Origin of the sequence: Paenibacillus sp. P22 (assembly GCF_000469945.2) — a bacterium.
Classification (GTDB): Bacteria; Bacillota; Bacilli; order Paenibacillales; family Paenibacillaceae; genus Paenibacillus_O; species Paenibacillus_O humicus.
In genome coordinates this window covers 1-56,363 of sequence record NZ_CBRA020000074.1, presented here as the reverse complement: position 1 = coordinate 56,363, position 56,363 = coordinate 1, and the positions used below count along the sequence as shown (strand labels likewise).

54 protein-coding genes and 2 pseudogenes are annotated in these 56,363 nt (G+C 58.8%); 20 read left to right on the top strand and 36 right to left on the bottom strand.

Annotation, left to right across the window (positions count from 1 at the left end):
- The first annotated feature begins 30 nt into the window (after window positions 1-30).
- The 4 genes from BN871_RS12035 (at window position 31) to BN871_RS27655 (ending at window position 4,056) form a co-directional block, all read left to right on the top strand.
- A complete protein-coding gene (locus BN871_RS12035; RefSeq protein ID WP_048746212.1) occupies window positions 31-1,248 on the top strand; it encodes an AGE family epimerase/isomerase in 1,218 nt (405 codons plus the stop codon).
- 155 nt (window positions 1,249-1,403) lie between these two features.
- Entirely contained in the window at window positions 1,404-2,735 is a 1,332-nt protein-coding gene (locus tag BN871_RS12030; RefSeq protein ID WP_021879007.1) for an ABC transporter substrate-binding protein, read from the top strand.
- A gap of 247 nt (window positions 2,736-2,982) precedes the next feature.
- Window positions 2,983-3,819 carry an aldo/keto reductase gene (locus BN871_RS12025; RefSeq protein ID WP_157060274.1) on the top strand — a complete coding sequence of 279 codons (837 nt, stop codon included), beginning with the start codon at window positions 2,983-2,985 and terminating at the stop codon, window positions 3,817-3,819.
- 84 nt (window positions 3,820-3,903) lie between these two features.
- Window positions 3,904-4,056 (top strand): hypothetical protein, encoded by a 153-nt coding sequence (locus BN871_RS27655; protein ID WP_157060273.1) that lies wholly within the window; start codon window positions 3,904-3,906, stop codon window positions 4,054-4,056.
- 8 nt (window positions 4,057-4,064) lie between these two features.
- On the opposite strand, the gene BN871_RS12020 is transcribed toward BN871_RS27655, so the two are convergent.
- From BN871_RS12020 to BN871_RS12005, 5 genes and pseudogenes are all read right to left on the bottom strand, one after another.
- Window positions 4,065-4,490, bottom strand: a complete 426-nt coding sequence (locus BN871_RS12020; protein WP_048746210.1) for a DMT family transporter — start codon at window positions 4,488-4,490, stop codon at window positions 4,065-4,067.
- Between the two features lie 252 nt (window positions 4,491-4,742).
- A complete protein-coding gene (locus tag BN871_RS12015; RefSeq protein ID WP_048746208.1) occupies window positions 4,743-5,846 on the bottom strand; it encodes a P1 family peptidase in 1,104 nt (367 codons plus the stop codon).
- Window positions 5,824-6,015, bottom strand: a pseudogene (locus tag BN871_RS30220) (hypothetical protein); the annotation flags it as partial. The gene BN871_RS12015 and the pseudogene BN871_RS30220, both read right to left, overlap by 23 nt.
- Window positions 6,009-6,350 carry a hypothetical protein gene (locus BN871_RS12010; RefSeq protein WP_021881568.1) on the bottom strand — a complete coding sequence of 114 codons (342 nt, stop codon included), beginning with the start codon at window positions 6,348-6,350 and terminating at the stop codon, window positions 6,009-6,011. The pseudogene BN871_RS30220 and the gene BN871_RS12010, both read right to left, overlap by 7 nt.
- Window positions 6,351-6,441: 91 nt before the next feature.
- Window positions 6,442-6,636 carry a DUF3934 family protein gene (locus tag BN871_RS12005; RefSeq protein ID WP_021881569.1) on the bottom strand — a complete coding sequence of 65 codons (195 nt, stop codon included), beginning with the start codon at window positions 6,634-6,636 and terminating at the stop codon, window positions 6,442-6,444.
- 152 nt (window positions 6,637-6,788) lie between these two features.
- On the opposite strand from BN871_RS12005, the gene BN871_RS12000 reads away from it, so the two are divergent.
- Window positions 6,789-8,408, top strand: a complete 1,620-nt coding sequence (locus BN871_RS12000; RefSeq protein WP_083436404.1) for an S-layer homology domain-containing protein — start codon at window positions 6,789-6,791, stop codon at window positions 8,406-8,408.
- Between the two features lie 187 nt (window positions 8,409-8,595).
- Here BN871_RS12000 and BN871_RS11995 read toward each other — a convergent pair whose 3' ends face one another.
- Complete coding sequence (locus BN871_RS11995; RefSeq protein WP_048746206.1) at window positions 8,596-10,395, bottom strand: ABC transporter substrate-binding protein; 1,800 nt, start codon at window positions 10,393-10,395, stop codon at window positions 8,596-8,598.
- A 103-nt stretch (window positions 10,396-10,498) separates the two neighbouring features.
- On the opposite strand from BN871_RS11995, the gene BN871_RS11990 reads away from it, so the two are divergent.
- Window positions 10,499-11,758 carry an MFS transporter gene (locus BN871_RS11990; protein ID WP_048746204.1) on the top strand — a complete coding sequence of 420 codons (1,260 nt, stop codon included), beginning with the start codon at window positions 10,499-10,501 and terminating at the stop codon, window positions 11,756-11,758.
- A gap of 121 nt (window positions 11,759-11,879) precedes the next feature.
- Here the strand turns inward: BN871_RS11990 and BN871_RS11985 are convergent, their stop codons facing one another.
- From BN871_RS11985 to BN871_RS11975, 3 genes are read right to left on the bottom strand one after another with little or no spacing between them, the layout of a single operon-like run.
- Window positions 11,880-13,406 carry a tripartite tricarboxylate transporter permease gene (locus BN871_RS11985; protein ID WP_021881627.1) on the bottom strand — a complete coding sequence of 509 codons (1,527 nt, stop codon included), beginning with the start codon at window positions 13,404-13,406 and terminating at the stop codon, window positions 11,880-11,882.
- A gap of 12 nt (window positions 13,407-13,418) precedes the next feature.
- A complete protein-coding gene (locus BN871_RS11980) occupies window positions 13,419-13,880 on the bottom strand; it encodes a tripartite tricarboxylate transporter TctB family protein (RefSeq protein WP_048746202.1) in 462 nt (153 codons plus the stop codon).
- A 46-nt stretch (window positions 13,881-13,926) separates the two neighbouring features.
- Window positions 13,927-14,940 carry a tripartite tricarboxylate transporter substrate binding protein gene (locus tag BN871_RS11975; protein ID WP_048746200.1) on the bottom strand — a complete coding sequence of 338 codons (1,014 nt, stop codon included), beginning with the start codon at window positions 14,938-14,940 and terminating at the stop codon, window positions 13,927-13,929.
- Between the two features lie 212 nt (window positions 14,941-15,152).
- Between BN871_RS11975 and BN871_RS11965 the strand changes: the two genes are divergently transcribed.
- Both BN871_RS11965 and BN871_RS11960 read left to right on the top strand, forming a co-directional pair.
- On the top strand, window positions 15,153-16,745 hold the full coding sequence (locus BN871_RS11965; protein WP_048746196.1) for a sensor histidine kinase: 1,593 nt from the start codon (window positions 15,153-15,155) through the stop codon (window positions 16,743-16,745).
- 15 nt (window positions 16,746-16,760) lie between these two features.
- On the top strand, window positions 16,761-17,486 hold the full coding sequence (locus tag BN871_RS11960) for a response regulator (RefSeq protein WP_021878737.1): 726 nt from the start codon (window positions 16,761-16,763) through the stop codon (window positions 17,484-17,486).
- A gap of 151 nt (window positions 17,487-17,637) precedes the next feature.
- Here BN871_RS11960 and BN871_RS11955 read toward each other — a convergent pair whose 3' ends face one another.
- From BN871_RS11955 to BN871_RS11930, 6 genes are all read right to left on the bottom strand, one after another.
- On the bottom strand, window positions 17,638-18,075 hold the full coding sequence (locus BN871_RS11955) for a rhodanese-like domain-containing protein (RefSeq protein WP_048746195.1): 438 nt from the start codon (window positions 18,073-18,075) through the stop codon (window positions 17,638-17,640).
- Window positions 18,076-18,175: 100 nt separating this feature from the next.
- Window positions 18,176-19,087, bottom strand: a complete 912-nt coding sequence (locus BN871_RS11950; RefSeq protein WP_048746193.1) for a LysR family transcriptional regulator — start codon at window positions 19,085-19,087, stop codon at window positions 18,176-18,178.
- Between the two features lie 37 nt (window positions 19,088-19,124).
- Complete coding sequence (locus BN871_RS11945; RefSeq protein ID WP_048746191.1) at window positions 19,125-20,879, bottom strand: ABC transporter ATP-binding protein; 1,755 nt, start codon at window positions 20,877-20,879, stop codon at window positions 19,125-19,127.
- Window positions 20,880-20,883: 4 nt separating this feature from the next.
- Window positions 20,884-22,623 (bottom strand): ABC transporter ATP-binding protein, encoded by a 1,740-nt coding sequence (locus BN871_RS11940; protein WP_048746188.1) that lies wholly within the window; start codon window positions 22,621-22,623, stop codon window positions 20,884-20,886.
- A complete protein-coding gene (locus BN871_RS26205) occupies window positions 22,620-23,204 on the bottom strand; it encodes a PadR family transcriptional regulator (protein ID WP_053086976.1) in 585 nt (194 codons plus the stop codon). The genes BN871_RS11940 and BN871_RS26205 overlap by 4 nt, the downstream gene beginning before the upstream one ends.
- 336 nt (window positions 23,205-23,540) lie before the next feature.
- Entirely contained in the window at window positions 23,541-24,260 is a 720-nt protein-coding gene (locus BN871_RS11930) for a YebC/PmpR family DNA-binding transcriptional regulator (protein WP_048746186.1), read from the bottom strand.
- 212 nt (window positions 24,261-24,472) lie between these two features.
- Between BN871_RS11930 and BN871_RS26195 the strand changes: the two genes are divergently transcribed.
- The 5 genes from BN871_RS26195 to BN871_RS11905 all read left to right on the top strand — a co-directional run bounded on the left by BN871_RS26195 (window position 24,473) and on the right by BN871_RS11905 (window position 28,906).
- The gene (locus BN871_RS26195) at window positions 24,473-25,021 is read left to right on the top strand and encodes a DUF4358 domain-containing protein (RefSeq protein WP_083436401.1); all 549 of its coding nucleotides are present in this window, start codon (window positions 24,473-24,475) and stop codon (window positions 25,019-25,021) included.
- Window positions 25,022-25,034: 13 nt separating this feature from the next.
- Entirely contained in the window at window positions 25,035-26,453 is a 1,419-nt protein-coding gene (locus BN871_RS11920) for an MBOAT family protein (RefSeq protein ID WP_048746182.1), read from the top strand.
- A 24-nt stretch (window positions 26,454-26,477) separates the two neighbouring features.
- The gene (locus BN871_RS11915; RefSeq protein WP_048746180.1) at window positions 26,478-27,629 is read left to right on the top strand and encodes a DHHW family protein; all 1,152 of its coding nucleotides are present in this window, start codon (window positions 26,478-26,480) and stop codon (window positions 27,627-27,629) included.
- Window positions 27,630-27,702: 73 nt separating this feature from the next.
- Window positions 27,703-28,452, top strand: a complete 750-nt coding sequence (locus tag BN871_RS11910; protein ID WP_332310215.1) for a trans-aconitate 2-methyltransferase — start codon at window positions 27,703-27,705, stop codon at window positions 28,450-28,452.
- Window positions 28,453-28,537: 85 nt separating this feature from the next.
- Window positions 28,538-28,906, top strand: coding sequence for a GNAT family N-acetyltransferase (locus BN871_RS11905; protein WP_021878749.1), 369 nt, complete (start codon window positions 28,538-28,540; stop codon window positions 28,904-28,906).
- A gap of 403 nt (window positions 28,907-29,309) precedes the next feature.
- Here BN871_RS11905 and BN871_RS11900 read toward each other — a convergent pair whose 3' ends face one another.
- The 4 genes from BN871_RS11900 to BN871_RS11885 form a co-directional block, all read right to left on the bottom strand.
- The gene (locus tag BN871_RS11900) at window positions 29,310-30,164 is read right to left on the bottom strand and encodes a phosphotransferase (RefSeq protein WP_232312991.1); all 855 of its coding nucleotides are present in this window, start codon (window positions 30,162-30,164) and stop codon (window positions 29,310-29,312) included.
- Window positions 30,165-30,284: 120 nt separating this feature from the next.
- A complete protein-coding gene (locus BN871_RS11895) occupies window positions 30,285-30,707 on the bottom strand; it encodes a DUF1801 domain-containing protein (protein WP_048746176.1) in 423 nt (140 codons plus the stop codon).
- 125 nt (window positions 30,708-30,832) lie between these two features.
- Complete coding sequence (locus tag BN871_RS11890; RefSeq protein WP_048746174.1) at window positions 30,833-31,762, bottom strand: RluA family pseudouridine synthase; 930 nt, start codon at window positions 31,760-31,762, stop codon at window positions 30,833-30,835.
- 135 nt (window positions 31,763-31,897) lie between these two features.
- On the bottom strand, window positions 31,898-32,473 hold the full coding sequence (locus BN871_RS11885; RefSeq protein ID WP_048746173.1) for a DUF1697 domain-containing protein: 576 nt from the start codon (window positions 32,471-32,473) through the stop codon (window positions 31,898-31,900).
- Window positions 32,474-32,570: 97 nt separating this feature from the next.
- On the opposite strand from BN871_RS11885, the gene BN871_RS11880 reads away from it, so the two are divergent.
- The 3 genes from BN871_RS11880 to BN871_RS11870 are packed head-to-tail and all read left to right on the top strand — an operon-like array spanning window position 32,571 to window position 36,335.
- Window positions 32,571-33,716 (top strand): endospore germination permease, encoded by a 1,146-nt coding sequence (locus BN871_RS11880; protein ID WP_048746171.1) that lies wholly within the window; start codon window positions 32,571-32,573, stop codon window positions 33,714-33,716.
- A complete protein-coding gene (locus BN871_RS11875; RefSeq protein WP_083436400.1) occupies window positions 33,661-35,187 on the top strand; it encodes a spore germination protein in 1,527 nt (508 codons plus the stop codon). Before BN871_RS11880 ends, BN871_RS11875 begins: the two co-directional genes overlap by 56 nt.
- Window positions 35,184-36,335, top strand: coding sequence for a Ger(x)C family spore germination C-terminal domain-containing protein (locus BN871_RS11870; RefSeq protein WP_048746168.1), 1,152 nt, complete (start codon window positions 35,184-35,186; stop codon window positions 36,333-36,335). The genes BN871_RS11875 and BN871_RS11870 overlap by 4 nt, the downstream gene beginning before the upstream one ends.
- Before the next feature lie 56 nt (window positions 36,336-36,391).
- On the opposite strand, the gene BN871_RS11865 is transcribed toward BN871_RS11870, so the two are convergent.
- From BN871_RS11865 to BN871_RS11830, 9 genes and pseudogenes are all read right to left on the bottom strand, one after another.
- Window positions 36,392-37,201: an MBL fold metallo-hydrolase gene (locus BN871_RS11865; protein WP_021878757.1), complete on the bottom strand. Its 810-nt coding sequence runs from the start codon at window positions 37,199-37,201 to the stop codon at window positions 36,392-36,394.
- 49 nt (window positions 37,202-37,250) lie between these two features.
- The gene (gene gnd / locus BN871_RS11860; RefSeq protein WP_021878758.1) at window positions 37,251-38,147 is read right to left on the bottom strand and encodes a phosphogluconate dehydrogenase (NAD(+)-dependent, decarboxylating); all 897 of its coding nucleotides are present in this window, start codon (window positions 38,145-38,147) and stop codon (window positions 37,251-37,253) included.
- A 132-nt stretch (window positions 38,148-38,279) separates the two neighbouring features.
- A complete protein-coding gene (efeB, locus tag BN871_RS11855; protein WP_048746165.1) occupies window positions 38,280-39,500 on the bottom strand; it encodes an iron uptake transporter deferrochelatase/peroxidase subunit in 1,221 nt (406 codons plus the stop codon).
- A gap of 31 nt (window positions 39,501-39,531) precedes the next feature.
- Window positions 39,532-40,710, bottom strand: coding sequence for an iron uptake system protein EfeO (gene efeO, locus BN871_RS11850; RefSeq protein ID WP_053086975.1), 1,179 nt, complete (start codon window positions 40,708-40,710; stop codon window positions 39,532-39,534).
- Window positions 40,711-40,747: 37 nt separating this feature from the next.
- Window positions 40,748-42,253, bottom strand: a complete 1,506-nt coding sequence (locus BN871_RS11845) for an FTR1 family protein (RefSeq protein ID WP_053086974.1) — start codon at window positions 42,251-42,253, stop codon at window positions 40,748-40,750.
- A gap of 235 nt (window positions 42,254-42,488) precedes the next feature.
- Complete coding sequence (locus BN871_RS11840) at window positions 42,489-43,181, bottom strand: class I SAM-dependent methyltransferase (RefSeq protein ID WP_048746163.1); 693 nt, start codon at window positions 43,179-43,181, stop codon at window positions 42,489-42,491.
- A 74-nt stretch (window positions 43,182-43,255) separates the two neighbouring features.
- Entirely contained in the window at window positions 43,256-43,714 is a 459-nt protein-coding gene (locus tag BN871_RS29010) for an MFS transporter (protein ID WP_232312992.1), read from the bottom strand.
- A pseudogene (locus BN871_RS29005) lies at window positions 43,683-44,450 on the bottom strand (MFS transporter); the annotation flags it as partial. The pseudogene BN871_RS29005 and the gene BN871_RS29010, both read right to left, overlap by 32 nt.
- Before the next feature lie 214 nt (window positions 44,451-44,664).
- Complete coding sequence (locus tag BN871_RS11830; protein WP_373864505.1) at window positions 44,665-45,210, bottom strand: cysteine hydrolase family protein; 546 nt, start codon at window positions 45,208-45,210, stop codon at window positions 44,665-44,667.
- A gap of 113 nt (window positions 45,211-45,323) precedes the next feature.
- Between BN871_RS11830 and BN871_RS11825 the strand changes: the two genes are divergently transcribed.
- Window positions 45,324-45,686: a DUF423 domain-containing protein gene (locus BN871_RS11825; protein WP_048746159.1), complete on the top strand. Its 363-nt coding sequence runs from the start codon at window positions 45,324-45,326 to the stop codon at window positions 45,684-45,686.
- A 69-nt stretch (window positions 45,687-45,755) separates the two neighbouring features.
- Here the strand turns inward: BN871_RS11825 and BN871_RS11820 are convergent, their stop codons facing one another.
- The 3 genes from BN871_RS11820 to BN871_RS11810 all read right to left on the bottom strand — a co-directional run bounded on the left by BN871_RS11820 (window position 45,756) and on the right by BN871_RS11810 (window position 47,661).
- On the bottom strand, window positions 45,756-46,148 hold the full coding sequence (locus tag BN871_RS11820; protein WP_021880915.1) for a hypothetical protein: 393 nt from the start codon (window positions 46,146-46,148) through the stop codon (window positions 45,756-45,758).
- Between the two features lie 85 nt (window positions 46,149-46,233).
- Complete coding sequence (locus BN871_RS11815; RefSeq protein WP_021880914.1) at window positions 46,234-46,527, bottom strand: hypothetical protein; 294 nt, start codon at window positions 46,525-46,527, stop codon at window positions 46,234-46,236.
- Window positions 46,528-46,581: 54 nt separating this feature from the next.
- Window positions 46,582-47,661 (bottom strand): hypothetical protein, encoded by a 1,080-nt coding sequence (locus tag BN871_RS11810; protein WP_048746156.1) that lies wholly within the window; start codon window positions 47,659-47,661, stop codon window positions 46,582-46,584.
- 147 nt (window positions 47,662-47,808) lie between these two features.
- Between BN871_RS11810 and BN871_RS11805 the strand changes: the two genes are divergently transcribed.
- Window positions 47,809-48,117: a hypothetical protein gene (locus tag BN871_RS11805; protein ID WP_048746154.1), complete on the top strand. Its 309-nt coding sequence runs from the start codon at window positions 47,809-47,811 to the stop codon at window positions 48,115-48,117.
- Window positions 48,118-48,245: 128 nt separating this feature from the next.
- Entirely contained in the window at window positions 48,246-49,502 is a 1,257-nt protein-coding gene (locus tag BN871_RS11800; protein ID WP_021880912.1) for an N-acetylmuramoyl-L-alanine amidase, read from the top strand.
- Between the two features lie 72 nt (window positions 49,503-49,574).
- Here BN871_RS11800 and BN871_RS11795 read toward each other — a convergent pair whose 3' ends face one another.
- Window positions 49,575-50,453 carry a LysR family transcriptional regulator gene (locus BN871_RS11795; RefSeq protein ID WP_048746217.1) on the bottom strand — a complete coding sequence of 293 codons (879 nt, stop codon included), beginning with the start codon at window positions 50,451-50,453 and terminating at the stop codon, window positions 49,575-49,577.
- 136 nt (window positions 50,454-50,589) lie between these two features.
- On the opposite strand from BN871_RS11795, the gene BN871_RS11790 reads away from it, so the two are divergent.
- Window positions 50,590-51,492: a DMT family transporter gene (locus tag BN871_RS11790; RefSeq protein WP_048746152.1), complete on the top strand. Its 903-nt coding sequence runs from the start codon at window positions 50,590-50,592 to the stop codon at window positions 51,490-51,492.
- Window position 51,493: 1 nt separating this feature from the next.
- On the opposite strand, the gene BN871_RS11785 is transcribed toward BN871_RS11790, so the two are convergent.
- The 4 genes from BN871_RS11785 to BN871_RS11770 form a co-directional block, all read right to left on the bottom strand.
- Entirely contained in the window at window positions 51,494-51,739 is a 246-nt protein-coding gene (locus tag BN871_RS11785) for a hypothetical protein (RefSeq protein WP_048746150.1), read from the bottom strand.
- Window positions 51,740-51,944: 205 nt separating this feature from the next.
- Window positions 51,945-54,716 (bottom strand): FtsX-like permease family protein, encoded by a 2,772-nt coding sequence (locus BN871_RS11780; protein ID WP_048746148.1) that lies wholly within the window; start codon window positions 54,714-54,716, stop codon window positions 51,945-51,947.
- Window positions 54,716-55,396, bottom strand: a complete 681-nt coding sequence (locus tag BN871_RS11775) for an ABC transporter ATP-binding protein (RefSeq protein WP_021882290.1) — start codon at window positions 55,394-55,396, stop codon at window positions 54,716-54,718. The genes BN871_RS11780 and BN871_RS11775 overlap by 1 nt, the downstream gene beginning before the upstream one ends.
- Window positions 55,397-55,500: 104 nt before the next feature.
- Window positions 55,501-56,363, bottom strand: an 863-nt coding sequence (locus BN871_RS11770; protein ID WP_048746146.1) for a sensor histidine kinase KdpD, incomplete at its 5' end; no start/stop codon positions are given.

The window sequence follows — 56,363 nt, the reverse complement described above, 5'->3', positions numbered from 1 at the left end:
CTTCTATTTTCACGAAGGAGGATCTATACGATGATTGAATCCATGAACGCCGAATGGCGCGCAGAGCTGGAAAAGGAGCTGAAGGAGAACATCCTCGGCTTTTGGAAGGAGCATACGCTCGACGAAACGAACGGGGGCTTCATCGGCGAGATGAACGGAGCCGGTGAAATCGTGCCCGGGGCGCACAAGTCGCTCGTGCTGAACGCCCGCATTCTATGGACATTCGCAGCTGCCTATCGCCGTTACGGCCAGGAAGACGATCTGCGCATGGCGGACCGCGCTCTTGATCAGTTGAAGACCCGCTTCAAGGACGAGGAGCATGGCGGCTTCTACTGGATGATCCATCCCGAAGGCAGCCCATCCGAGGATAAAAAGCAGGTTTACGGCCAGGCCTTCGTCATTTATGCGCTGGCGGAATATGTCCGTGCGACGGGCAATCGCGAGCCGCTTGGACTCGCCGAGGAGATTTACCGTCTCCTGGAGCGTTACGCCTATGATCCCGTCCATACCGGCTACATCGAGGCTCTCGCCAGGGATTGGAGCGAAACGGACGATCTCAGCCTGAGCGGCAAGGACCTCAATGAGCGCAAATCCATGAATACCCACCTTCACGTATTGGAAGCCTATACGAACCTGTACCGGATCTGGAAGCCGGAAGGACTTCGCTTGAAGCTCAAAGAGCTGATCGAGGTGCATCTGGACCGGATCTTGGACAGCCGCGGCAGCCATTTCCTGCTGTTCTTTGACGACGAATGGAATTCGCAGGCCGCCGACGTCTCCTACGGCCATGATATCGAAGGCAGCTGGCTGCTGTGGGAAGCGGCGGAAGTGCTCGGAGATCCGGAGCTTGAAGCCCGCGTCCACAAGGCTGCGCTTGCGATGGCGCATGCGACGCTCGAGGAAGGAACGGATGCGGACGGAGCTGTTTTCAACGAGCTGCATGGAAACGGGAAGCTGGACGACAGCAAGGATTGGTGGCCGCAGGCCGAGGCGATGGTCGGCTATCTGAACGCTTATCAGCTATCCGGCGAAGAGCGTTATCTGGAGGCTTCGCAGCGCAGCTGGCGGTTCATCCAGGAGAAGATCAGCGACCGCGAAGGCGGCGAATGGCATTGGCAGGTTACCCGCGACGGCGTGCCGAATCCCATGCAGCAGAAGGTAGGCGCCTGGAAATGTCCTTATCATAACAGCCGCGCCTGCCTGGAAGCGGTGGAGCGTTTGGAATCGCTAACAAAAAGATCTCGTTAGCATAAGAGATGACAATAAAAACAAACGCAGTTCATTTTTTTGCAAGACCGCAAGGACTAGAATAGGTCATGTAAGCGATAACAGAAAACGGTTTCGAAACAAAGAACGCAAAACCCGCATAATTCCGCACACTATATTTTAGGGGGCAAAAAAACATGAAAAAACCGCTTTTGGTCACAATGACAGCCGTCCTCTCCCTGTCCATGCTTGCCGCATGCGGCAACAATAACAACAGCGGCAACGCCGGCAACACAGGCGACACGGGCGCGGCCAATACGGGAACGGCATCCAACACGAATGCCGGCGGCACGGGCGAAGCAAGCGGCCTGAAGGGCACGCTCAAAGTGCTGACGCACCGCACCGACTACATCAACGACGGCACCATGGACAAATACGTCAAGAAGTTCCAAGAGAAAAACCCGGATGCGAAGGTTGAATTCGAAGGCCTGACGAACTACGCGACCGATATCAAGACGCGCCTGACGACAGGCGAGACGGGCGACGTGCTGATGGTGCCAGCGGGCATGCCGGCTACGGACTATCCGAAGTATTTCGAGCCGCTTCCGGATTCGATGTTCGACGACGTCTACTTCGCAGACAACAACGCCTTCGAAGGCAAGCGCTACGGCATCACGACCGGCGTCAATACGCAAGGCCTCGTGTACAACAAGCAGGCGTTCAAGAAAGCCGGCATCGACAAGGCGCCGACGACGCTCGACGAGCTGTACGCTGACGCGCAGAAGCTGAAAGACGCCGGCATCATCCCGCTCTACATGAACTTCGGCGCTCAGTGGCCGATGGGCACATGGGGCGACGGCTCCGCGTTCTATGTTGCAGGCGAAGCGGACCTCACATCCAAAATGGCCGCCGATCCGGCTCCTTTCCAAATGGACAACGCATGGGGCCAGCTGGCTCAAATCGGCCGTGAATTCATCAGCAAGGGCTGGGTGGAGAAAGATCTGTACACGAACAACTGGGAAATGTCCAAAGGCGAAGTGGCCAGCGGCAAAGCCGCCATGTACTTCCTCGGCAACTGGGTCATTCCGCAAGTCGAGGCAGCCGGCGCTTCCTCCGACGACATCGGCTTCGTGCCGTTCCCTTACGACAACAGCGGCAAGCTGAACGCGCCTCTGGGCTCCGACTACATGATCGCCGTCAGCAAAAACAGCAAGAACAAAGAGCTCGCTACCGCATGGGTCGACTTCTTCGTTAAAGAATCCGGTTATGTGAAGGACTCCGGCTTCATGCCGATCATCAAATCGGAAAAAGCGGAATCCCCGCAGCTGGCCGAGTTCCAGGCGACGAACCCGACATTCATCGAAGGGCTGCCTAACGATCCGAAATTCGCGGAAATCGCGAACAAAGCGCAAATCGGCATCGGCACGGGCAACTACATCCAGGATCTGCTCATCTCCAAGGATCTGAAAGCCGGACTGGACGACCTCAACAAAAAATGGGCGAAAGCCAAAACGGATCTGGGCTACTAAAACCGGATCCCATGCCAAGCAGGCTCCCGATTCGGGAGCCTGTTTTTTTGTCAGGTTCGCCATGAATGAGTTTATCCGAGCAGGTTGCGCCTGCCTGACGCATTTGCCCCATCGATTGAACCGGACATCATGTTTCGGCTCCTTGCCGCCCTCGCCAGCCTTGTTTGTTTGACGAGGGGGCCGGGTGGTAAAATAAGTAGGGTAAAGGGTCGAAAAGCAAACATTCGATGTGGAGGAGATGTTCGGAATGACGGTACAACTGCAGGGACTTCAAGATACGGCCGAGCTGCACAACGGCGTGCGCATGCCGCGCCTGGGACTGGGCGTCTGGAAAGTCACGGAGGAAGGCCAGGTCGAGCAGGCGATCAAGGATGCCGTGAACGCCGGCTACCGCAGCATCGACACCGCGAAGATCTACGGCAATGAAGAAGGCGTCGGCCGTGCGATCGCGGACGTTTCCGTGCCGCGCGACGAGCTGTTCATCACGACCAAGGTCTGGAACGCGGAGCAGGGCTACGACAGCACGCTTGCCGCTTTCGAAGAGAGCCGCCGCAAGCTCGGTCTCGAAATCATCGATCTGTATTTGATCCATTGGCCGGTCAAAGGCAAGTATAAGGAAACCTGGCGAGCTCTGGAGCAGCTGTACAAGGACGGCAAAGTACGCGCGATCGGCGTCTGCAACTTCCATGTGCATCACTTGGAGGATCTCCTCCAGGATGCGGAGATCAAGCCGATGGTCAACCAGGTGGAATACCATCCGCTGCTTGCCCAGACCGAGCTTCGCCAATTCTGCCAGGATCAAGGCATCGTGCTGGAAGCCTGGAGCCCGCTGATGCAGGGCAACCTTGATCTGCCGCAGCTGAACGAGCTGGCGGACAAGTACGGCAAGACGCCGGCGCAGATCGTGCTCCGCTGGGACTTGCAGAACGGCGTCATTACGATTCCGAAATCGACGAACGAGAAGCGGATTCGCGAAAATGCGGACGTATTCGACTTCGAGCTGTCCCATGAGGACATGGCGCTTATCGAAGGGCTGAACCAGAACAAGCGCTTCGGAGCCGATCCCGACAACTTCGACTTTTAATAACGCTGGCGGAGACKKCRCCTTGCCCTTAACCAGCACATACACGCTGTCGGCGGCATCTCCCTGGCTGCAGATCAATTCGCCTTGGTCGAACCGGCGCAAGGTGAGATGCGGCAGCAGCGGCTTGCCGAAGACGTCTTCGAGGCCATGAAGCTTCAAGTATTTATCCAGCAGCTGCCGGTCGGGATGTTCATGCTTCATTCCGTTGTCCTTCCCGCCTTCCATCGTCATGCTTAGTCCTATCATTATACCCTCAGGATCAGGACGCCGCTGATCATCATGGCGATGCCGAGAAACTGGGGTAGGCTCATCGTTTGCTTCACGACGCCGAACCAGCCTCTGCCGTCGATAAGGAAGGTCAAGCTGAGCTGCGCGATGAGCAGCACGGCTGCCGCAATCGTAATGCCGATGGCATGGATCGCCTGTACGTTGCTGAAGACGATGACGGCTCCCATCGCTCCTCCGGTCAAGTAAAGCGGTTTGACCCCGCGAAGTCCAGTGCCTGCCGATCGGCGGAAGAGGCCGAGCAGCAGCAGCGCCGCGACGAAGCCCGTCAGCTGTGTCAGCGCAGCCGCCTGCCAGGTGCCGATCGCGGCGCCGATCCTCGAATTGGCTACTCCCTGCAGCGTAATGAACATGCCCGCTGCTGCGGCGAACAGAATTCCCTTCATCGGTATCTTCCCCTCGTGTACTCGTCGCTTTCTCCCTCATTACACAATATCCGGGATACATTTGAAAAGGACATATGTCCTTTTTAGGGAATGGGCTTGAAAGCCGGCAGGAATGCAGAACCGGCGATCGCAGAAGAGAGCGGTGAATCAACCCGATCTCCTATCGCCATCTCGATCTCCACACCAAAAAGGACAGCACCGTTAGGCTGTCCTTTCCCGTATGGCCTCATGCCTATGCGGGGACAAGAACGGTCAGAAGGCGCTGCGGGCTTCAAACCGGCAGATAACCCTATCGACGGGAAACGCATGGACCTCTCTTCCCGATCTTCCGCTCATATCTGTCCCTGCGAACAAGGAGCTGTAGACCGCTTCCTCCGTCGCATCCGCTGCGGCACGGAAGCATTCGGAGATGAGCGGTCCGTCTTCGCGGACGACTTGCACGGCAAGCAAATCCTGCTCCGGATCATGGGGCGTCAGCATGCCGTTGCTGAAGGCGATGACGATATCGCCGCTGCCGTGGTGGGCGATCGAGCCGGTCCGTCCCAGCCCGAAGGCAGCGCGCTTCGCCACCCGCTTCAGCTGCCGCGAATCGAGCGGCAGATCGGTCGCAACCACGATGATGACCGAGCCATCCTCCTTGCGGTCGTCAGCCTCGTTCCTGGCCAGAAGCTGTCCGATTGGCTCGCCCAGAATGGAGAGGTCGACGCCGCTGCCGAAGTTGGTCAAGACGAGAACGCCGATATGGTATTCGCGGCCCGCCGCAGCGACGGCTCGCGAAGAGGTCCCGATTCCTCCCTTCCAGCCAAAGCACACCATGCCGGTGCCGGCTCCGACGGCGCCTTCTCCGACCGGTCTCCTCTGCTCCCAGGCTTCCTTGGCCAGACGAATCGCTTCAACCGCATGTTCCGGCCGGACATGCAGGCCGCGCATGTCGTTCAAATAACTGTCGTTGCATTCGCCCGTTACGATGTTGATGGAGCCGGCCTCTCCGCCGATTCCGTCATCCTGCTCCATCATGTAGCGCAGCGCGCCTTCAGCCGCAGCGGACACGCCGAACGTATTGGTCAGCATGACCGGTCCCTCCAGCGTGCCGAGCTCGTCGACCTGGATAAGCCCGGCCGTTTTGCCGAAGCCGTTGATGACATAGGATGCCGCAGCGGCCTTCTCCCGGAACAGATTTCCTTGATGCGGCAGAATAGCGGTGACTCCCGTCCGTACGACCGGCTGATCATCTCCTTCGGACAGCAGCGTGACATGGCCCGCGCTCACTCCCGGGACATCCGCGATGCTGTTGAGAGGTCCCGTTTTCATCCTGCCGACCTTCAATCCATATTCATGAAACCTCCGCCGGTTCATTCCCGTCACTCCTTTGTTCTTGTCGGAAAAAGCTTGGCGAGCAATCTCGACATCTCCTCCGGCGTTTTTCTTCGCGTACCTCGGAGTCGTACCACTCGACTTTCCCGCACTCCTCACAGCTTGTGTACATCAGGTGGATGTAATCGAGATCGAACAGCCGGCTCAGACCTGTCCCGTTCTTCGCCGCTTCATTGACCGAGCATTCGCGGCTGCCGCAGCGGCCGCATCGAAGCTCTCAGCCAGCAGCTCCTCCAGCGTCATGCTTTCGATCTCTTCCACGGAAAGCGAGCCTGCATGGGCCGCCCCGCTGTCATTCGCCGTGTCTCCCGACTCTTCTGCGGACAACAGGCCTGCATAGGCCGAAAGGGATTTCGGCTCCGGCGCTCCGTCTTCTTCAATGCCTTCCAAATGCCAAGGCAGCACCTCGTGGAGGCAGGAGGGGCATACGCGCTGTTCAAGCCGCATGTCGTTTCCGCACCAAGGACAGCTTACGCTGGATTCCATTGGGATCATTCCTTTCCGGATCGGCTGGAGGAGGGCAAAAGAAAAACCCCAGCTTTTTTCGAAATGCTTCCGAAATGTGCTGAGGCTGTGCTTAGCTGCTGCCCGGGTTGTTTGCTTCGGCTTTGGCGGCAAGCCGCGCCGTCTTGGCCTCTTCCGCTTTTTTCTGCAGCCCTTTGCTCACATACGGCTTCGGTTTGCTTGCGGCGCGCTTGGCGCCGGCTTGCCAGCGGTTCCAGCCCTTCTTGCCCGTACCCCGGCCGGTGCCTCCGCCTTTGGATTTGCTCATGCTTCCTTCACTCCAATCGTGCTTCTATCATACTCTGTCAACCTGTTTACGGCAAATCCGTCCATGCAGCCTTACCAATATTTAAGCATGGGGCTGCTCTCTCTTTTTGTTTACGATGGGTGATAGACCGCCCGAAAGAGAGTTGAAGACTGATGATGAGCCTACATATTCGACGACTAGCCCGAAAAGGCGCCCTCCTCCTGCTGGGAGCGGCCTTAACGGCGCCGCTCTTCCCTTCCGCCCAAGCCGCTGCCGCCGCTCCAGCGTTCAAGGATGTCTCCGGCAGCTATGCGGAGAGCGCCATCCTGCGCCTCGCCAAGCTCGGAATCGTGTCCGGCACTTCAGCCGACCGCTATTCTCCAGCTCGAAGCGTTACGAGAGCCGAGCTTGCGACCCTGATCGCGAGAACGCTTGGTCTCGAGCCGGTACAGGCCGCCATACCGGCATTTCGCGACGTCGCCCGTTCCTCTGCCTTCTATCCCATGATCCAGGCAGCCGTCAATATCGGCTGGATCGGCGGCCGTTCCGCGGACCGGTTCGAGCCTGCGGCAAGCGTCACCCGCGAGGAAGCCGCCGTCATGCTGCTGCGTGCCTTGAAGCGCGGGGCGCCTGTCATCGGCGACAGCATCTATCGGGATCAACAACAAATCTCCGCATGGGCCGAAGCATCGGTTCTCGAGATGAACCGGCTGTCGCTGATGGCCGGAGATCAGGGCTACTTCCGCCCCAAGGCGGCGATCAGCAGGGCGGAAGCCGCTGTGCTGCTGGACCGCATCCGGAACCGTGCTGAATGGTCGCAGCAGTTCGAAACCGAGCCCGAAGCACCCGTCCAGATGGGCTGGCAGTACAGCTCCACGACGGAACAATTCAAGCAGCAGGCGTCGTCCAGCGGGATCAACACGCTGTCGCCCCGATGGCTGTTCGTCGGTCCGAAGGGCTTATCGTCCGATTCATCCGACGCCAAGCTGGTGCAGTGGGCCCATTCCAAAGGGAAGAAAGTATGGGTCATGGTCGGCAACCGGTCCAGGCAAGCGGATACGCACGCCCTGCTGAGCCAGTCTGCGAACCGCTCGGCCGCCGTCAAGCAGCTCGCCGCCAGCATCTCAGCGAGCGGAGCGGACGGCATCAACCTGGACTTTGAGAATGTCGCTCCCGAGGATCGGCAGAACATGACGCAGTTCGTCTCCGAGCTGGCCAAGTCTCTCCATGCATTCGGCGCCGTACTGTCCGTAAGCGTATCGCCGGATACCGGCAGCGAATGGACCGAAGCGTTTGATTATGCCGCCTTGGGCTCGGCCGCGGATTACATCGTGCTGATGGGGTATGACGAGCACTGGAGCGGAGGCCAGAATGCCGGAGCCGTCGCCTCCCTGCCCTGGGTAGCCGGAGGCCTCGGCAAGCTGCAGGCGGTCGTGCCGGCCGCCAAGACGATTCTCGGCCTGCCCTTTTATACGAGGGATTGGAGCACAGCCGCCAGCGGCATCGTGACATCGGCCGATCTCAGCCTTCCCGAGCAGAACGGCATCGCGGCATCGCTCGGCTTGCGTCCGGCTTGGAGCTCCAGCTTATCGACCTACACTGCGAGCTACTACATCGGCACCGTGCGCCATCAGATCTGGCTTGAAGACAGCCGGTCTCTGTCGGCCAAAATGAGTCTGGCCCTTCAGAGCGGCGCTGCCGGATTCGCCTACTGGTATATGGGCGGTGAAAGCCCGGATGTATGGGCTGCCCACCGCAATGCGATTCGTTATGCCGGGTATTCCTTCTCTTGAATTCAACCTGAATATGCGCTTCTGCCCAATAAAAAGGCCGTTCCAGGCGATGGATGCCGGAACGGCCTTCTTTTGGCTTTCTTTTCCGATCAAGGACGCGAGGTGGAAATCCTTGATGGGCAGGGAATTCGCGCTAATTTAACGACTCTATATATTCGCATCATGAATAATTAATGACATGTATGAATTAAGGTTTGATCTGCTTAGAATCCGGCATGACCCAAGCGTTTCGAAAATCGACCCATCCTCTATGGCTGAGCCGGACATCCCGAAGCGAAGGATGCGTCATGGCGCTGACAGCTTTGGAGTTCAGAAAAAGGATATCCCCTTCGCTTTTCAGCAAGCCTTCAATTTCATCCAAACAGTCCCTACGCGTTTCTTCCGTGTCCGCGAGCTTGAATCGGCCGAGAATTTGTTCCGTCCGCCTCCTCGTCTCCGGCGACATATGGCTCGATATGAACCCTGTCGAGGATTGCAGGTATTCCAGCAGGCGGATTGGGCCTTCGCTGAGAACCGCTTCGAACAGAATCAGATGTGCCGCCTCGACGGATTGCTGCAGCAGCATGCCGGCCCAGGTGTGAAGAACGACCTCCACCCTTACTCCGTATTGGGACAGGCTGCTGGAGATCCATTCCGCATCGTTCTGATGTCTCGGGAATGTCGCCAAGGTTATGGTTTCACCGGCATAATTTGATTTTGACAGCAGTTTCATGCCGGCATCGGGATCGAATTCATCGACTCCCTTATCGTCGTTGCCCCATACGAAGCCCGAGGAAGGCGATATGCGGGGAAATCCGAGCTCTGTGACCATCGCCTGCCTGTCGATCAGGACGTTCAGCGCTCTCCTCAGAAAAGGATCCTCGAGAAGCCCGGGCATGCTGCGGTTGACGGTAAGCAGGCTCGTCCCGCTCATCATCCCGATATGCTTCCAGCCGATTTTCTCCGCAAGGGTCTGCTCGCCGGTCAAGACATGAACGAATCCGGCATCGTCGTTCTTTTCCAGACTATCCGCATTCGGCAGCACGATCAGTTCAAGCTCGTCCAGATGCGGCCTATACCCGAAATAGGAATCGAACGCTTGGAGCAGCAGGCTCCCTCTCGTTCGGCGAACCGCCTTGAACGGCCCTGTTCCGACCGGCAGCTCCGGGCTGCCGCTGCCGTCGGCGCCATAAAGATCCCTCGGAACGATCGAGCATGTCGAATAGCTCAGCACGCGCAGGAAATAACTGTCCCGCTCCTTCAGCGTTATCCGGATGGCATGAGACGACAGGGCTTCCATGCTGCCGATGCTGCGAACGGCCCAGGCGTGAGCGGTATGCTTGAGACGCTCGTAGCTGAACTTCACGTCCTCGGCATCGAGCTCCCGGCCGTGGTGGAAGCGAATGCCTTTGCGCAAATGGAAGGTCCAGGACATGCCTGCCTCATCGTACTCCCAATGATGGGCGATTCCCTGGCTGATCATTGCGCTCTCGTCGTCGTCGCAGCATACGAGCGTCCCGAAAATCAGCTCCACCAGATAACCGTCCAAAGCATAAAATGCTTCTCCCGGATCCATTGACACGATCGGCCTGTAGATGGGCAGCCGCAGCTTTTCAACGACCCGGCTCGATCCGCCATCGCTTTGATAGCCCAAATACCGGTAAAACCAATCCATGAACTCCCGCTTGACGGCGTCCGTCCCGGCATATTCCCCGATCAGCCTGAAAGCAGCCTCGGCATCGCCGCCGCGGACTTTGTCTTCGGCCTCCTGTAGGAGCAGCGGAGCGGGATCCGCATCCAGATACAGCCTGGATTTGTTTCCCCGCCCTCTTCCCGGTTCGAACCGGAGCCAGCCCGTGGCGGCCAGCTTGCCGATAATGAGCTTGGCGTTCCTTTCGCTGCAGAACAACGCTTCGGCCAGCTCCGTCTTCGACACGAGAACCGGAGAAAGCTTTCTTCCCTCCGGGAATGCGCGCGTCAAAAGCAAATAATCCTCCGTTATTTTCATGCTTCTCTCCAAAAGATGAAAAAGTAGGCCTGATAAATGACCTTTTTGGCTCATTACGATGCCCCTATACTTCATTCATAAAGCATTGAGGGAGAGATGGCAAGTGAAAGGAATTGCAGGAGATGGATCGAAAGATGCTCCGCTAAGCCGGAACGGAGGTTTTCGGATCGTTCTCGCAGCGGCCATTCTCATGACCGCCGGGAACAAGCTCTATGAGCTGATTTTGCCGCTGATGATGTATGAGCTTACCCATTCATCAGTCGCCATGGCTACGATGAGAACCGCCGAGCTGCTTCCGAATTTGTTTTTCGCCGTCCTGATCGGAGTTCTCGTAGACCGCAGCAACAAAAAAGCCTGGACGATCGGCATGATCGCTATCCAAGGACTGCTGCTGCTGGTTCTGGTCTGGCTATACCGTACCGGCACCGTTTTTTTGCCCGCCTATTACGGCATCGGCTTTTTGCTCATGACGTTCGGATACGGATATTTCAATGTCCAAGGCAGCTTGACGAAGCTTGCCGTTCCAGACTCCCAGCTCGGCCAAGCCAACGCCAGGCTTTCGGCCGTGGAGACGACCGTCGGCCTGGCCGGACCCGCCTTGTCGGCCGTCCTGCTGCTGCTGCCGGATCTGTCCGGCGGACTTCTGGCCACCGCCGTCCTGTATCTTCTCTGCCTCCTCCCCATATCCTGGCTGCGGCTGAGCGAGGGGGCAGGCAGAAGCTCCGGCGCGGGCTTCAAAGCGGAGCTTCTCGAAAGCTGGCGTTTTTTCCGGGAGCACAAGCCCCTCCGGACGTTTACGCTGTTCATTCTTTTCGCCAACTGCAGCATGACGGTAGCGGGAACCGCCATGATCTACTTCGCCAAGGATGAGCTTCGGCTTTCCTCCTTCTTGCTGGCCCTGATCCTTTCCTTGACAGGCGCCGGAGGATTGGCGGGAAGTTATGCCGCTCCCCGGCTGCGCCGGCTTCTGGGGACGGGCAAATGCTACGGCATCGTCATGCTGCTGTTCATGGCTTCCTATCTGCTCTTCGGCAGCTCCCAAGGCCCGATCTGGTTCGGAATCGCCGCATTCCTTTACGGCATGGCTGCAGCACTGAGCAATGTGACGGTCTACACCTATCGCCTGGAGCAGACTCCCGCGGCTCTCATGGGAAGAGTGCTTGGCATTACCGGAACGTTTTTCCGGCTCGGCATGCCGGCTGCCATGCTCCTGAGCGGCTTCGTCATGGAGCATGCCGGCTCGAGAATCATCTTTTGGGGCTGCCTGGCCTGGAATTTGATTCTTTTTCTGAGCTGGTCCACGACTTCGTTATGGAAAGCCGGGCCGCAACATCTTGTTCCCGGCCCCGTTGCCGTGGATTAGCCGCGCCGTCGCCGCTTCCTCGGATGCCTGGCTTGGCTTGGAAGGATCCGGAAAAGGATTTGAGACCATTAAAAGAGAGCTGATCGGCGATCAGCTCTCTTTGCCTTCCATTCCGTCCAAGTTAAGCTTCTTCGTTGATCAGCACCTTCCGACCCTTCAGCTTCAGCACGAGCGGAATGGTCACCCACAGCAGTCCGATGAACAGGAACAGGAGCGATACCGGCTTTTCCAGGAAGATCATGAAATCCCCGTTGGAGATCGTCAGCGCCCGGCGCATGTTGTTCTCCATCATAGGTCCGAGAATCAGGCCGAGCACGAGCGGTGCCAGCGGAAAATCGTTTTTGGCGAGGAAATAACCGGCCAGGCCGCAGCCCATGACGAGCAGCAGGTCGAAGGTGGAATATTGCACCGCGTAGACGCCGAATACGGAAAAGACGATGATCAGAGGTATCAGATATTTCGCCGGCGTCTGGATGACCTTGGCGAAGATGCGGACGAGCGGCAGATTGAGGATGAGCAGCATCAGATTGCCGACGAACATGCTGGCGATGACGCCCCAGGCGAGCTGCGGGTGATCCTGGAACAGCAAGGGACCCGGCTGGACATTGTACATGATGAAGGCGCCCATGAGAATCGCCGTCGTGCCGGAAGACGGGATGCCGAGGCTGAGCAGCGGAATCATGGCCCCGCCCGATGCGGCGTTGTTGGCCGATTCCGGCGCCGCGACGCCGGCGATCGCGCCTTTGCCGAACTGCTCGGGATTTTTGCTGATTTTCTTTTCCATGATATAAGCGAAGAAGGAAGCCAGAATCGCTCCCGCTCCGGGAAGCAGCCCGATGAAGAAGCCGAGCACGGAGCCGCGGGCGATCGGAGCGGCGCTGTCCTTCATGTCCTGCTTCGTCGGCAGGATGCGGTTGATTTTCGCCATTTCCCCTTCATTGCTGTCCTTCTCCAGTATCGTCTTGAATACTTCTCCGACAGCGAACAAGCCGACGGCAACGGTCAGGAATTCAAGGCCTTGGTACAGCTCCGGCACGCCGAAGGTGAACCGCTCGACTCCCGACACGCTGTCGATGCCGATCGTCGCCAGAAGCAGGCCGAATGCGGTCATGATCAAGGATTTGAGCATCGACTTGCCGGCCAGGCCGCTGATCGCCAGCAAGCCGAGAATCATGAGCGAGAAGTATTCCGCCGGACCGAACTTGATCGCGACGGCAGACAGCGGCCGCGCCAGGAAGATGAGGCCGATCAGAGAAATGATTCCCGCCGCGAAGGATCCGATGGCCGCGATTGCAAGCGCCGCTCCCGCCCTGCCCTGCTTCGCCATCTGATAGCCGTCGAGCGTGGTGACGACCGACGATGACTCTCCCGGCGTGTTCAGCAGGATGGAAGTCGTCGAGCCTCCGTACATCGCGCCGTAGTAGACGCCTGCCAGCAGAATGATGGAGCTGGTCGCCGCCTCTTCGGGCGACAATCCCGACGTCATCGTAGCGGTGATTGGAATCAGCAGCGCCACGCCGCTCATCGGACCGATGCCGGGCAGAACGCCGACGACGGTGCCGATCAGGACCCCGAAGAAGACGAAGAGCAGATTATGCCACTGCATGGCCGTGGCGAGTCCGTGAAGCAAATAATCGATCGTGCTCATGTTGCCGCCCCCTTAGGATAAGCCCAGCCATGCCGGAAAGCCCGGAAGGGATCCGTCGAGCACATGGACATAGAGATAATAGATGCCGTATGAAAAGCAGGCTGCAATCAGGATGGAAGCTGCCAGGCGCCCCTTTTGCATCGTCTGGAACCCGATCAGAAGGAACAGGAAGGTCGTAATGACGAATCCGGCGCTTTCGAGCAGCAGGGCGTACAGAACCGCCGCGATGAATATGATGCCGAACCGCTTGTAATCCAGCGAAGCTTTCGCGGATGCCGCGCGTTCCTTGCGGAAAGTATCATAGATCAGCTTGGCGCTGAGCAGCAGGAGGCATCCTCCCAGGAAAAGCGGAAAGATGTTGGCTCCGATGCTGCTGCCGTAAGCGCTGGAAGAGATGGTGCTGCTGCCTGCCATGAAAAAAATGCCGATGGCGCCGAACACGATGCCTGCATATCGGTCAAAGCTGTGGTTCACCGTGATTCCTCCTCTCTCCGGGCGGATAGCCTCGGTTCAAAATGGATTACTTCTGCATGCCGAGCGCCGCAAGCATATCGTGCAGCTGCTTGTTCTGGTCTTCCAGGAACGTTTTGAACTCATCCGAGTTCTTGTAGTCCGTCTGCCAGTTGTTTGCCTTCATTTCGGCCGCCCATTCCGGCGAATCCTTCATTTTGGCAAGCGTCTCCTCCCAGAAGGCCTTTGCCCCCTCGCTCATTTCCTTCGGCCCGAAAATGCCGCGCCAGATCAGGAATTCGGCATCGATGCCCTGCTCCTTCATCGTCGGCACATCCTTCAGATTGTCCAGCCGCTCCGGCGCCGCGACCGCCAGCACTTTGATCTTGCCGGACTTCACGTACTGGTCCAGGGAAGAGGCATCGGTACCGAGCACGTCCGCATTGCCGCCCAGCAAGGCGGTAAGCGCCTCCCCTCCTCCGTCGTAGGAGACATACTTGATCGTTTTGGGATCGATCCCATATTTGTAGGCCGGAAGGATCGAGACCAGATGATCCATGGAGCCGGGCGCCGAGCCGCCCGCTACCGTGAATGCGGAAGGATCCTTCTTGATGTCGTCCAGCAGGGTTTTCAGATCCTCGTATTTGGAGTCGGCCGCGACGGCGATGGCCCCATAGTCTTTGGTCAGCTGCGCCAGCGGCGTCGTATCCGCGTATCCGTAAGGAGAATTGCCTTCCTTCTTCAAGTTGTTGATCAGAATCGGAGGCGAGTTGACGAACAGCTTGTAATCGTCCTTCTTGTCTTTCGTTGCATATTCGGCCATGAACACGGCTCCGCCGCCGCCGGGCTTGTTCTCGACCGTAATCGCTTTCGTGACCGCCTTGCTCTCGGTCAGCACCTTGGAAATGGTCCGTGCGGTCATGTCCCATCCTCCGCCGGCTCCCGACGGAGCGACCAGCGTAAGCGACCTGGACGGATAGCTGGCCGAGCTTCCGCTCCCTCCATCGCCGCAAGCTGCAAGCCCCAGGCTCAGGATGAGCAGCGGAGTCAGGACAGCCGCTGTCTTCAGCAGTCTTTTATTCATTTCAAAAACCCCTTTGCATGTAGTATAGTTTAGCTGATCGATTCCGATCTCCTATCATATAAAGCGCTTTCATAATACCATCCGCCTGCATGCCCAACCACGTTAAGGACATAAAACGAATTGAATTCGTTTCGGGCGTTTTGTTCATTTTGTTCACGCCGCTCTCTCGCTCCCGGGAATGCCGGCCTGAGCCAACGGAGGCTGTCTTCATCATGCGTTTGCAAACCAAACTGATTCTCATCATCTGCTCTCTCCTGACCCTGCTCATTCTCGCGCTTGGGGGAACGTTCTATTATGTCGTAACCCGCGTCGTGGAGCAGCAGATCGGCGTGCGGGCCCTGACCGTCGCGGAGTCGCTGGCGGTCATGCCGGAAATACGTGAGGCGCTCCTGGCGCCCGAGCCGAGCCGTGTCATCCAGCCGATCGCCGAAAGCGTCCGCCTGAAAACCAAAGCCGAATACGTCGTCATCGGCGACCGCAACGGAATCCGCCTCTCCCATCCGATCGCGGACCGGATCGGCAAGCCGATGGTCGGAGGCGACAACGGACCGGTTCTGGAGGGAAAAGCGATTATTTCCGAAGCGACAGGCTCCATGGGGCTGTCGCTCCGCGGCAAGGCGCCTATCCTCGCTGAGAACGGACAAGTCATCGGAATCGTCAGCGTCGGGTTCCTCGCTTCGGAGATCGACCGGATCGACGATCCCTACCAGCACAAGGTCTATGCCGTATGCGCCTTCGTGCTTTTGCTCGGAGCAGCCGGCGCCGTCTTCATCGCCCGCAGCGTGCGCCGCTCCATCCATGGACTGGAGCCCAAGGAAATCGCCGCGCTGTACATGGAGAAGAAAGCGATTCTGGAATCGATCCGGGAAGGCGTCATCGCCGTCAACCGGGAAGGCCGGATTACGATGGCCAACCGCATCGCCATGGATATTCTTCAGGTGCCCGAGAACGAGGATCTGACCGGCAGAGCGATAGAAGAGGTGCTTCCCAATACAGGCCTGCTTGAAGTCGTGCGGAGCGGAGAGGTCCAGCTGGACCGGGAAATGCAGATGCGCGGCAAGGATGTCGTCGCCAACCGGGTGCCGCTGCTGGACGGCAAGGGAGAGGTAGCCGGAGCGGTCTCCAGCTTCAGGGACAAGTCGGAGCTGTACCGCCTTGCGCAGGAGCTGTCGAGGGTCAGGCTGTTCGCGGACTCCCTGCGCGCCCAGACGCATGAATTCTCCAACCGGCTGTATGTGATCTCCGGGCTTATCCAGCTGGGATCGTATCAGGAAGCCGTGGAGCTGATTCACACCGAAGCCGGCATGCAGCAAAATCTGGTGCAGTTCATCATGCGCGAGATTCCAGATCCCGTTATCGGCGGGTTTCTGATCGGCAAGTTCAATCATGCGAGGGAGCTCAAGGTCAATTTCACTCTCGATGCCGAGAGCAGCTTCAGGGATGTGCCGGAGTCGCTCGACCGCAGCCTGCTCGTGACGATCATCGGCAATCTTGCGGACAACGCGATGGAAGCTGTGCTGGCACGCAGCGGCCTTTCGCCGCAAGAGCGGCGGGTCAGTCTGCTGCTGACCGATCTCGGCAAGGATCTCATCATCGAATGCGAGGATAATGGCGCGGGCGTGGCGGAAGGGCTTGGCGAGACGGTGTTTCATAAAGGCATCTCCACCAAAGAAGGCGACGATCGGGGGATCGGCCTCTATCTTGTGCATGAGGCCGTGACGAGGCTTGGGGGCATGGTGACTTACAGCCGCAAGCCAACCGGAGGAACGATCTTTATAGCGGCGGTGCCGAAGCATCCGGAATAACGGGAGGTTGAAGTCATGGAACAGCAAAAAAAGCCCGACATGCCGATTGAAGTGCTGATTATCGAAGACGATCTGCGCATCGCCGAGATCAACAGGCGGTTTCTGGAGCAGATTCCCGGCTTCCGGGTATGCGGAATCGCTGCCGACGAAGCACAGGCCAAGGTTCAGCTTGAAATTCTGGAGCCGCAGCTCGTGCTTCTCGATATTTACCTGCCGCCCGCAAGCGGCCTGGACCTTCTTCGCCATATCCGGCAGCTGCACCGCAGCACCGATGTCGTCATGATCACGGCCGCCCGCGAGATCGGACCGGTGCAGGAGGCGATCCGCTGCGGAGCCTTCGACTATTTGATGAAACCGGTCGTATTCGACAGGCTCAAGGAAACGATGGAAAGATACGCCCATTACCATCGCGAGCTCTCGCGCCTGCACGAAGCCGACAGCATCGGGCAGCATGACGTGGACCGCCTGCTCACCCGGGCGGGAGAGCTCCCTGGACCGGCAGACCTTTCGCCGCTGCCCAAAGGAATCGACAAGCTGACGCTCGATAAGGTGTACCAGGCGATTGCCGGCGACAAGAACGGCATGTCGGCCGAAAAGGTCGCCAAGCTGATCGGATTCAGCCGCTCTACCAGCCGCAGGTATTTGGAGTATCTGGTCGGTCTCGGTACGATCGACGCGGACCTGACTTACGGAGTCGGGCGGCCGGAACGGGTATACCGCTGCCGCAAGGGACGCTCGTAGACGGGCGGCAGCCTCTCATCGGAACCCCTATTTTCTGAAGACTTAGCCGGGTGCCGAACAATAGGCGGCATGCCGGCTCATCCTATCGGATTCCTTGGGAAGAAAAAGAAGCCGCCTGCGCAGGCGGCTTCTTTTCTTCCCATTCGCTCCGCTATCCAATGAGCGGCGCGTCCTCTCCGAGCCTGCCCGCGATCTCGAATCCTTCGCGGCGCCAGTATTCGATGCCGCCGATCATTTCCTTGACCTGGAATCCGAGCGCGGCGAGCTTGGCGGCCGCCTTCGTTCCGGCGTTGCAGGCCGGGCTCCAGCAGTAGGCGACGATCGGAATCTGCGGGTCCAGGGACTGGACCGATTCGGCGTTGATCAGCCTGTGGGGAAGGCTGACGGCGCCGGGAATGTGGCCGTTTCCATAAGCTTCCGGCGAACGGGCGTCTACCAGCACGAACGAGCCGGCTCCATGCTTCAGATCGTGGTGCACATCGGACGGATCCGTCTCTACCGCCAGCCTGGCGGCAAAATGGCGGCTGGCTTCAAGCGGTGCCGCGAAGGGAGTTTCTTCAACGAGAGATGATGCGATAGAACTTGTCATGATCCTTTCAGCCTCCTGTCGGTTCTCGTGGAACCTTTCGTGAAGCCAGCTTATCATGAACCTGACCGCTGCCGTTATCGGCCGTTTTCGATTCCTGGCATCATTCGTTTCGATGGATAGCGGTCTCTTCACCGATAGAGCCTGAGCCGCTCATGACATGTACAAAGGCCTCGAACGCCTGCGAAACCCTTCTCCGCTTGGCGTAAAGCAGCTGGATGCAGAAGCGGAACTCCGAACGGTCCAGCCTCGCGGCATGAAGCTGGCCGCTCGCGATCTCCTTCTCGACGGCGATTCTCGGCAGAAGAGCGATGCCCAGCCCGTAGCCGACGCCCTGCTTGATCGCCTGCAGGCTGCCGAATTCATACGAGAGCCTGCATGGCACCGCTTCCTTGCGGAGCGATTGCAGCAGCAAGGCTCGGTATGTGCAGCCTTCCTCGGTGAGGATGACGGATTCGCCTTCCAGATCACGCAGGGACAGCGTGTTCCTAGCGCCGAAGCGATGCTCCGGAGAGGTCACGATGAGCAGATCCTGCTCCTGGATCAAGCGCACATGAAGCTCGGGATCGGCATAAGGCGGATCGAGAATGAAGCCGGCGTCCAGACTGCCCTCCTTGACCATCTTGATGATCTGCGATTCATTGCCGGTCACGAGAGCCACGTTCATATCCGGGTGGCTTTGGCCGAAGATTTGCAGCCGCTTGGGCAAGTAATATGAGGCGACCGTCTCGATCGTCCCGATCGTAAGCGTGCCTTTGCCGCCGGAAGCGACAGCATCCCTCGATTCCGCATGAAGGCTGAGAATCTGCCTGGCATAGCCCAGCAGCGTCTCCCCGGATTCGGTCAACGCCATCCTCCTCCCCCGGCGCTCCAGCAGGACGGCTCCGTAAGCCTCCTCCAGCTTCTGGATCTGGGCCGTTACGCTCGACTGGGCATAGCCGAGCCGTTCGGCGGCTTCCGTGTAGCTGCCTCTGTCCGCAACCTCGACAAACGTACGAAGATACGTAAGCTCCATAATCGTCCTCTCCTTCCCGGCTTCCTTGTTGCAGCCTTTAAGATACGCTCTGGAAATGCCGTGTGTGCAAATCCCGATACAGCCCTTGGACGGAAGAGAGCTGTTCATGATTGCCCTGCTGTACGATCCGGCCTCCGTCAACGACCAGAATCGTGTCCGCAGCCCGGATCGTGCTGAGCCGATGGGCGATCACAAAGCTCGTCCTTCCTTCCATCAGAACCGCCATCGCCTGCTGGATGCGCTGCTCGGCCAGCGTATCGACGCTGCTCGTCGCTTCGTCGAGGATAAGGATATCGGGATCGGCCAGCAGCGTACGGGCGATGCAAAGCAGCTGTCGCTGCCCTTGGCTGAGGCTGCCGCCGTCGGCCGACAGCTCCGTGTCGTAGCCGTCCGGCATTCGGGTTATGAAGCCGTGGGCGGAGGCAGCCTTGGCCGCGCGTTCAATCTCCGCCTCCGAAGCGTCGAGACGGCCGTAGCGGATATTGTCGCGGATCGTCCCCTTGAACAGGACGCTGTCCTGCAGGACGATGCCGATGCGGGAGCGAAGCATTCTCTTGTCCATGCTCCCGATTTCTTCGCCGCCGATGAAGATGCTGCCCGAGGTCGGCTCGTAGAAGCGGGCCAGCAGCGACATGATCGTCGTCTTGCCGGCTCCTGTAGGTCCGACGAGAGCGGTCATGCTGCCCGGCTCCGAGCGGAAGCTGATCTCCTCGAGGATGGGAGCCTCCGGCGAATAGGCGAATCCGACCCGGTCGAACGTCACCGCGGAATTCCGGAGAGAACGGCCGGAGCCCGGCAACGGCTCGGACGGTTCCGGCCCGTCATGCTCCGACGGGACATCCATCGTCTCGAACACCCTCTCCGCTCCGGCGATTCCTGCCTGGATGAGGTTGTACTGGTTGGCCAGCTCGTTGATCGGGGAGCTGAACTGCCTGGAATAGGCCAGGAAGCTGACGATGACGCCGGCCGAAGCATGGCCGCCGGCCGCCAGCCAGCCGCCGGCAGCGGCGATGAGCAGGTAGTTCAGATGGCCGAGCACATTCATGGACGGTCCCATGAGGCCGGAAATGAGTTGAGCTTTGACGCCCGCCGTTCTCAGCCTGCCGTTCATCTCGCCGAACTGCCGCTCTGCACGGTCTTCCTGATTGAACAGCGTGACGATCCGCCGTCCGGAGACGGTCTCCTCAATATAGCCGTTGATGGCGCCCAGCTCCAGCTGCTGCAGCCTGAATTGCTTTTTCGTCGCCGCGCCAATGCGCCTGGAGGCGAGAAATAGGAGAGGAACCGTCGAGATGGCGACCGCAGTCAGCAGCGGCTGCAGCCAGATCATGACCGCGAAGCTGCCGACAATCGAGAGCGCGCTCGACAGCAGCTGCACCAGGCTTTGGTTGAGCGTATTGGATACGTTCTCGATATCGTTGGTCGCCCGGCTCATGAGATCGCCTTGCTTTTTTCCGGTAAAATAGCGAAGAGGAAGATTCTGGATGTGGCTGAACAGATCGCCTCTCATCCTCCAAACCGTTCTCTGGGACACCGAGGCGAGCAGGCGCGCCTGAATCCAGGCGACAAAAGCGGATGCCGCATAGACGGCTGCCAGCAGCAGGCAGGCACGTGTGAGGCCCGCCCTCTCCTTCGGAATAATGAAGCCGTCGATGGCTCGCCCGAGCAGATAAGGTCCGGCAAGCGTCAAGGCGGAAGCGGCGATTGTGAGAATCGCTATGAAGAGAACGGAACGATGTTGTCCCTTCAGATAGGAACCGACCCTCTTGAGAGGGGATTGGGGCTTGGACATGCGATCACGCTCCTTGCTGGGAGTCGGACAGCTGCCGGTACAGAACGCTGCTGGCGAGAAGCTCCTCGTGGCTGCCGACTGCGGTCAATTTTCCATTTTCGAGGACCGCGATGCGGTCCATTCCCGCCAGTGCAGAGATGCGCTGCGAGATGACGATCAGGGTCGTATGCTCCCTTCGTTCAAGCTTCTCTCTCAGCCTGGCGTCCGTCGAGGCGTCCAGCGCGCTCGAGCTGTCATCCAGGATGAGAATATCCGGCTTCAGGAGCAGAGTCCGGGCGATAGCGACCCGCTGCTTCTGGCCTCCGCTCAGGTTCACGCCGCGCTGGCCGAGCATCGCCTCGTAGCGTTCAGGAATCGCATCGATGAAAGCCTTGGCCTGCGCATCATCGGCAGCCGCTTCGATGTCATCCGCCGCTGCGCCTGGACGGCCGTAGGCGATATTTTCACGGATGGAGCCGCTGAACAGATGCGCTTGCTGCAGCACGATTCCAACCCGCTCGCGAAGCTTTCCGGCATCCCATTGCTTCAATGGAATTCCATCCAGCAGCACTTCTCCTTCGGCAGGATTCAGCAGACCGGCCATCAGCCCTGCAAGCGTGGATTTGCCCGCTCCGTTGATGCCGGCGATGCCGATTCGTTCTCCTTCGCGGATGGACAGATCGATTCCTGCCAGCGCAGCCGGCTGCGATCGTCCATCCGTATTTGGATATCGATACCCGGCGCCTCGAAGCTCCAGACATGGAGCTCCCTTTTCGGGCCGCGCTGGCATTGCGATCTCAGGTTTATAGGCCGATTCCTTTGTCTCCGCCTGCAGCACTTCCTGGATCCGCCTCGCGGATGCCTGAGCGCGGCCGATCGTCATGAGATGGTTGCCGAGGTTCATCGTGGCGAACAGTAGCTGGCTGATATAGGTCAGAAATGCGGCCAGCTCCCCGGGCTGCAGGCTCCCGCTGCGGGTGAGCGCTCCGCCGTACCAGAGCGCCGCAACCGTGCTGAAATTCAGCACGATGGCGAGCAGCGGACCGTTGAGCGCGGCAAGCCGGGCCGCGCGGAGGCTGGCATCCAGGAAGCGGTTGTTGGCGGAGCCGAACCGCTCCCGCTCGTGAGCGGCGCGCACGAACGCCTTGACGACCCGGATGCCGGATAGATTCTCTTGCAGAATTGTGTTGACCCGATCCATTGCTCTCTGCACCGATCCGAACAGCGGAACCGATCGGCGGGTCGTGAACGCCAGAAGCAGCGCGAGCAGCGGAATCATGACGATCAGCACGAGGGACAGCCTCGGACTGATGACGATGCACATGACGATGCTGCCGGCAACGATGAACACGCTGCGGGCAAGCATGCGGAGCGCGACGAGGATGACCTGCTGCAGCTGGGCGATATCTCCGGTGAGCCGGGTGAGCAGGCTGCCCGTTCCGAAGCGGTCGACGGTGTCCAATCCAAGCCGCTGCACCTTGCCGTACAAGCTGGCGCGCAGATCATGCCCGGCATTCTGCGAAGCGAGCGTAGAATAGACCGTGCACAGCACTCCGCCTGCCAGGCCGACAAGGGCTGCGCCGAGCATGTAAGGAGCCGTCCGCAGCACCTGGGACGGATCCGATTTCACGATGCCCTGGTCGACGATGGCGGCCATGAATCTCGGCTGCAGCAGATCCATCGCGACCTCCAGCAGCATGAACAGCGGCGCTGCGATGACCGCCCACCGATAAGGCGAGAGCTTCGACGACAGAAGCTTGATCATTTTCCGGCAGCCTCGGCCTCGCCCGGCTGAACGTCATCTTCTCCGTCCTGCTCCAGTCCATCCAGCCATGCTTTCAGAGCTGCGTAAGCGTCCGCCAAAGGCGTAGTGTTTCCTGTCTCCTCAGGCGAGGAAGGCTTCTGCGCCATCAGCTCGACTCCGTATTGGATCATGCTGTTCCAATCCAGCAGGCTGAGGTCAGGCCCCTTTTCGCCGCCGTATTCCTCCGCAGCTGCAAGAGACCGATGGTAAATCTCCTTCATACGCTGCGCGTGAGACTTTCTCCAGTCCTGCCAGGAAGGCTTGCCTGCATCGGCATCGGCTCCCATCCTGCGGCGGTGCTCTGCCAGATCCTCCCGTCCTTCCTCCGTGATCCGGTAGGAACGGCGGCTATCCGTCGAGGCTTCGGAAGAAATCAGCCCTTTATGCTCAAGCTTCTGAAGCACGGGATATACGGAGCCGGCGCTGGGAATATAACTGCCGCCGCTCTCCTCCTCCATCGTCTTCATGAGCTGATAGCCATGCATCGGCTCCCGGCTCAACAGCTGGAGCACGGCATACTTCAACTGCCCCCGGTGGAACATCCGGCCTCCGCCGTCGCCTCCGCCCTCCCCGTCCGCCTCCGTCCGCCCCGTCCGCCATCCTGGCGGCCGGGGCCGTGTCCGCGGCCCGGATCCAACCCATGCCGCCGGGCGCTCCGGAAGCTATGTCCTTCCCGGCTTCGGCTCCTATCTCTCATCGATGTTCAACCTCCAATACGATATATCGTTACTGTCTTGCTTCGAGATTACGATATATCGCATTGAGCGTCAAATCATTCTTTTCGATACGTGCAGCGCGCATAAGCGGCACCTCCATTTTTCTCGCAAAAAAGACCGTCAAGCTCCTAGGAGGGAGCCGACGGCCTTCTCTTTGCGATTCTATTCCTCATACTCCACGTTGTGATACACCTGCTGCACGTCCTCGAGATCCTCCAGCGTGTCGATGATCTTCTCGAACGGAGCCTCCGCTTCTTCCGGCAGCGTCACGTAGTTCTGAGCGAGCATCGTCAGCTCGGCTACGGTGAATTCCGAGATGCCGGCGGCCTTGAGCGCTTCCTGCACGGCGTGGAATTGATCCGGCTCGGCATAGACGAGAATGTTCTCGTCTTCCTCGACGATATCGCGCACGTCCACGTCGGCTTCGAGCATGATCTCCATGATGTCGTCCAGGGACTTGTCCGCCACGCCGATGACGGCAGTCGCGTCGAACATGTAGGCGACGGAGCCGTTGACGCCCATGTTGCCGCCGTTTTTGCTGAACGCCGCGCGCACGGCCGAAGCCGTCCGGTTCACGTTGTTCGTCAGCGCATCGACGATGACCATGGAGCCGTTCGGGCCGAAGCCCTCATAGCGGAGCTCCTCGTACACCTCGTCCGAGCTTCCCTTCGCCTTGTCGATGGCGCGGTCGATGATCGCCTTCGGCACATTGTACGTTTTGGCGCGCTCCAGCACGACGCGCAGGGCGCGGTTCGACTCCGGATCCGGCTCTCCCTTGCGGGCGGCTACATAGATTTCAAGGCCGAATTTGGCATAGATCCGACTGGTATTGGCGTCTTTCGAAGCTTTTTTTTCCTTGATATTGTTCCATTTGCGACCCATTGTACTCCCGCTTTCCTGTGGATTCTCCCATCCATTATAACCGATTCAGGCTGGCAATGGACAGATGCCTCGCAAAGAGCTGATCCCTATCTCCGAATCCGAACCTCAGGCGCGCCCATTGGGATTTAATTCCTTTCGCAACATTCGACATTTTTCGACCGTCTATCTTCCTTGAACAACATAGAATCTTATACCCAAGGGAGTTCCTGATCATGAAAAAAAGCTTATCCGCCCTGCTGCTTCTCTCCGCCGCCATCGCGCTTGCCGCCTGTTCTTCGAATGCGGCCACAAATAGTCCGAGCCCTTCCGCATCGGCATCTCCGGCACCGTCCGCATCTCCCGCTCCGTCGACTCCCAAGGAGCCGGCCCAGTCGGCCAAGGATATCGTTGCCGGCATGCTGGAAAAGATCGAACAGCCGGCCTTCGCGGATGTCGACAAGGACGGAGTCGAGCAGCAGTACCATATCGATCCGTCGCTTCTGGAGGATTTCGCCATCAAGGTTCCTCTCATGAATGTCAAGACGAATGAAATCGCCGTCCTGAAAGTCAAGGACGCCAAAGACATGAAAGCTGTCCAGGATGCGCTCAAGCAGCGCGCCGCCGACGTCCAGAAGCAGTTCGAGAACTATTTGCCCGACCAGTATGAGAACGCCAAGAGCTACGTCATCGACGTCAAGGGCAGCTATGTGCTCTTCCTGATCTCGGACAAGAGCGAACAACTGAAGGCCGCGTTCGACGGATTTTTCGACGCTTCCAAGTAACGGGTAGGCCGCTATGGTGTTCAGCAGCCTGCTGTTCCTGTTTCTCTTCCTGCCTGCGGTGCTGGTCGTTTATTATGCTTCTCCCAAGCGGCTCAAAAACGTCGTGCTGCTGATGTTCAGCCTGCTCTTCTACGCCTGGGGAGAGCCGGTCTACATCTTGCTGATGCTGTTTTCCGCGACGATGGATTACGGTTTCGGCCGCCTGCTCGGCAAGGAGGACTGGAGCGCCCAGGCGCGCAAAGCCCTCGTGGCCGGTTCGATCGCCGTCAACCTGGCTCTGCTGTCCGTCTTCAAATATTCCGATTTTCTGATCGGAAGCGTGAACGATTTCATCGGTACGGATTTCCCGCTGCCGGATCTTCCCTTGCCGATCGGGATCTCCTTTTATACCTTCCAGTCGATGTCCTACATCGTCGACGTCTATCGGCGCAGGGTGAAGGCGCAGCGGAACTGGCTTGATTTCGCCGCATTCGTGGCTTTGTTTCCCCAGCTTGTCGCCGGGCCTATCGTCGCCTATGTCACCGTGGAGAAGGAGCTTACGGAGCGCAAGTCCGATTGGGCCTTGTTCGCCGAAGGCGTAGAGCGATTCCTGATCGGCCTCGCCAAAAAAGTGCTGCTGGCCAACAATATCGGGCTTCTCTGGCACAGCGTATCGGCAGCCCCCGCGGAATCGCTGCCCGTTCTTACCGCCTGGCTGGGAATTGCCGCCTTCGCCTTTCAGATCTACTTCGACTTCAGCGGTTATTCCGACATGGCGATCGGACTCGGGCTCATGTTCGGCTTCCGCTTCAACGAGAATTTCAACAAGCCTTATACCGCTCGCAGCATCACGGACTTCTGGCGCCGCTGGCATATGTCGCTGAGCGGCTGGTTCCGCGACTATGTCTACATTCCGCTTGGAGGCAACCGCCGCGGCCTGCCGCTGCAGCTGCGCAACATTCTCATCGTCTGGATGCTCACCGGTTTGTGGCATGGTGCGAGCTGGAACTTCCTTCTGTGGGGGCTTTACTTTGGAGTGATTCTGATGCTTGAGAAAGTCTGGCTGCTCCGCAAGCTGGAGCAATGGCCGCGAATCGTCGGCCATCTGTATGCTGTGGCGCTGATTCTGGTCGGATGGGTTCTGTTCGCCTTCGAATCGCTGTCCCAAGTCATCGGCTATCTCGGCGCAATGGCGGGAATCCACGGCCAGCCGCTCGCTGACGGGCAGACCGGGTACCTCGCTTCCGGCAACGCCGTATTGCTGCTCCTTCTTGTGCTGGCTTCCTTGAACTGGAGCCGGTTCAAGATCCGATTCGCCAGCCTTGCCGCCAGCGCAAGATCAGCCAAGCTGCTTCCGGTGATCAAGCTCATCATGCTGGCGCTGCTGTTTCTGCTGTCCACCGCCTATCTCGTGGATGCGACCTTCAATCCCTTTCTTTATTTCCGATTCTAACTTCCTTGGAGAGCAGGTGCGGTCATGCGCGGCAGAACCTACAACCGGCTGCTGGCCTGCGGATTTGCCGGCATGCTGCTCGGCGTCTCCGTCCTGCTGGCCGTTACCCCCAAAAGCTCCTTTTCGGAATTGGAAAACCGCTATTTGCAAGCCTTTCCGCGTCTGGATTGGGAATCGGTCAGCAGCAAGAAATTCGCCGACGAAACGGAAGCCTACCTATCCGATCATTTTCCATGGCGCAACGGCTGGATCGGGCTGAAGTCCCGGCTGGAGACGCTGCGGGGGCAAAGGGAAAACAACGGCGTTTACCTCGGCAGCGGCGGTTGGCTGTTCGAGGCCTACCGCAAGCCCCAGTCTGACGTTATGCAAGCCTACGCGGACAAGCTGAAGACATTTGCCGGGCACCATCCCGATCTGGACATTTCCTTCATGCTCTCCCCGAACTCGGTCGGAATGGATCCGGATCGGCTGCCAGCCGGAGCTCCCCATGATTCCCAGCGCGAAGTCAACAAGGAATTCGGCCGCTTGCTTCAAGGCCGCGGAATCCACTTTCTGAATGGGTTCTCATTCCTAGATGCCGCTGCCGGATCCAAGCAGCTCTTTTACCGGACCGACCATCACTGGACGACGTACGGAGCGTTTCTCGCTTACCGGGCTTATGCCCGTTCGATGAACTGGACGCCGCTGACAGAGCAGGATTTCACCGTTCGCCCCGTCAGCAGCTCGTTTCTCGGCAGCTATCAGACCCGCGGCCAGTTCGCAGGCCTCAAGCCGGATGAGATCGATCTCTATGTCCCTAAAGTCTCCTATCCGCTGACGATGACGATTCTGGACACGGGCCAGACGAAAAACAGCCTCTACGACGGCAGCTATCTAGCCCAAAAGGATCAGTATTCCTACTTCCTCGGAGGCGTTCATGCTCTTTCCGTCATTCGGACGGAGCTGCCTCCGGCCAGGGCCGATCTGGACAAGCTGCTCGTCGTCAAGGATTCCTACGCCCACAGCGCAATTCCTTTCCTGGCTCTTCATGCCAGGGAAATCCATGTGATCGATCCCCGGTACTACAACGGCAGCATCGGCGATTACGCGGCGGCGAACGGCATCGAGCAGATTCTGTTCCTGTTCAACACAGGCAGCCTGTTTGAAACAAGCGGCTTGCTGAACCATCTGAACTGAGAGGAAGCCCCGGACAGAATCCGGGGCTTCCTTATTTTTTGCCATATATAAAATACGATGGGATTGGTATAATGTGGACCGAACAGGAGGGATTCCCATATCGGAGCGAGGACATGATTATTATGATGACGAGCATTTTCTGCAGGCCTATATGAGCCGCAGAAACAGCGTGGACAATGCCAACGACACCCTGGAAAAGCCCGTGATGCTGGAGCTGATCGGCGACCCGGAAGGGCTGCGCATTCTGGATCTGGGCTGCGGCGACGCCCGCTTCGGCACGGAGCTGCTGGAGCGGAATTGCGCCTCCTATGCCGGCGTCGAAGGCTCGGCGGCGATGTCGGAGCTCGCCCGGCGGACGCTTGCCGGCACAGCCGGCGATGTCATCCACAGCTCGATGGAGGATTGGAGCGATCCGCAGGCAAGCTACGATCTTGTGCTGTCGAGGCTGGCGCTCCACTATGTGGACGATTTGGAAGCCGTGCTGGAACGGATTGTCCAATCGCTGAAGCCCGGCGGCCGGCTGGTGTTCTCCGTCGAGCACCCCGTCATCACCTCCACTCTTCAGCCTTCGGGGACCCGAACCGACTGGACCGTCGACCGGTATTTCGATGAAGGCTTCCGGGAGCAGCAATGGCTGGGCACAACGGTCAGGAAGTTTCACCGAACCGTCGAGCATTATTTTTCCGCCCTTCAAGCGGCCGGCTTGGCGGTCGGAAGCCTGCGCGAGTCGAATCCCGTCCGGGAACGGTTCCATTCCGCGGATACCTACGAGAGGCGCCGGAGAATCCCGCTCTTCTTGTTCTTCTCCGCATCGCGCAGATGACAGCCGACATGCAGAATGATCCTGGACCTCCAATTATTCCCTTTCAATGCTATGCTGGAGGATATTTTCCGGAAGGCGTGTTTCGATGAAGATCAATGATTTTGATGCCATTCTGCTATCCATCCCAGAAAGCTTTGAAAGCGAGCGGCTGCTTATTCGCGCCCCCCTGCGGGATGATGGGGCCGCTGTGAACGAAGCCGTCAAGGAAAGCAGCGAGGAGCTTCGTCCGTGGATGCCCTGGGCGAAACTGCGCCGGACGAGTCCGAAGCCTCGATCCGCAGTGCTGGCCAGCTTGATTGAAATCCGCTGCGATTCCCGGAACGGCCGAAGCGCTGCAGTCGCGTTGCGCTGCGGCTATATGCAGGAGGGAGTTCTTCGCCGTCACTCCATCGATCCAAGCGGAAGCCCGAGGGATACGATGGTTTATTCCAAGGTAAGAGGAATCGAGTTCTAGCCTGTCGTTCACAGGCTCGCTGTTTCAGCTTGCGCCTGCTCAGATCCGTGCTGGTCCTTATGCCGGCTCTCCGCAAAGCTGCAGCAGCTTTCAAGATGGACGCAGCCGTATCTCCGGTCGCCTATTCTTTGCCCCTATAATCGTAAGTTCCTTTTACATTTTGCATTCTGCCGCTCCTTCCGTTTTGTTTTTTGAGATAAAAAAAGCGCGCAGGACCTTATGGTCCTGCGCGCTCCATATGCCGCAAGGAGGCCAACGCGAGCAGCGCTAGCCCACCCTGTTTGTATACAGGTGTGCTAACGCTGCTTGTGATGATGAAGTTGATTCAGCCGGCGAGTATCCATGGCCTTCTCTCCCTCTGCGATAAAGTAAAGTTGAGTATACTCTCCCTGAATGCATCGGCTCAATCCGAGAGCGCCCGCTGTATCGTATCCTTCGCGGCTGCGACGATCCCGGCATCCTTCTCTTCGACAGCCTGCAGCATGATGAGCATCGGGATGTAGACCGCGATCAGCCGCGCAAGTTCCCTCGTCTCCTGATCGGCTTCGCCGTATTCTTCGAAAAAGCGCTCTCTGGCATGGGATGGCAGAAAACTATAGGCGATGTTGAGATCGCAAGCCGGATGGCCGACATTCATATCGCCCCAATCCATGATTCCCGATATGAGTCCGCTATCGTCAACCAGCATGTTCTTGAAGTGAAGATCTCCATGCAGGAACACCTTTTTGCCGGCTGCGAGCTTGGCGCCTCCTTCCGTCAAATAACGGCGGAGAGAACGGTATTCATCATCGCGCATATGGGCTGCAAGCCTGGGAAGGCATTCCAGCATCTTGAGTTTTCGCGATTCCATGTCGAGCAGATTGCGATGATCGCTCGGCGCTCCGCATTCCAAGGCGGTCTCGGTCGGAAATGCGTGCACCTGCCTCAAAAAAACAGCCAACGCGGATGAGGACCGGACGCGCTGCTCATCGCTCAGCCCGATCGGATATCGGCCCGGCAGATAGCTGTATCCGAGAAATGAAGCCGGAAAATCCGGACTCGCTTTTCCCAAATGCAACGGCCTCGAAAACGGAATCGATACACGCTCTGCAAGCTGCGGCAAAATCCTCCACTCTCGCTCCAGAAGGTCTATGGCGACTTTTCTTCTCGGAAAGCGGAACACCGTCTCCGATCCGACCCGAAAGACGGTATTGTCCCAGCCATAACCGATTCTTTCGACGGTCTTGCCGGATAACGCCGGAAATTGACTTTCGATCAAGCGGCGAGCCAGCCTCTCCGATACTTCCCATTCCGCATCCCATTGATTGGCGCTGATCTTTTTCCGCTCCCTTCCATTTTCCTTCCCGCCACCCTAAGCCTTTCAACAACAGCGCGCCGGTCAGTTTCCCGGATAAGTCTCCTTCAAAAACGCAACCGACCGGGCAATCAAGGCCCTTAGAACGTCCGTGTCGATGTCTTCCACCTTATTGATGTAGACGCAGGCTTTTCCTGCCGTATATTTCCCGAAGTCCTTCAGCATGGCTTTCCGCTCGGTATCGCCCGTCGCGAAATACAGGCTGATCTTGGCCTTGCGAGGCGAGAATCCGACCAGCGGAGCATCGCCTTCATGACCCGACTTATATTTATAATGATAGCTGCCGAATCCGATGATGCTCGGTCCCCACATTTTCGGCGGATAACCTGTCGTCTCGGCAAAGAGCTGCAGCAGCTTGAAGGCATCCTCGCGCTTCTTGACGGAATCGACGTTTTCAATGAACTCCAGGACGCTGTCGTCGGTTTCTTTCGTTTTCGGTTCAGGCATGAGCGAATCCCTCCTTTTTGGATGAAGCCGTTGACAACAAATTGAAAAAAGCCGCTCAGCATCCATTCTGCTAAACGGCTCTGCATTCCTGCTGAACAAGTGGATATCAGCATTCCGCCAAGGAATCAGCTCTTCTTGTCCGAACCGGTCCGAAACGGACTCAAGAACGACTTCGGCATGTCAGCCTCAAAGCGCATCAGGCTTTCCGTCACCGGATGGATGAAAGCGAGCACGCTTGCATGCAACCCGAGCCTGCCGATCGCCTTTGATTTGGAGCCGTATTTCTTGTCGCCCACGACGGGATGTCCCAGCTCTTCCATATGGGCGCGGATCTGGTTTTTGCGTCCCGTCTCCAGGTTGACCTCCAGCAGCGAAAAGCCGGGGCTGGACTGAATCGTTTTGTAGTGGGTCACGGCATGCTGCCCGCCGTTGGGATGCGGACTGGAATACATTTTCAACGTGCTGCTTTCCTTCAGCCAGGAAGAGATCGTCCCTTCCGCCTTCGATACTCTGCCTTCTACCAGAGCGATGTACGTTCTCTCCTTCACCGCTTCCTGCCAGTTGTTCTGAAGCTTCTGCTGGACATCCTCGCTTTTGGCGAACATCATCACGCCGGAGGTATCCCGGTCAAGACGGTGCACGACAAAAATCCGGCCGGCCGGATCCTTGGCGCGGACATGGGCCATAAGCTGGCGGTAGGCGGTCATTTCCGCTTCCTTCGGCGATGCGATGGACAGCAGTCCCGCATCCTTGCGGATGACGATGACATGATCGTCTTCATGGAGAATCGACAACCCTGCTAGGGGCGGAGCCTCTACCGTCTTTTCGGTTTGGACCGTCACGGTCTGACCGGGAGCAAGTGGCAGGTTGTATGCGGTCGAAGGGCGGCCATCAACGGAAACTTGACCGCGCGCGAGCATGGATTTCACCGAGTTGCGTCCGGCGCCGGACAGCTTGATCAATAAAAAAGCAAGCAATTCCGCCGGCTCTTGAACGGCATACTGCCTGGTTGCCGGCGGCTTTGCTTTTGGGGCGTTGAATTTCTTTCTGCTCATCAAGGAAACCTCCGGTATGGGCCTATACAGGTATAAAGTCGTTTATGTTCACAATCAGCCCTACAACTATACCATACAGGCAGTCCGGTTAAAAACAGCGTTTGCGAGTCTGCAAGCCTTCCTGCGTCCAGCCAGTTAAGGAGTGTTGCGCCCGTCGGCAAGCTCCTTCAGCTTCACTACGGTCTTCCAGTTGCGCACCGTCGAATTCGGCGCGAGACGTCCAAGCTTGACCGCCAGCTTGGAATCCCGGATGCTTCCGTGGAACAGCAGATAGATTTCCCTTCCCCGGACGGCGAACCTCTCCTCGGCCGATTCGAGCCCGCGCAGCATGCCGACCGCCTCCTCTGCGGGAGCATCGTGCAGGAAGCAGACATAGAGGCTTTCTCCTTGTTCCTTCGACTCGGCCTCCTCGATCTCCGACAAGCGGAATGGAAGCGACTCAAGGACGGAGCTCCACTGCTCGACTGTACGCAGCATGGCCTCCGAATGAAATCCGAATCTCTCCTTGAAAGCCCCCTCGATCAAGGCCTTCACTTCATCCTCCGTCCCGCCGCGGCCTGCAATCAGATTGCCGCTCTGGATATACGACTTCACCTCTATCAGTCCCGCTGCCTCCAGAGCTTCCTTGAGATCAGCCATTCGGACTCGCGCCTTTCCGCCTACGTTGATTCCTCTCAGCAGAATGATCCAATCGTTGGATGCCGGCATCATGGTTTCCCCTTCCCGCCTGATTGTCGGAACAGTCAGGTATAGAAAAAAATGGATGGCGCAAACTATCGTTTATCAATTCTTGACCGGATGTGAGCCTATGTCAACCTCGTCCTACAAAATGAACATGTTTCAAGCCCTGATGATTCTCATGCTATCCAACGGCCTCGCCTGCCATGTCATCGTCAATCCGATGCTGCTCGACGCTTCGGGACGGGATGCCTGGATTACCGTCATCTCCGCAGGCGCTTTCTTCATTCCATGGAGCCTCCTGCTTTATTACATGATGAAGAAATCATCCATGCAGAACTGGCAGTCGTGGCTTGCGCGGCATACGCACCCGGCGTTGTCGTGGATTCTGCTTCTTCCCGTCTGCATCCATCTCTATCTCATTGGACTCGGCACCGTCATTCAGACCGCGAACTGGAGCGTCAGCAACTATCTCCCGGCAAGCAGCGCCTTCCAGCTTGCGATCCTGCTCGTGCTGATCTGCCTGCTGCTCGCTTCCTGGGGAATCCGCATTATCGCGATCGCGTCCGGCGTCCTGCTTCCGGTCGTCATCATCCTCGGCTTTTTCGTCGGCATCTCGAATTCATCGGTCAAGGACTATACGCTGCTCATGCCGGTCCTGGAGCATGGCTGGAGGCCGGTCATCAACGGCTTGGTATACGCCGGATCGGCTTATATGGAGCTGCTGGCGCTCCTGCTGCTGCAGCATCACATCCGGGGCAAAGCAAAGCCCTGGCATCTGCTTCTGTACAGCAGCTTCATCGTCATCATGATGAACGGTCCCGTCATCGGGGCGATCACCGAGTTCGGACCGCTCGAAGCGGCGATGCAGATGACTTCGCCCTACGAGCAGTGGCGGCTGCTTCGCATCGGACAGTATGTCGAGCATCTGGATTTCTTCTCGATCTTCCAGTGGCTCTCAGGAGCGTCGATACGAGTCAGTCTGCCTGTCTTCATTCTCGCGGATGTCCTCCCTCTGCGCAGCTCGAGAAAGAAAGCGGTCTTCATCCTGGCCGTGATGGCCAGCTACCTCGTCTACACGATACTGCCCGCCAACAATTGGACGCTGTACTTGTTGATGTTCGATTACTTCATGCCGATCTCGCTCGCCGTTTTGCTTCCTTTATCCTTGATATGGTCGCTTTGCGCCGCATTTGCCAAACCGGACAGGAGGAATGCCAATGAATCGTCCAAGCCAGACAACGGACCCCCGGCAGCCCCCCAGCCGACAGGCTGAAGCCCCTCGTGCATGGACCAAAGCCGCCTTGGAAAAGCAGTTCAACGGCTCCGAGGACGTCATGGTCCGCAGCGCCTACTTTGGCGAGTACAGTGAAAAGGAAGTTGTGCTCCTCTACAATACCGGGCTATGCGATACGATCTCGATCAATAAATTCGTTCTTCCCGAACTGGGGGCCTGCTACCGCAAGCTCGGCTCCTTCTCGCGGCCGTTGCTGCAGCTGTCCGAAGCTTTGACGCTGCAGGGCTTCGACCGCAATCCTGGACCGCAGGAGGTGGAAGACATCGTCTATGACGGCATGCTTCTGCTCCTGTTCGTCCAGGAAGGAAGCCTCGCCTATATGGACTTGTCCGACAAGCCGAACCGCACTCCCTATGAATCCAGCACCGAGATATCCATCAAAGGGCCGAAGGACTGCTTCATCGAGGATATCGACGTCAACGTCGCCCTTATCCGGAAGAGAGTCCGCAGCAGCTCGCTCGTCACCGAGCGGTATACGATCGGCAGGAGAACGCGGACCAAGGTCGTCCTGATGTATTTTCGGGATATCCTGAAGCCCAAGACTCTCGAGGTCGTGCGCAGCAGGCTCGGCAATATTGATATCGACGGCTTGTACAGCATCAATCAGCTGGAGGACCTGCTGACGCAGAACCGTCTTAAAATCCTCCCGCTCATGGACTTCACCGGCAGGCCCGATTACGTCGTCTCCTGCTTGCTTGCAGGAAGATTCATCATTTTTGTGGACGGCAACCCCATGGTGCTGATCGCGCCTTCCGGAATCAGCCTCATCATGAAATCGCCGGAGGATGTCCACTTCAACTACTCCTACGTCTCGTTCGCCAGGCTGGTCAGGCTGCTGAGCCTGTTCATATCCATCTTCCTGCCCGGCATCTGGGTCGCTTTGATGGCCTTCCACCAGGATCAGATCCCGTTCCGGCTGATGGCGACGATATCCGTGTCGAGGCTTGGACTGCCTCTGTCTTCGCAGATGGAGATGTTCCTGCTGCTCATGCTGCTGGAGATATTCAAGGAAGCGGGAGTGCGGCTGCCGAACCCAATCGGGCAGACACTGACGTCGATCGGAGGCCTGATCATCGGGGACGCCGCCATCAGGGCCGGGCTCGTCTCGCCCTCCGTCGTCGTCATCGGAGCCATTACAGCCGTATCGGGAGTGACGCTGGTCAACCAGTCGCTAAGCACAGTCATCAGCATCATTCGCCTGTTTTTCTTCCTGCTGGCATCCGTCTTCGGCCTCTACGGCCTGATTCTCGGAATCGTGCTATTCGTCGCCTATATGTCGAAGCTGCAGTCCTTCGGAGCGAATTACCTGGCTCCTCTGTCTCCGCTCATTCCCCGCGATGTGCTGAACTCGTTCCTGCGCGCTCCATGGTACTTCATCCGCCGCAGGCCGGCGAGCATGTCCGAAAAGGGCATGGACGGCGACCATCAGAAAGAAGAGGAGCAATCATGAGGCTAACGATCATGAGGCTTGCCGCCATGCTGATCTCCGCCGCGCTCTGCCTGACAGGCTGCGGCAATTCCAGAGATATCCAGAGCCTGGCTTATGCGACCGCCATCGCGATGGATTACAAAAACGGCAAGTACGTGGGCTACATCCAAGTGCTGAACTTCTCCAACGTCGCCCGCACCGAAAACGTCGAGCTGGGCAAGCCGGTCCCGATCTGGATCGGCAAAGGAGACGGCGAGACGATTCCGGGGGCTCTGTTTGAAACGAACGCCACTGCCCAAGCGCCCGTATTCTGGGGGCATGTGCGCACCGTCATCCTGTCCGAGAACATCATGAAACGGGGAGTGAAGGATTTCTTCGAGGTGCTGAACCGGCACCGGGAAGCGAGGTACAATTTCCTGGTCTACGGAACCCGCGAGAAGATCGAGGACATTCTCGTGCAGAAGTCGATGTTCAATCTGTCGCCGCTCGATACGATGATGTTCACCGCCGTCCAGATGAACACGCAGAAATCGTTCATCCTGCCGATGACAAGCAGGGAAGTCTGGAGCTACATGAACGAGCCGGGCAACATCGGAATGATTCCGGAAATTTCCATCGACCACAAGCTGTGGTTGGAGGATCGGCGCCCCAAATCGATGTTCATGATCAATGGGGCTTATTTCTTCAAAGACTATGCCATGACGGCCCGAATGCGCATGGATGACCTCAAGGGCATCCGCTGGCGGAATCCCAAGCTGGACTTGACGCCGGTGAAAATTCCCTACCGAGGCAAGGCGACCGGCGTCCTCATGCTCTCCCACCCTAAATTCGTTATGAAAATATCCGAGGTCGGCGGAGAGCCTCTTTACGATGTCGCGGTAGAATGCAGCGGTTATGTCGTCGATATGAATGCGAACCTGTCTATTCGAGCGATGGAAGAACAGGCTGAGGAAGTCATCAAGGAGGAAATCATGGCGACGCATATGAAATCGGTCGCCATGAAGACCGATCCGTACCATTTCCAGCTTGAGCTGTACCGGAGACATCCCGGCCAATATATGAAGCTTCTCGGCAAGTCGGATTACTTCCTGAACGAGAAGTCGATCCGCTCGATTCGCGTCCATGTCCACCTGGACAGCACGCAGAAATCCAAAGGCCGCTCGCTGTAGCAAAAAAAACACCCTCCAAGGGGTGTTTTTTTGCTCTTCTGATCATCGTCCCGGATTCATACGAACGGAGGCTCGTCTTCGGGTGCATGGCTGTCCCCTGCATATCGTCCATGGCTTGGCACCGCGATCTCATCGAATTTGTCCGCAAGCCTCGACAAGCCTTTCCTGAGCGCTTCCCCTTGCATTGGGGCTCCATGACCGGTGAGCGCGAGGGCCGGGTCCAGCTCGCGCAGGCGGCGCACCGAGATTTTGGAGGCATGCCAGTCCGGCGTGAAATAAACAGGAGGTCCATGCACCTCCTGTTCCTGTGTCAGAACCGCCCAGGCCGACTCCTGCTTGACGGTGATGAAGGCATCTCCGGCGATGACGGTCCGGTCCCGGTCCCGGAACAAGGAAATGTGGCCGGGTGTATGGCCCGGAGTATGAATCCACCGCCAATCCGCCAGATGCGGGACATGTCCGTCGGAAGGAAGCGGCTGGACGCGTCCGCCAAGTCCGAGTCCATGACGAGGATATAGCGGCGATACCGCCGTCATCAGCCCGCCTCCCGCCGCTGGATCCGGCTCGGGATAATCCTTCGTGCCTCCTACATAAGGGAGCTCCAGCTCATGGGCGTAGACGGGAACATCCCATTCCTCCAAAAGCTTTTCCAGCGAGCCTACATGGTCGAAATGACCATGCGTCAGCACAATTGCCTTCGGTGGAGCCGAGCCGAACCTCTCCTCCGCCGCATCCTGAATGGACCGGGAAAATCCCGCGATTCCGCAATCGACGAGCACCCAATGCCCAGAATCCGGCTTGCCGATCATGACGACATTCGCAATCATCGTTCTTTTCAGATCCAGGTCTTCCGGCAGCGCGGTCATCTATGTCCAGCTCCTTTTACCCCAGTATGCCCTCAGCCGCCTGCCGCATTCATTCCGATCTGACGACGGCATGGCCGCCGAATTCGTTGCGCAGCGCCGCTACCACCTTCCCGGTGAACGTATCGGATTCAAGCGAGCGATACCGCATCATGAGCGACATGGCGATGACCGGAATCGCCGCCTGGAGATCGAGAGCCGTCTCGACCGTCCACTTCCCTTCTCCGGAGGAATTCATGACGCCTCGCAGCTCATCGAGGTCCGCATCCTTGGCGAAAGCCCGTTCGGACAGCTCCATCAGCCACGAACGGATGACCGAGCCGTTGTTCCACACCCGCGCCACTTTCTCGTAATCGAAGTCGAAGCCGCTTTTCTCGAGCACCTCGAAGCCCTCGCCGATTGCGGCCATCATGCCGTATTCGATCCCGTTGTGGACCATCTTGAGAAAATGCCCGCTGCCCGGCTTGCCGGCATATAAGCAGCCATTCGGAACCGACGTGTCCCTGAAGATCGGCTCCACGATCTGCCATGCATCCGCATCGCCGCCTACCATGTAGCAGGCGCCGTTCCTGGCGCCCTCCATGCCGCCGGACGTCCCCGCATCCACAAAGGAGATTCCGGCTTCCTTCATCCGCTCGTATCTGCGGATGGTCTCCTTGTAATGCGAATTCCCCGCTTCGATGACGATGTCTCCCCGTGCGAACAGGCTCCCGAGCTCTTCCAGCACGCCGTCGACGACTTGGTGCGGAACGAGGATGAGCGCGATTCTCGGCTGCGGCAGCGAGTCTGCCAGCTCCTTCAAGGTGGAGGCTCCCTGCGCTCCTTCTTTCCGCAGCTCCTCCACGGCCTTCGGATTCACGTCGAATGCCGTTATCCGATACCCGTGCTCCATCAGATTCCTACCCAAATTCATGCCCATCTTGCCAAGCCCGATCAAGCCGATATGCATCTTCCGATTCCTCCTCTATCCTTGTCTTCCTTTCCTTACCCGGAGAGAAGGAATGGGAAGCTTAGTCTTCCCGGAACGAATGGCGGCATGCAAAAAAAGGAGATTCCGCCATCATGGCGGAATCTCCTTCCCCTACCCTTCCAGCAGAGCCTGTCCGATGTACTGCCCTTCCCGGATTCCTCCGGGACAGGCATACATCGCGCTTGCGATATGCTGGGTATACTCGTTGAGCTTGTCCCTGCTCTGCATCATCCGCAGCATGGGGATGAACTGCTTCGACGGATTGCGCTGATAGCTGAGAAACAGCAGTCCCGCATCAAGCTGGCCGGTTCTGGAATCGATTGCTCCCGTATAAGAATAGGCGCGCCGATGAATGCTCTGTCCGGAGTCCTTCGCGAGCCGGACATGGGAATCGGCAGGCAGCTCGGCTTTTACGACCGGGTCGAATTCGCCTTTCGACCCGTACGCGGCGCCGCTGTCCTTGGAACGGCCGAACGTATCCTCCTGGGCTTGAAGGGATGAACGGTCCCATACTTCCAGCAGCATGCGGATTTTTCTGTAGGCAAGGTACGATCCGCCCTTCATCCAATCCGGCTCCTCCGTTCCCGCCCACAGAACCTCGTCATAACCTTGCAGAGTCTGATGCAGGCTGTTGGCGGTGCCGTCCTTGAAGCCGAACAGGTTCCGCGGCGTCTTTCCCTCCGGCGCGCTGATGAAGCCCTCTTCGGTCCAGTTGACCACGGCGGAGCCTGTCGCGAGCCGAATCAGGTTGCGAAGCGCGTGGAATGCGACCTGCTGGTCATTCGCGCAGATCTGGACGACGATGTCCCCGCCCTTGAAGCCTTCCTCGATATGGTCCTTGGGCATCCGGGGAATCTCCTCCAGATAGAGCGGCTTTCGCGAAGCGATGCCGAAACGGTCCGAGCCTCTGTCGAGGAAGAAGGACGTGCCGAACCCATAGGTGATCGTCAAGCCGGCAGCTCCGAGATCCATCGTTTCACCGGTATCGGCCGGCGGCAGCAGCCCGTTGCCGCTGCTCTGCCTGTATCCGCCCGAAGCGCTGAGGTCGCTGAAGCGCGTCCATTCCTTGAGCATGGCGATCAGCCCGGCTCGGCCGATATCCAGGATGCGAAAGCTGGCCAGATACATATAGGTCTGCTGGGGCGTTGCGATGCCGGCCTGGTTCGGCCCGTAAAAAGCCGTCTCCTGAGACGCTTCCGCCGAAGCCTTCTTCTGGCCGAGAGCGGACAGCACGGCTCCCGCCCCTCCTCCACCGAGAGCAAGCGCCGCGCCGGCGACCGCAGACAGCTTCAGAAAGTCTCTCCGCGATACTTTCGACGGGTTCTTGTCCATTGTGCTCACTTCCTTTTCGCTGCGGTTGGGATTACAGAATAGCCGCGGTCTGGGTCATCAGCTCCGACAGCTGGCTCAGCTTGTCGCTGATTTCACGGATCTGGTCGGTCGTCAGCTTGTCGTAGGCCACATAATCGCCGCTCTTGCGGTACGTGAGCAGCATCGCTTCCATGTCCTGGAACTGCTTGTCGAGTTTGTCCGCAAGCTCCGTATTGTGCTCGTTGAGGGCAGGGATGATCGCCAGATAGACCGTCTTGGAGCCTTCGACATTCGCTGCGAGGTCGACAAGATCGCTTTTGGAATAAATCTCTTCTTCGCCGGTAATCTTGGAGGTCGCCGCCTCGTTGATCAGCTCGATCGCTCCGGCAACCATCGTCTTGGCATCAAGCTTGATATCCTGCACCTTCGCAGCCAGCTCCTCGGTGTCCTTCACCAGCTGATCGGCATAGACATCCATGCCGGCCAGCGATTTGTCCGCCCACAGAGCTTTCTCGATCCGGTGATAGCCCGTCCATTCGCTTTCATTCTCCACGTCTGCCAGGCGGGCGTCGATTCGGGGATCCAGATCGCCGAAGCTTTCCGCTACGGGCTCGATCGTTTCAAAATACACGCGCGCTTTGGTGTATTCCGCCTTGGCCGCTTCCATATCGCCGGATTTGACGAGGCCCGCGAACACCTTGGTGGAATCCGCAAGCGCTTTTGCCTGCTCCTTGACAAAGGCCTCGTAATTGGCGACAGCCTTGTCCAGCAGCTCGGAGGAGCTGCTGCTTGACGGCTTGGCCTGCTGGAGCGCCTCAAGAGCCTGCATCAGCTTTTGAGCGGTCGCCGCGAGAGCATCGAAATCCACTTTGTCGTAAGCCGACGCCGAGAAGATCGGAATTTCATGCTTTTCTACTTCCGTGTACTCAAGCGGGAAAGCCGTTCTGACCGTATTTTCATAGGACAGCCAGATATCGTTGATGGCTTTGCCCTGCTGCTTGACTTCGGCCAAGTCCTTCTTGGCCAAAGCATCCTGAAGCTTGCTTGTCTGCTCCTTCATTTTGGTTGTGCCGTCCAGTACGGCCTGATTGCCGCCTGCAGCGGCCGATGAAGGGGCGGCTCCGGAATCGGCCGCTGATTCGCCAGTACCTGTAGATCCCGAAGAGCAGGCGGAGAGAAGCAGAATGCCGCCAAGAGACAATGCCGTAAGAGCTTGAGCGCGTTTCTTCATCGAGTTCAGATCTCCTATCGATAATCAATCATTTTATTTAGGACGCCGTTTCCGTCCGGCCTGTCCGGCCTCCGAGCCGCTTAAGCCATCCAGACGCGGAGCCTGCCAGCGCGAGCAGCACGAAGACAAGCTGGGGAAGCGTGCTGTACCAGGAAGGATAAAGGCTGATCGAAGCCCACTGAGGCAAGTAATCCTTCACGTCGGAAGGAATCGCCCCTGCCATTTGCAGGCTGTGGATGCCGGATCCAAGAAATTTGAAGCAGAGGTAAAAGACGACGAGGCTGGATGCCAGAAAGAGCGGCCGCACCGGAAGCTTCTGTCCTGCCTTCAGGATGATGAAGGCAAGGACGAACAGCAATCCAAACCCTGCCCCGATGCCGGCTGCGAGCGTTCCCAGACTCATCTTGCCTGCCAGTCCGATCAGGAAGATGACCGTCTCCAGTCCTTCACGCAGGATGGCGAAGAAGGCGAGTAGGCCAAAGCTGACCATGCGGCCGCTCGAGGCGGCTTTGTCGCTCTGGCGGTTCAGAAATTTGTTCCAACGGCCGATATCCGCGTTGCGGTGGAGCCAGTAGCTCACATAGAGCAGGAGCAGGCTGGATAGGATGCCGGTCCATCCGTTGATCAGCGAGCTGCTCCCGCCGAATGCCTCCGACGAGAAAAGGATCGCGATGGCAAAACCGGCCGCCAGGCAGACAAGCATCCCCAGCGCCGATCCTCCCGCCACCCACCGCTTCGCCGCTGCCGATTTGGATCGGCCAGCGGCCACGAGCAGCGCGCCGACGACAAGTACCGCCTCTAGACCTTCCCGCAGAGGGATCAAGGCGGCATCCCACCAGCTGTAACCAGCCTCCGCAAAAGGCGCAAGACTGTCGGCCATTCTCTTCAAGACCGCGGATGCTTGCGGCCTTTGGCCTTCGTTGGCCAAATAGGCATCCGCAAGGACGAGATCCCGTTCCGTGTCGTTGTATACTTTCTGCGAGCGGCTGACGACATCGCCCTCTACAGCCAGCCACTGGCTCTGGAGCTGCTTGACCAGGCTCGCGGCTCCCGCCCAATCCTGACGGTCGGCCTTGTTCCTGGCATCGGCCAGCTTGGAGACATAGAAGGCCAGCGTCATCTTCGTCTTGCCGTCATTGCCGGCGTATGCACCGTCTTCATAGTTGTGAAGGGAAAATCTCAGCGCGCCGGAAGTATCGAGAGCTGCGGACAGATCCTCGGTCAACAAGGACAGGGATAGATCTGCGATCTGCTTATCGATCTCAAGGGCGAGGTCGAGCGATTCGCCCTTGACGTCCGCTTTATGAAGAGCCCACCACTTCTTGACAGCTTTGAATGTTTCTGCGGCTGCCTGGCTGTCCTTCGCTTCAAGACTTGCATAAATGATATCCGCCTGCCCCGATATGGCGGGCACATTCTCTTTTGCATGGCTGTCGCCGGCTCCGCTTGCCCATGCGGTCCGGCCTGACATCAGCATGGCCGCCAGCATTCCGAGCAGCATCAGCCTGACAATGCGCATACTTGCCGCAGCTTCCAGGTTCACGTCTATCGGCCTCCGAATTGCAATTCATATTGATAATCATTATCAGTAACCAGTAAATAATAAAGGAATTTCTGTTTGAGTGTCAATGTATTTTTCTTGACGGTTTTACCGTTTTTAAAAATCGATATCTATGGTTTACATAATTATGCTTACCTTATTGTCAAGCAAAATAGAGAGCCTGCATCGATTGCAGGCCCTTTTGCTTCTACCTCTTATCGTTTTTGAAAAACCATCATCACGAACGAGCCCTGAACTCGGTTTTTTCCTCGTACTTCTCTTCTTCAATGGCAACATCGTTCCGTTCTTCCCGGAGCAGAGTCCAATCGGCGTATACATCGCTCAGCAAGCGGCACGCTTCGTCTTCCGAAAGATTAAGCTCGATCTTCGCATCAAGCTCCTCCCCCGTCGCCGCCGCTGTCTCGGAGATTCCGGTATTCATGGACAAGCAGTGGATGCCGCCGCTCGCGGTTGCTTGCTGCAGCCTCCCGATAACGGCTCGAAGGGCATCCTCCGAGGAAACATGCTCGAGACAGCCGCAAGCGACGACATAGTCATAGGAATCCGGCTCGTAATCCGCTTTCTCTGCGTCGCACTGAAACGCCTCTACTTCTTTCTCGACTCCATACTTCCGAGCATTTTCCGTCAGCTTGCTTACCGCTTCCTCGAGCAGATCCGTTCCGATCAGCCGGCCCGCTCCGGCCTCCTGCAGCCTCATGGCGATAGGGATGGCATTGCGGCCCGATCCGCAGCCAAGGTCAAGCACAGCCGGATTCGGATTGCCGGCGATGACGAGCTCGAGCGATTCCATGACAGCCGGAATCGGTTGCGACAGCCAGCTTCCCGGCTTCAGAATCTCCTCGGTCTCATACAGATGGGCATGATAAGTTTTCTCCGATTCCCTGGCTTCCTCAAAATCCGTCTTGGACATGGGGATCCTCCCTTGCATGTAATGGGTATGATTTCTTCATACCCTGCTTCAGGACCGTTGAAAAAGGCGCCTGCTCAAGCTTCGGCCTCCTCTGCCGGCTTGAAGCGGTCCTTGGAGAAAAGATACCAGAACATGACGGCGATGAGCGTATAAATGACTGCCGTAACCGAAAATGCCCACGCATACCCTTGGTAAGGCCCGTACTTGGCGACAAGGCCCGTGCTGATCGGTGCTGCGATGAACCAGCCCAGATTGAACATCGCTTCGCCCGAGCTGGCCGCCAGCCCCCGGAGCGAGCGATGCACATACTTCATCTTGATCGTATTGTAGAACGGATTCGCGGCATTCATCAGCGCCTGGCGGAACAAGTACCCTGCGCCGGCAAGCCAGAATTGATGCGTATAAGCGGTCAGGACAAGAAACGGGATGGAGCTGAGCTGAAGCCATACGACCGCTCTGACCTCCCCCCATCCGCCGGGCGATCGCCGGCCCGAGCAGGTAGGCGACTGCCGTCGCGCCTTGGCCGAGCGCAACGACGAGGCCGATGACCGACTTGGACGCCTCGAACCGGTCTTCGAAATAAACGTTGAGATAAGGCACGACCATGCCGCCCGCCATGGAAGAAAGCAGGCTGAGCAAAGTAAAGGCTCCTATCGCATAGAAGGAGGAGCGATGCTCCTTCATGGCGGCTTTGAGCCGAACACCCTTCACGGGGCTTGGCGGCTGCCCGACTCCTCCCATCGAGGCTGACGCCGCTTCCTCTTCCTTCCCGAACATGAGCACGGGTATTAGTCCGGCTCCGGCTATACCGGCGCCGATCAGCAGCGTAAGCCGCAGGCTGAGCACTTCGCCCATACCCGCAAGCTGCAGCAGGTCGGTGATGAAGCCGCCCGCCAGATTCCCTACCACGTTGGCTGCCATGACGAGCGCCATGTTGAAGCTGAACAGATGGATCCTTTGCCTGGCAGTCGAGTTGTTCGCCATGAACGGCAGGATCGTCGCCGATACGATCGCCTGGGCGATGCCTCCCGCGAATGCGGATCCGGTCAAGCCGCCCGCTCCCGGCAGCCAGGCGCGGAGGACGAGCGCCGCAACGACAGCGGCGGCCCCGATGCTGATCATCCGCTTCGGCCCGAAGCGGTCATTGGCCAGGCCGGCGGGAATCAGGATGAGCGCGGAGGCCAGCGCGGTCATGCCGACGATCTGGCCGACCATCGTCGGCTCGTAGCCAAGCGCTTTCACATATAAATTGTAGACGAGGCTGTACATGCCGAGCCCCACGTTCCAGAGCAGGTTGAACACAAAAAACAACCGGATATTCCGGCTGTAGCTCTGGATTTGCATCTGCCATTCTCTCATGAAGTTGGACATGTTACCCATACTACCTCATGCGGCAGATTCCGACAATACTCCCGGCGAGTGTATCCCGATGCGCAAAAAAAAGAGCTTGTTCGACAAACGAACAAGCTCTGCAAAGCTAGGATCAGACGATCTGCGCTCCCAGGCAGGTGCGGAAATGCCGCAAAGCCCATTCATGACCGGCCTGGTCGAAGCTCGCGACCGCTTGCTCATGGATGAAAAGGGAGTAATGGAGATTATAGGCGTCTACAGCCGTGTGCAGGATGCAAATATCCGTGCAGTCGCCGACAAGATGCAGGTCTCGGATTCCTCTCTCCCGCAGCCGCAGATCCAGATCAGTGCCGGCAAAAGCCGAATAGCGGGTCTTGTCCATGTAAATGACGTTGGGCATCTCCTTGATGCTCTCGTACGTTTCGGCCAGCGAGCCGTACAGCTCCCTTCCCTTCGTCCCTCTCTGATTATGAGGCGGGAACAGCTTCGTTTCAGGATGCCACGGATTTCCAGCCTCATGGACGTCGACCGCGAAAACGACCAAGTCTCCGGCTTCCGCGAATTCCCGCGTAAGCCGGACGACCTCCTCCTCGATCGCTTGTCCGGGCTTGCCGCATGTCAACGCGCCGTCATCCGCTATGAAATCATACGTATAATCAATATTGATCAGTGCTCTCATGCCATTCATCCTCTCTTTCGGATCTCTTTGCCTGCTATCGCCGGCCGCTCTCCCGTTCGTTGACGGATCGGCCCTGATCCGCTACGATTCGTGATGAAGGAGGCGTTGACGAAATGAATGCATTCATAGGTTTGGGAGCCGCCGCCATGTTTATCGGGGTCGCGCTCGGCGCTTTCGGCGCCCATGCGCTCAAGCGCAAGCTGAGCGAGGACAAGCTGGCCGTATACCAGACAGGAGTTCTGTATCAGCTCGTCCATGGCATCGGCCTTCTCTTAATCGGGGTTGCCGGATACTTTTCCGACTCCGATCTGCTGGCCCCCGCCGGCTGGCTGCTTGCGGCAGGCATCCTGCTGTTCTCGGGCAGCCTCTATGCCCTGAGCCTGTCCGGAATCCGCAAGCTTGGAATCGTCACGCCGATCGGCGGCCTTGCTTTTCTGGCTGGCTGGGCGCTGATGGCCGCCGCTTTTTGGCTTTAGCGCGCTGCTTATGCAGGGATGCTGATTTCCGCCCGGGCGGAAATCAGGCCATCGGCGCAACACGCAGCCTCAAGATTGGACAAGACCGAGCATCGGCGACAGCTCCGGCGGCAAAATCCGTTGGGAAGGCGCCAGATTGCCTGCCGAATCCACTCCATATACCGACATCGCCATTTCCGAGAGATCGTCCACATTGTTCAGCCGCATCTCGTAGATCGACAATCCCGCAACGCCGAACGAGCGGGTAACCGCCGAGTTCGAGGGCACCATGAACCCTGCCACATAGATCGGCGACAAGGTCGAGCCTCCGATCGGGATTCCAAACACCTGCACGACGACAAGCGCTTCGTCCGGACCCAGGTTGCGTGCATAAAGCCAAGCTTGAGCCGCAGCAGTCCCTCCCTGAGCCACATTCGCCATCAAGCCGGTCGTATAAGTCGACATGCCGACCACCCTTTTCACGCAGACTTGTCCTATTCTATTCTTAAAGCGTTGATGAGGTCGCGGCATGCGGCAATGATGGGCAAATGCCTGCCCGGCTCGCATCTTACAGACGGTCCAGCTGCCTGCGCTCCGCGCTTGGCTTGCATTCCCGGCACAAGCCGACCACGCGGCCGTTCTCGTCGGAATAAAAACTCAGCCGCGCAGCGGGCTTGCGGCATGAGGAGCATAATTGAGACCCCGGCTTCGCGGCTGCGCTGTCGCTTCTGCCTTTCCTGGAACGGTATGCGTTCATGTTGACGATTTTGCTCTTGCCTTGCCGGCCGGCAGCCCGGGAACGGCTCCAAGCCCATGCTGCGGCTGCCGCAATCGCCGCACCGGCTATCCAATATCCGATCATAGCCTTCTCCTCCATGCAAATGGATAATTCTAACCTGTCAGAACGATCAAGGTTCTATCTCCATTTTTTCAAATGTCTCCCAAAAGCATACATGACGAGCAGATGAACTTGCGCTTGCGAGTACTTGTACAGCAGCCAAGGCAGCGAAGGGATGAAATCGTGGATGGCCGCGAGGCATTCCCTCGATCCCGGCAGCAGCAGAAATTCAAGCCTCCCCCGTCTCCCTTTCCCCTTGCCGGCCAGCAGCCCTCCGCTGATCTCGAAGGTGAAGCTGCGGAAAGCCCCGGCTTGCCTGCGCTCAGTCAGCTGCAGGAGAGGACGCGGAATCCCTGCCGCATAGATTCGGCATTCCCCTGCCGGATTCCTCTCGACCCGCAGCAGCGGGCGGCCGAAGCGGGACAGCCAGTCCAGGTAATAGAAGGCCGCTTGCTCCGCGTTCATGCCGTCCGGCAGGGTGAGCCTTTGGACGGATCGGACATCCCGCCTTCGGTCCATTCCGTTCGCGAATCCTGCTTGCCCGGACGCCTCGCGGACGGTATCGCCAGTTCCTTTCTCCCCCGCCATCGCGCGATAGCCCAGAGCGGCGCATATGGCTGCCGCTGCCTGAAGCGGGCCTGCACCGCCAGCCGGGATGACGGTCAGCGGCACTCCGTGAGAAGCGAGAATGCCTTCCACCTCCCGCCGCTTTTGACCGTTGCCGGCCCGCCTCGGCATCGACGGGTATGGCAGGATATTTCCGTCGAGACAGATGATCCGCTTCACGCCGTTGGCCGCCGCGGCAAAAGCGAAATGCTCCGCCAGCAGGGCGTCGAGGTCCCGCGATGTCCCTTGGGTCAGCCTCGCAGAAGGCTTGCCTGCATGGAGGAGGAAAATGGCCATATCGACTTCAGCCAGAGCAAATACGGCTTCTTCCTGTGAATAGAAGTCGCATGTCCGCCACGCAAGGCGACCGTGATGGCCGCTGGCAGCAGGATGCCTGCCGATCCCGATGAGAGCGGCCTCGGGCGGCAGCATGGCGGCAAGCCTGCTTCCTACCGATCCGCCAGCGCCGGCGATCGCGATGACCGGGCGGCGGCTACGCCCGCCTGCTCGGCCAGCGGCGTTGAGCCTATCCGGCCCGATGGCCTCGTCCAAAGCCAGGCCCCCTTTCATTTCTATACGAAATCATACCCTTGCAACGCGAATGTCAAAAGCAGAAGGACTGGAATGCATCCTATTGCGCACAGCAGGTACCTTGTGAGAATATAGCGGTATCCAATTTCTACAAGGAGTGATGAACCGATGCGCAAAAACCTGGAAAGATTCAAGCAGGCGCTGCAAAACGAGAATAAGCTCAACGGGCATGAAGGCGTGCTGATCGCTTTCGACCATCTTCTCGACCTCCTTGAAGAACACGAGCAGTATCACCGCGTCGAGATCGGCGCCCGCAGCACCAACAGCGAGAAATCCAACGGCGAGGTGGAAGCTGCGATCCGGCAAGAAACGGAGTTTTTCCGCAACGCCGTGCATACGGTCATCGAACGGACCGTATCCGACCTGGTCCACAAAGGCCAGAAGGACTGGAAGAAGTTTTACGACCGGGTCGACTGACGGCCTGAGCCTGCCTGCCCCTACAGGGCGGGCTTTTTTTTCATTTTTGCTTGGCGAGGCCGTCCGCCCTCACTCCTTGTCCACTCCGGGAATAGAGTAACGCATGACCGAAAAGGAGTGATAGATTTATGGCCAAAACATCCATCCTGGGCTCCCAGTCCGTATCGGCCGACGCGATGATCCGTTATGTGGCGGGCGTGAACCCTTCCTTCAACGGAGAAATCGCCAGGCAGTTCCTGGCCGTCGGCGCCCGTTACGGCGTGCGCGGGGACATCGCCCTGTGCCAATCGATCCATGAGACGAACTGGTTCCGCTTCGGCGGAGACGTCCAGCCGTCGCAGAACAACTTCGCCGGCATCGGCGCGACCGGAGGCGGCAATCCGGGCGCTTCGTTCGCTACGATCGCAGAAGGCGTCACGGCGCAGATCCAGCATCTGTTCGCCTACGCTTCCACAGCGGCCGTGCCTGCCGGGGAAACCATCGTCGACCCCCGCTTCTCGCTCGTGACGCGCGGCTCCGCGCCGGCGTGGGAAGATCTTGCGGGCCGCTGGGCCGTGCCGGGTTATGACCGGACCAAGTACGCCAGCCTTGCAGACGCCATGGCCGCCGGCGAGACTTACGGACAGCGGATTCTGACGCTGTATCAAGCGATGAGCGCAGCGCCTGCGGCGGCGCTTCCCATCCTCGCGCTGGACGCGGGCCATGGGGGTACCGATCCCGGCGCATCCGGCAACGGCATCGTCGAGAAGGACAGCGCCCTGGACTTGACGCTGAAGACAGCCTCCTACTTGAGGAGCAAGTACGCCGTCGATATCCGCCTCACCCGCAGCAGCGATGTGTTCGTCGCCTTGAGCGACAGGGCAAGCCTGGCGAATGGCTGGGGAGCGGCATACTTTGTTTCCATCCATCATAACGCAGGGGGAGGCGAAGGCTACGAATCCTATGTATATCCCGGAACCCGCACCGGCGCCTCCGGCCGCAGCCAGGATGCCGTCCACAGCTTGATCATGGCGTATCTGAAGCCGCTGGGCGTCGCGGACAGGGGCAAGAAGGAAGCGAACTTCGCTGTCCTGCGCGAGACATCGATGCCTGCCCTGCTGCTCGAAAACCTGTTTCTCGACCAAGCCTTCGATGCCGGCTTGCTGAAGGATGCCGCCGTCCGCCAAAACCTGGCGGCAGCGATCGGCGAAGGTATCGCGGCGGCCATGGCGCTGAAGCCCGTATCTGCGGCGGCTGCGCAATCGTACAAGCAGGAAGCCGTCGACTGGCTCTATGCCCAAGGCCTGCTAACGGACCCGGCCTGGAAGCAGCAGCCGGAAGCTCCGCTGCCGCTGTGGGCGGAAGCCCTCGTTCTTCAACGGCTGTACAGCCGGCTGCAGTCCTGATGCTGCAAGCCATGCGCCGCGGCAGCGGCGCCTACATAACGATGCGCCCCCGCACACCGGCTGACTCCGCCTTCACGGCTGCCTGGATTCCATGAACCGCTTGATATAGTCGAGGAAGCGGCGGGCTGCCGGCGAAAGCAGCTTGAACGAGGAGGCGGCGATCGCCAGCGTCCGGTAGCGGCCGTCCTCCAGCTCGACCATCGCGGCGTGATGATCCCTTCCCTGCAGCACGAGCTCCGGAAGGATGCTGATGCCGAGGCCGTGCTCCACCATGGCGATGATGGCATAATCGTCCGCCGTCTCGTACTTGATGCGCGGCCTCTGGATGACCTCCTCGAGAATGCGCCGGACGTCATAGTCGGAGCCTTCCTTCGGAATGATGAAGTCCTCGCCTTGAAGCTGCTGGAGAGACAAGAACGGCTGGCCGGCGAGCGGATGTCCGGCCGGCAGCACGCAGAGCATGCGGTCCTTCTTCAACGCCAACGTGTCGAGGCCATCCCGGGCCGGAAGGCTCAAGAAGCCCATATCCATGCTGCCGTCGGTGATGCCTTCCTCGATATCCCGGTAATCCCCCTCGATCAGCTTGATTTCGATTCCCGGATAGTCTCGGTCGAACTCCTTGATCATTTGCGGCAGCCAGTGGACCGACACGCTCGTGAACGTGCCGAGCCGCACCGTGCCCGCCTGCAGCCCTTTGATCGCCGCGATTTCCTGCTGAAGCTGCTCCTGCCAGGACAGCATCTCGCGCATCGGCTTCAGCACCCTCTCGCCGTCGACGGTGAGCCGGATGCCCGAGCGGCTGCGGGCGAGCAGCTGGATGCCGAATTCCTTCTCCAGGCTGCCGAGCGCATGGCTCACTCCGGATTGGGTCAAACCCAGCGTTTCCGCTGCTTTTGTCAAGCTTCCGTGCTCGACGACTGCGCTGAATATTTCGTATTTGACCAGACTCATGAGCGGCTGCTCCATTCCTTTTTTATCATGAATTTCCTTCATGTAAATCATGAATAACATTCAATTCCCTTATGTTATGGTTCCTAGTATACTTTACCATCGGAAGATACGACAAGAAGAGGACGGGAACACGAACATGAAGAAGTCGGAATGGCTGCTCGTAATGGTAACGATATGCTGGGGATCCTCCTACCTGCTGATGAAGCTGGCGTTGGATTCGGTCGGGGAAATGACGTTGATCGGACTGAGATTCGGCATAGCCTTCGCGCTTACGGCCGTGCTCTTCCATCGGAAGCTGAAAGGCGTGTCCTTGCATACGACCGGTTATGCAGCTTTGCAGGGAGCGCTGCTGCTCGGCGTCTTCGTCTCCATCACGTACGGCCTCAAGACGACGAGCACGTCGAATGCCGGCTTTCTGGTCAGCCTGACGGTCATATTCGTGCCGATTCTGTCCGCCGTATTCATGCGCCAGAGGATGAAGCCGCAGCTGACGGCCGGCATCAGCCTCGCGATCGCGGGCATCGGCCTGCTCACGCTGAAGATGCCTCTCAGCATGCAGCCGGGAGACATTCTGTGCATCGCAGCGGCATTCTTATATGCCGTGTATGTGCTCGTCACCTCGCGCGCCGTCAGGAAAAAGGTCGACATGTTCCAGCTCGGCATCCTGCAGCTGGCGTTCACAGGCGGCTACGGCTTCGTCCTGGCCTTTCTCCTGGAGAAGCCATCCCTGCCGCATTCGCTGAACGGATGGCTCTCCGTCGGCGCTCTGGCTGTCGTGTGCAGCGCATTCTGCTATATCGCGCAGCCGCTCGCCCAGCGGTATACATCCCCGGCCCGGGCAGGCCTAATCTTTGCGCTTGAGCCCGTTTTCGCCGCCCTGTTCGGCTATCTGTTCGCAGACGAGGTATTGGGAATGCAAGGTTATATCGGAGCCCTGCTCGTCATGTCGGGCGTACTCGTGTCGGAGTACGGAGGGCGCTGGATATCGGCGCTGCGCAAAAAAAAATCAGGCCAGCCGGCCGTTCCGGCCGAAACCTGATTCATGCCATGGCGCATGCCTGGCTTGCCGCGCGGGCTTTGCCCGCCGCCGCGAGCGCATGCTCCATGGCTGTTTTTTTGACCTCATCCGGATGCAGGCTGTCGCGGCTGAACATGTCGCACAGCGCATCCTGCGCCGCCTGAACCGCGAGCGCCTCGTTCTGCAGCAGGTACATGCATACGCTGTAGCAGTGACTTTCGACCGACCGCAATCGGCGAATCCTGTCGGCTTGATCCCTCTTGCTCATGATTCATTCTCTCCCCCGTGGCATAGCTCTATCTATAAGACGAATCCTAACAGCAATATGTAGCACCATGGTACGCACAAAACCAGTATAAGGGAATTTTACCAGACAAAAAGTAACAAAGTATTTACGAAATCTGAGTTTTTTCTTAAGATTGCTGGAAAAAGGAGCGCTTCGCCGCAATATCGGCGAAGCGCTCCTTCCTTCATTAGACGTCGGCAGAGCGCAAAGGTTCCGTCGGCGAGGAGATCAACGCTCCGCGCGCGGGTCCGATGTTGAACAGGAACGCCGCCGCCAGCAGCAAGCCAAGCACGCCGGACAGAAGCAGCCAAGGAAATTCGGCTTCGACGGGCGCTTCTCCCGGCCTCAGGTCGGTCTGCAAAATCCGGATGAAGGCATGGGCGCCCGTCGCTCCGGCAGCCGTGCCGGCGAGCAGGCCGCCGCCGCCGAGCAGCGTCCCCTCCAGCAGGAACGAGCGGAACAGCTTGCGGGATGGAATGCCGGCGCAGCGCAGCATCGCGATCTCCCGCGACCTCTCTCCTATAGAGCGTTTCTGAAGCACCGCAAGCCCCAGCAGCCCGATGACGGCGGACAGAACGGTGAAGCCGATGAAGCCGTTCACGAGCTGCTTGTTTTCGGCATACTTCTCGCTGTTCGACAAATATGGAATGCCGACGGACAACGCTCCGCCCGACACGAGACGGCTGCTGATCTCCCGGTCCAGATGCAGGTCTCGGTAATGAAACTGAAGCAGCAGCAGGCCTTGATGGACCTGATTGTCCCATGGGTGATGGTAGGGCTTGAGCTTGGCCAGCAGCTCAGGATTAACATAGGTCGTTGCATATACGTATTCGGTGCGGGCGGTGGATTCCGTATTATCGGCCGCAAAGCCGGCAATCTTCAACTCGACGGTGAGGTCGGGCTTGTCCGAGGGACCGACGAGATTATTCTTGTAAAAGCTCATTCGGATATGATCTCCCGCTGCATAGGTTGCTTCGGGTCCGTGAAATATAGAGGGCTTATCGCCTGCCGTCTTCCTGTATTGAAGAGGCAGGACGACATAACCGTCATCCGATTCCACTTTGTTCCATGCCTCTTGATCGCTGCCGAACTCCGGCGACCGTTCGGCAAGCGTCCAGCCGCCGCCGGCCAGCAGCTCCTGCGAGACCGGCACGAACGCCTGGCTGAAGCGGGAGCCTTTCCCTTCCAGCTGGACGCCGCCCATGACAGGCTCGACAACGGCGTGATGCGAGACCGTCCGGCGCAGCTCGGCATCCGTCCTCAAGAGCTCAAGCACGCGTTCTTTTTCTTCCGCCGATTGGTAGGGAACGTAGCCGCCATACCCGAGCATCGTCTGAACCGTGCGTTCCGTGTCCATGTTTTTGAGAATGAGGCTGCTGAGCCCCGAGGTGAAGGTCACCGTCATCATCGCGATGCCGAACAGGAGCATGACGGTGAACGTCCTTCCCGGACGCTGGCCGGCATAACGAACGGCGAGCAGAGAGGACAGGCTGAGGCGTCCCGCCAGCCGGCGACCAGCGCTCAGCAGCAAGCCAAACACGGCGTAAACCGCTGCGGCCGAAGCGCCAAGCCAGGTCAGCAGCAGCGCAAGCATCGTTCCTCCGGAAGGCGCTGCCGGCTCCCAGCGGAACGCCTGATAGAGATGAGCCCCCAAAAAAGCAGCCGCTAGAATCGGGAGCGTCCAGGCTCCGGCTTGCCTTTTCCACCCTCTGCCCTGCTTGCCGCCGGACGCCGCCTCTCCCCTCAAGGCGGAAACGATGGTCCCCGCACCGGCTTTGCGGCTGGCGAGCAGGACCAGCAGGCTTTGATACAAGAGGACGGCTGCCGCTGCGACGGCCGCCAGGGCAGGCGAAATGCGGGCTGTGATGGGAATGCCTGCGGAGCTGACCGCGTGCCCGTATCCACCGCCGTAGAGCAGCTTCACCATTGCCCATCCTGCCCCCGCCCCTGACAGCAGCCCGATCAGGCCGGACAGCAGCCCGAGCAGCAGCGCCTCGGCCGCGAACAGCCCCCTCGCCTGCCGCCGGTTCATCCCGATCGCCCTCAGCACCCCGTACAGCTCGCTTCGCGATTCGGCCATCATGTGGACGATCTGGCGTAGCAAAAAAGCGCTGGAGAAGATCGCCGTCATACTGATCGCCAAAATGACCATGACCATATTTCCGCCTGCTCTGGATAAGGCTTCACGCTTCACGAATCGAGTCTCCGTCAGCTCATTCATCTTGTTGCTGTAGTTCATGCCAATGACGCTGCCGGCCGGATCCGTCCTCCCGACCAGCACGAAGCTGTAGCTGCCTTCAGGGCTGCCGGCAAGCGCTGCCGCATCGCGCTCGTTCACCAGGATCGTTCCGTTCCTGCTGCCCCGATCGCCTCTATATCCGGTCACTCCGGTCGCCTCGACGACGTCCCGGACGATCAGAGGCTTGCGCATCCCGGCGGCATCCGCCGCCCACACCGCGTCGCCGGCTTCAAGCCCGAGCCTGCCTGCGGTTACCCGGTCCAGAATCGCTTGACCCGAAGGCAGCCCCGTCCTCCATAATTCGGCTTGTCCTTCATCAAAGAGCTTCGCTTGCTGCGGATCCAGCCCGAGCAGCTGGACCTGCTGCAGAGACTTCGCATCTGCATCCTGCCGGTCGGAAGCGAACAGCGTCGTCGCGCCGGCAACGACCGGCAGGCTGCGGTAGCGGACGCCGGGCATCGATTCCAGCTCAGACCGGAGCGTCACGGCCTGCTCGCCGCTGAACGGCTTGCCCTGCTTCGGCATCAACACCCAGTCGATCGGGCCGAAATGAGCGCGTACCCAAGCATCTCCGCTGCCCTTGACGGCGATGTAATGAAAGCAGGACATCGAGATGAGCATCGCCCCGATCGCCCCGGCCAGCAGGCTGAGCAGCGTCTGCCGCTTTTGCCTTTTCAGATACAGGAGGCCTATCCGCCAGCTCAATCCCTTCGCCAGCATCAGAGCGTACCTCCGTCATGCACGATCCGCCCGTTGAACATGCGGATCTGCCTCTTCATCCGGGCTGCGAAGCCCGAATCATGCGTCACGAGCACGATCGTCGTGCCGCTGCGGACATTCAGCATCTCCAGCAAACCCAATATCTGCTCCGCCGTATCGGAGTCGAGCGCGCCCGTAGGCTCGTCCGCGAACAGGATGTCCGGGCGGCCGGCTACCGCCCTGGCGATCGCCACGCGCTGGTTCTGGCCTCCGGACAGCTGCGCCGGCAACGCCGCCGCCTTGTTCTCCAGCCCGACGAGCTTCAGCGTTTCCCGCGCTGCGGACTGCGCCTCTTTCCTGGACATGCCTCTGGCCATGAGCGGCAGCATGACGTTCTCGGCCGCGCTCAGGACGGGAACCAGATGATAGGATTGGAAAACGAAGCCCATCCGCCGAAGCCTGACCTCCGCCAGCTCCTTCTCGCCGAGCTTGTGGAGAGCGCTCTCTCCGAGCCAGACTTCGCCGCTCCCGGGCGGCTCCAGGCCGGCGAGCACATGAAGCAGCGTCGTCTTGCCGCAGCCCGACGGCCCGGTGACCGCCACCGTCTCCCCTTCCTCTACCTGCAGATTGATCTCCTTGAGCGCCCGGGCGGCCTCGCTGCCCGTCCCGAACGTTTTGCTCACTTGCTTCGCCTTCAGCATTCCGGCGCCAGCCCCTTTCTCCCGCTCGGCGGGTACGCCAGTAGACTAACAGGCTTATGTGCAGCAGCCATCGACACAATGTGCAGACATTGTGAAGAAGGCGGCTATTCGCGATAGGCAGGAAGCTCGGCATAAAAAAGAGCTCCCGCTCCGAAGCGGCTGCTGACGCCGACGTAGCCTCCATGGGCTTCGGCAATGCCCTTGACGACGGCCAGCCCCAATCCGAGCCCGCGCGGCGCGGGACTTCCGTCCGCGTAAGTCCGCCTGCGGACATAGCGCTGGAACAGCTGATCGAGCTCTTCCTCCTCCATTCCCCAGCCGTCGTCCTCGACTTCGATCCGCACTCCGCTGCCTGCCGCCGCGACTCGGACGGTCATCGTCGTGCGCGCATGCCGAAGAGCGTTGTCCGACAAGTTGAGCAAAAGCTGGCGGATCCGCTTCTCGTCGCCGAATACCTTCGCCGCCTCGTCGAGCTCCGTCCGGACCCGGATTCCTTTATCCCCGGCCTCCGCTTCCAGCAGCTCCGCGATCGCGGCGGCCGCTTCGGCCGGAGCGAACCAGCGCTTGTCCAGCGCCAGCCGGCCGCTCTCGGCGAGCGACAGATCCTGCAGATCCTGGACGAGACGGGCCATCCCTCTCGCCTGCTCCGACAACTTGGCGAGCTGGGAGGCATCCAGCGCCCGCTCCTCGTACAAGGCGTTGTCCAGAGACGCCAGCAGGACGGCAAGCGGCGTCCGCAGCTCATGGGCGACTTCGCCCACCATCGATTTGCGCACCGTCTGCAGGTGCTGGATGTAGTCGGCCGCTTCGGACAGATGCACGGACAGCTCCGCCTCGGCCGGATTCTCGGCGGCGGGCGCCTGAAGCATGCGCGCTCCATGCACTGCCGCAGCGGCAGTATGCCCGCTGCCGCTCGGCCGAAGGAGCTTCGCCTCGTCGGCCCACAGTCTCAGCCGACGCTGGCCGC

What these genes read in the sequence shown, in the direction of transcription:
- BN871_RS11975 (WP_048746200.1), bottom strand. Translation starts at nt 14,940, where the DNA reads ATGAATAAAAGACTGCTGAAGACAGCGGCTGTCCTGACTCCGCTGCTC.
- BN871_RS11940 (WP_048746188.1), bottom strand. Translation starts at nt 22,623, where the DNA reads ATGATCAAGCTTCTGTCGTCGAAGCTCTCGCCTTATCGGTGGGCGGTC.
- BN871_RS11965 (WP_048746196.1), top strand. Translation starts at nt 15,153, where the DNA reads ATGCGTTTGCAAACCAAACTGATTCTCATCATCTGCTCTCTCCTGACC.
- efeB (WP_048746165.1), bottom strand. Translation starts at nt 39,500, where the DNA reads ATGGACAAGAACCCGTCGAAAGTATCGCGGAGAGACTTTCTGAAGCTG.
- BN871_RS11825 (WP_048746159.1), top strand. Translation starts at nt 45,324, where the DNA reads ATGAATGCATTCATAGGTTTGGGAGCCGCCGCCATGTTTATCGGGGTC.
- BN871_RS11915 (WP_048746180.1), top strand. Translation starts at nt 26,478, where the DNA reads ATGCGCGGCAGAACCTACAACCGGCTGCTGGCCTGCGGATTTGCCGGC.
- BN871_RS11870 (WP_048746168.1), top strand. Translation starts at nt 35,184, where the DNA reads ATGAGGCTAACGATCATGAGGCTTGCCGCCATGCTGATCTCCGCCGCG.
- BN871_RS11945 (WP_048746191.1), bottom strand. Translation starts at nt 20,879, where the DNA reads ATGTCCAAGCCCCAATCCCCTCTCAAGAGGGTCGGTTCCTATCTGAAG.
- BN871_RS11905 (WP_021878749.1), top strand. Translation starts at nt 28,538, where the DNA reads ATGAAGATCAATGATTTTGATGCCATTCTGCTATCCATCCCAGAAAGC.
- BN871_RS12000 (WP_083436404.1), top strand. Translation starts at nt 6,789, where the DNA reads ATGATGAGCCTACATATTCGACGACTAGCCCGAAAAGGCGCCCTCCTC.
- BN871_RS11840 (WP_048746163.1), bottom strand. Translation starts at nt 43,181, where the DNA reads ATGTCCAAGACGGATTTTGAGGAAGCCAGGGAATCGGAGAAAACTTAT.
- BN871_RS11790 (WP_048746152.1), top strand. Translation starts at nt 50,590, where the DNA reads ATGAAGAAGTCGGAATGGCTGCTCGTAATGGTAACGATATGCTGGGGA.
- BN871_RS11805 (WP_048746154.1), top strand. Translation starts at nt 47,809, where the DNA reads ATGCGCAAAAACCTGGAAAGATTCAAGCAGGCGCTGCAAAACGAGAAT.
- BN871_RS12025 (WP_157060274.1), top strand. Translation starts at nt 2,983, where the DNA reads ATGACGGTACAACTGCAGGGACTTCAAGATACGGCCGAGCTGCACAAC.
- BN871_RS11830 (WP_373864505.1), bottom strand. Translation starts at nt 45,210, where the DNA reads ATGAGAGCACTGATCAATATTGATTATACGTATGATTTCATAGCGGAT.
- BN871_RS11985 (WP_021881627.1), bottom strand. Translation starts at nt 13,406, where the DNA reads ATGAGCACGATCGATTATTTGCTTCACGGACTCGCCACGGCCATGCAG.
- BN871_RS11890 (WP_048746174.1), bottom strand. Translation starts at nt 31,762, where the DNA reads ATGAGCAGAAAGAAATTCAACGCCCCAAAAGCAAAGCCGCCGGCAACC.
- BN871_RS11775 (WP_021882290.1), bottom strand. Translation starts at nt 55,396, where the DNA reads ATGCTGAAGGCGAAGCAAGTGAGCAAAACGTTCGGGACGGGCAGCGAG.
- BN871_RS11995 (WP_048746206.1), bottom strand. Translation starts at nt 10,395, where the DNA reads ATGAAAATAACGGAGGATTATTTGCTTTTGACGCGCGCATTCCCGGAG.
- BN871_RS11880 (WP_048746171.1), top strand. Translation starts at nt 32,571, where the DNA reads ATGTCAACCTCGTCCTACAAAATGAACATGTTTCAAGCCCTGATGATT.
- BN871_RS26205 (WP_053086976.1), bottom strand. Translation starts at nt 23,204, where the DNA reads ATGTTCCACCGGGGGCAGTTGAAGTATGCCGTGCTCCAGCTGTTGAGC.
- BN871_RS11785 (WP_048746150.1), bottom strand. Translation starts at nt 51,739, where the DNA reads ATGAGCAAGAGGGATCAAGCCGACAGGATTCGCCGATTGCGGTCGGTC.
- BN871_RS11815 (WP_021880914.1), bottom strand. Translation starts at nt 46,527, where the DNA reads ATGATCGGATATTGGATAGCCGGTGCGGCGATTGCGGCAGCCGCAGCA.
- BN871_RS11875 (WP_083436400.1), top strand. Translation starts at nt 33,661, where the DNA reads ATGAATCGTCCAAGCCAGACAACGGACCCCCGGCAGCCCCCCAGCCGA.
- BN871_RS12035 (WP_048746212.1), top strand. Translation starts at nt 31, where the DNA reads ATGATTGAATCCATGAACGCCGAATGGCGCGCAGAGCTGGAAAAGGAG.
- BN871_RS11795 (WP_048746217.1), bottom strand. Translation starts at nt 50,453, where the DNA reads ATGAGTCTGGTCAAATACGAAATATTCAGCGCAGTCGTCGAGCACGGA.
- BN871_RS11960 (WP_021878737.1), top strand. Translation starts at nt 16,761, where the DNA reads ATGGAACAGCAAAAAAAGCCCGACATGCCGATTGAAGTGCTGATTATC.
- BN871_RS12010 (WP_021881568.1), bottom strand. Translation starts at nt 6,350, where the DNA reads ATGGAATCCAGCGTAAGCTGTCCTTGGTGCGGAAACGACATGCGGCTT.
- BN871_RS11955 (WP_048746195.1), bottom strand. Translation starts at nt 18,075, where the DNA reads ATGACAAGTTCTATCGCATCATCTCTCGTTGAAGAAACTCCCTTCGCG.
- BN871_RS11920 (WP_048746182.1), top strand. Translation starts at nt 25,035, where the DNA reads ATGGTGTTCAGCAGCCTGCTGTTCCTGTTTCTCTTCCTGCCTGCGGTG.
- BN871_RS11865 (WP_021878757.1), bottom strand. Translation starts at nt 37,201, where the DNA reads ATGACCGCGCTGCCGGAAGACCTGGATCTGAAAAGAACGATGATTGCG.
- BN871_RS11950 (WP_048746193.1), bottom strand. Translation starts at nt 19,087, where the DNA reads ATGGAGCTTACGTATCTTCGTACGTTTGTCGAGGTTGCGGACAGAGGC.
- BN871_RS12015 (WP_048746208.1), bottom strand. Translation starts at nt 5,846, where the DNA reads ATGAACCGGCGGAGGTTTCATGAATATGGATTGAAGGTCGGCAGGATG.
- efeO (WP_053086975.1), bottom strand. Translation starts at nt 40,710, where the DNA reads ATGAAGAAACGCGCTCAAGCTCTTACGGCATTGTCTCTTGGCGGCATT.
- gnd (WP_021878758.1), bottom strand. Translation starts at nt 38,147, where the DNA reads ATGCATATCGGCTTGATCGGGCTTGGCAAGATGGGCATGAATTTGGGT.
- BN871_RS12020 (WP_048746210.1), bottom strand. Translation starts at nt 4,490, where the DNA reads ATGAAGGGAATTCTGTTCGCCGCAGCAGCGGGCATGTTCATTACGCTG.
- BN871_RS26195 (WP_083436401.1), top strand. Translation starts at nt 24,473, where the DNA reads ATGAAAAAAAGCTTATCCGCCCTGCTGCTTCTCTCCGCCGCCATCGCG.
- BN871_RS11800 (WP_021880912.1), top strand. Translation starts at nt 48,246, where the DNA reads ATGGCCAAAACATCCATCCTGGGCTCCCAGTCCGTATCGGCCGACGCG.
- BN871_RS11885 (WP_048746173.1), bottom strand. Translation starts at nt 32,473, where the DNA reads ATGATGCCGGCATCCAACGATTGGATCATTCTGCTGAGAGGAATCAAC.
- BN871_RS11930 (WP_048746186.1), bottom strand. Translation starts at nt 24,260, where the DNA reads ATGGGTCGCAAATGGAACAATATCAAGGAAAAAAAAGCTTCGAAAGAC.
- BN871_RS12005 (WP_021881569.1), bottom strand. Translation starts at nt 6,636, where the DNA reads ATGAGCAAATCCAAAGGCGGAGGCACCGGCCGGGGTACGGGCAAGAAG.
- BN871_RS11780 (WP_048746148.1), bottom strand. Translation starts at nt 54,716, where the DNA reads ATGCTGGCGAAGGGATTGAGCTGGCGGATAGGCCTCCTGTATCTGAAA.
- BN871_RS11895 (WP_048746176.1), bottom strand. Translation starts at nt 30,707, where the DNA reads ATGCCTGAACCGAAAACGAAAGAAACCGACGACAGCGTCCTGGAGTTC.
- BN871_RS12030 (WP_021879007.1), top strand. Translation starts at nt 1,404, where the DNA reads ATGAAAAAACCGCTTTTGGTCACAATGACAGCCGTCCTCTCCCTGTCC.